General features: G+C 61.5%; 41 protein-coding genes and 1 tRNA gene (1 of these 42 running past the window's edge). 14 read left to right on the forward strand and 28 right to left on the reverse strand.

All coding sequences use genetic code 11. The annotated features are described in order from the left end of the window. The coding region (locus F3G95_RS04810) for a putative peptidoglycan glycosyltransferase FtsW (RefSeq protein WP_149794059.1) at positions 1–1,096 on the reverse strand (1,096 nt) is incomplete at its 3' end. Between the two features lie 92 nt (positions 1,097–1,188). On the opposite strand from F3G95_RS04810, the gene F3G95_RS04815 reads away from it, so the two are divergent. After that, positions 1,189–3,081 carry a penicillin-binding transpeptidase domain-containing protein gene (locus F3G95_RS04815; protein ID WP_149794060.1) on the forward strand — a complete coding sequence of 631 codons (1,893 nt, stop codon included), beginning with the start codon at positions 1,189–1,191 and terminating at the stop codon, positions 3,079–3,081. Between the two features lie 40 nt (positions 3,082–3,121). On the opposite strand, the gene F3G95_RS04820 is transcribed toward F3G95_RS04815, so the two are convergent. After that, on the reverse strand, positions 3,122–3,592 hold the full coding sequence (locus F3G95_RS04820) for a hypothetical protein (protein ID WP_149794061.1): 471 nt from the start codon (positions 3,590–3,592) through the stop codon (positions 3,122–3,124). Positions 3,593–3,836: 244 nt separating this feature from the next. Next, positions 3,837–4,430: a xanthine phosphoribosyltransferase gene (locus tag F3G95_RS04825; RefSeq protein ID WP_015563641.1), complete on the reverse strand. Its 594-nt coding sequence runs from the start codon at positions 4,428–4,430 to the stop codon at positions 3,837–3,839. A 291-nt stretch (positions 4,431–4,721) separates the two neighbouring features. On the opposite strand from F3G95_RS04825, the gene F3G95_RS04830 reads away from it, so the two are divergent. Further along, positions 4,722–5,591, forward strand: coding sequence for a patatin family protein (locus F3G95_RS04830; RefSeq protein WP_149794062.1), 870 nt, complete (start codon positions 4,722–4,724; stop codon positions 5,589–5,591). A gap of 532 nt (positions 5,592–6,123) precedes the next feature. On the opposite strand, the gene F3G95_RS04835 is transcribed toward F3G95_RS04830, so the two are convergent. The 4 genes from F3G95_RS04835 to F3G95_RS04850 all read right to left on the reverse strand — a co-directional run bounded on the left by F3G95_RS04835 (position 6,124) and on the right by F3G95_RS04850 (position 13,767). Beyond that, on the reverse strand, positions 6,124–9,882 hold the full coding sequence (locus F3G95_RS04835; RefSeq protein ID WP_149794063.1) for a hypothetical protein: 3,759 nt from the start codon (positions 9,880–9,882) through the stop codon (positions 6,124–6,126). After that, the gene (locus F3G95_RS04840; protein ID WP_149794064.1) at positions 9,869–12,346 is read right to left on the reverse strand and encodes an MMPL family transporter; all 2,478 of its coding nucleotides are present in this window, start codon (positions 12,344–12,346) and stop codon (positions 9,869–9,871) included. Before F3G95_RS04840 ends, F3G95_RS04835 begins: the two co-directional genes overlap by 14 nt. A 244-nt stretch (positions 12,347–12,590) precedes the next feature. Continuing rightward, entirely contained in the window at positions 12,591–13,160 is a 570-nt protein-coding gene (locus F3G95_RS04845; protein WP_149794065.1) for a rhomboid family intramembrane serine protease, read from the reverse strand. A 118-nt stretch (positions 13,161–13,278) separates the two neighbouring features. Then, complete coding sequence (locus F3G95_RS04850; protein WP_149794066.1) at positions 13,279–13,767, reverse strand: CYTH domain-containing protein; 489 nt, start codon at positions 13,765–13,767, stop codon at positions 13,279–13,281. Between the two features lie 291 nt (positions 13,768–14,058). Here F3G95_RS04850 and F3G95_RS04855 point away from each other — a divergent pair, with 291 nt between their 5' ends. The 5 genes from F3G95_RS04855 to F3G95_RS04875 all read left to right on the forward strand — a co-directional run bounded on the left by F3G95_RS04855 (position 14,059) and on the right by F3G95_RS04875 (position 21,419). Further along, entirely contained in the window at positions 14,059–15,288 is a 1,230-nt protein-coding gene (locus tag F3G95_RS04855) for a class I SAM-dependent rRNA methyltransferase (RefSeq protein ID WP_149794067.1), read from the forward strand. Between the two features lie 249 nt (positions 15,289–15,537). Further along, on the forward strand, positions 15,538–17,625 hold the full coding sequence (locus tag F3G95_RS04860) for a glutamine synthetase III (protein ID WP_149794068.1): 2,088 nt from the start codon (positions 15,538–15,540) through the stop codon (positions 17,623–17,625). 161 nt (positions 17,626–17,786) lie between these two features. Next, the gene (locus F3G95_RS04865; RefSeq protein ID WP_149794069.1) at positions 17,787–19,106 is read left to right on the forward strand and encodes a glutamine synthetase family protein; all 1,320 of its coding nucleotides are present in this window, start codon (positions 17,787–17,789) and stop codon (positions 19,104–19,106) included. 31 nt (positions 19,107–19,137) lie between these two features. Beyond that, on the forward strand, positions 19,138–19,713 hold the full coding sequence (locus F3G95_RS04870) for an ANTAR domain-containing protein (RefSeq protein WP_149794070.1): 576 nt from the start codon (positions 19,138–19,140) through the stop codon (positions 19,711–19,713). Between the two features lie 86 nt (positions 19,714–19,799). Continuing rightward, the gene (locus tag F3G95_RS04875) at positions 19,800–21,419 is read left to right on the forward strand and encodes a CTP synthase (protein WP_149794071.1); all 1,620 of its coding nucleotides are present in this window, start codon (positions 19,800–19,802) and stop codon (positions 21,417–21,419) included. 103 nt (positions 21,420–21,522) lie between these two features. On the opposite strand, the gene F3G95_RS04880 is transcribed toward F3G95_RS04875, so the two are convergent. Beyond that, on the reverse strand, positions 21,523–22,257 hold the full coding sequence (locus F3G95_RS04880) for an RICIN domain-containing protein (RefSeq protein ID WP_188117511.1): 735 nt from the start codon (positions 22,255–22,257) through the stop codon (positions 21,523–21,525). Positions 22,258–22,835: 578 nt separating this feature from the next. Here F3G95_RS04880 and F3G95_RS04885 point away from each other — a divergent pair. The 3 genes from F3G95_RS04885 (at position 22,836) to F3G95_RS04895 (ending at position 26,946) form a co-directional block, all read left to right on the forward strand. Then, entirely contained in the window at positions 22,836–24,230 is a 1,395-nt protein-coding gene (locus F3G95_RS04885; protein WP_149794073.1) for an MATE family efflux transporter, read from the forward strand. A 114-nt stretch (positions 24,231–24,344) separates the two neighbouring features. Continuing rightward, on the forward strand, positions 24,345–25,952 hold the full coding sequence (locus tag F3G95_RS04890) for a DUF5046 domain-containing protein (RefSeq protein WP_149794074.1): 1,608 nt from the start codon (positions 24,345–24,347) through the stop codon (positions 25,950–25,952). Positions 25,953–25,968: 16 nt separating this feature from the next. Beyond that, positions 25,969–26,946 (forward strand): substrate-binding domain-containing protein, encoded by a 978-nt coding sequence (locus F3G95_RS04895; protein WP_149794075.1) that lies wholly within the window; start codon positions 25,969–25,971, stop codon positions 26,944–26,946. Positions 26,947–27,187: 241 nt separating this feature from the next. Here the strand turns inward: F3G95_RS04895 and F3G95_RS04900 are convergent, their stop codons facing one another. From F3G95_RS04900 to F3G95_RS04905, 3 genes are all read right to left on the reverse strand, one after another. After that, on the reverse strand, positions 27,188–27,946 hold the full coding sequence (locus tag F3G95_RS04900; RefSeq protein ID WP_149794076.1) for an AEC family transporter: 759 nt from the start codon (positions 27,944–27,946) through the stop codon (positions 27,188–27,190). Between the two features lie 21 nt (positions 27,947–27,967). Further along, positions 27,968–28,141, reverse strand: coding sequence for a hypothetical protein (locus F3G95_RS13745; RefSeq protein ID WP_187156268.1), 174 nt, complete (start codon positions 28,139–28,141; stop codon positions 27,968–27,970). A 172-nt stretch (positions 28,142–28,313) separates the two neighbouring features. Beyond that, a tRNA-Thr gene (locus F3G95_RS04905) sits at positions 28,314–28,388 on the reverse strand. 293 nt (positions 28,389–28,681) lie between these two features. On the opposite strand from F3G95_RS04905, the gene F3G95_RS04910 reads away from it, so the two are divergent. Further along, complete coding sequence (locus F3G95_RS04910; protein WP_149794077.1) at positions 28,682–33,361, forward strand: hypothetical protein; 4,680 nt, start codon at positions 28,682–28,684, stop codon at positions 33,359–33,361. 97 nt (positions 33,362–33,458) lie between these two features. Here F3G95_RS04910 and rsmA read toward each other — a convergent pair whose 3' ends face one another. The 17 genes from rsmA to ybaK all read right to left on the reverse strand — a co-directional run bounded on the left by rsmA (position 33,459) and on the right by ybaK (position 55,178). Then, the gene (gene rsmA, locus F3G95_RS04915) at positions 33,459–34,310 is read right to left on the reverse strand and encodes a 16S rRNA (adenine(1518)-N(6)/adenine(1519)-N(6))-dimethyltransferase RsmA (protein WP_149794078.1); all 852 of its coding nucleotides are present in this window, start codon (positions 34,308–34,310) and stop codon (positions 33,459–33,461) included. A 205-nt stretch (positions 34,311–34,515) separates the two neighbouring features. Continuing rightward, positions 34,516–35,889, reverse strand: coding sequence for a S41 family peptidase (locus F3G95_RS04920; protein WP_149794079.1), 1,374 nt, complete (start codon positions 35,887–35,889; stop codon positions 34,516–34,518). Between the two features lie 173 nt (positions 35,890–36,062). Beyond that, positions 36,063–37,361 (reverse strand): M23 family metallopeptidase, encoded by a 1,299-nt coding sequence (locus F3G95_RS04925; protein WP_243130272.1) that lies wholly within the window; start codon positions 37,359–37,361, stop codon positions 36,063–36,065. A gap of 12 nt (positions 37,362–37,373) precedes the next feature. Next, positions 37,374–38,279 (reverse strand): permease-like cell division protein FtsX, encoded by a 906-nt coding sequence (locus tag F3G95_RS04930; protein WP_149794080.1) that lies wholly within the window; start codon positions 38,277–38,279, stop codon positions 37,374–37,376. After that, positions 38,276–38,968, reverse strand: coding sequence for a cell division ATP-binding protein FtsE (gene ftsE / locus F3G95_RS04935; protein WP_149794081.1), 693 nt, complete (start codon positions 38,966–38,968; stop codon positions 38,276–38,278). The genes F3G95_RS04930 and ftsE overlap by 4 nt, the downstream gene beginning before the upstream one ends. Positions 38,969–39,093: 125 nt before the next feature. Then, positions 39,094–40,179 carry a helix-turn-helix domain-containing protein gene (locus F3G95_RS04940; protein WP_149794082.1) on the reverse strand — a complete coding sequence of 362 codons (1,086 nt, stop codon included), beginning with the start codon at positions 40,177–40,179 and terminating at the stop codon, positions 39,094–39,096. 263 nt (positions 40,180–40,442) lie between these two features. Next, positions 40,443–41,147 carry a pseudouridine synthase gene (locus F3G95_RS04945; RefSeq protein ID WP_149794083.1) on the reverse strand — a complete coding sequence of 235 codons (705 nt, stop codon included), beginning with the start codon at positions 41,145–41,147 and terminating at the stop codon, positions 40,443–40,445. Positions 41,148–41,218: 71 nt separating this feature from the next. Beyond that, a complete protein-coding gene (gene purB, locus F3G95_RS04950) occupies positions 41,219–42,664 on the reverse strand; it encodes an adenylosuccinate lyase (protein WP_149794084.1) in 1,446 nt (481 codons plus the stop codon). Between the two features lie 41 nt (positions 42,665–42,705). Further along, positions 42,706–46,398, reverse strand: coding sequence for a phosphoribosylformylglycinamidine synthase (locus F3G95_RS04955; RefSeq protein WP_149794085.1), 3,693 nt, complete (start codon positions 46,396–46,398; stop codon positions 42,706–42,708). A 461-nt stretch (positions 46,399–46,859) separates the two neighbouring features. Beyond that, positions 46,860–48,164 carry a phosphoribosylamine--glycine ligase gene (gene purD, locus F3G95_RS04960; RefSeq protein WP_149794086.1) on the reverse strand — a complete coding sequence of 435 codons (1,305 nt, stop codon included), beginning with the start codon at positions 48,162–48,164 and terminating at the stop codon, positions 46,860–46,862. Between the two features lie 170 nt (positions 48,165–48,334). Next, positions 48,335–49,516 carry a phosphoribosylaminoimidazolecarboxamide formyltransferase gene (locus F3G95_RS04965; protein WP_015563617.1) on the reverse strand — a complete coding sequence of 394 codons (1,182 nt, stop codon included), beginning with the start codon at positions 49,514–49,516 and terminating at the stop codon, positions 48,335–48,337. Between the two features lie 25 nt (positions 49,517–49,541). Then, on the reverse strand, positions 49,542–50,342 hold the full coding sequence (locus tag F3G95_RS04970; RefSeq protein WP_149794087.1) for an IMP cyclohydrolase: 801 nt from the start codon (positions 50,340–50,342) through the stop codon (positions 49,542–49,544). A 167-nt stretch (positions 50,343–50,509) separates the two neighbouring features. After that, complete coding sequence (gene purN / locus F3G95_RS04975) at positions 50,510–51,106, reverse strand: phosphoribosylglycinamide formyltransferase (protein WP_149794088.1); 597 nt, start codon at positions 51,104–51,106, stop codon at positions 50,510–50,512. Next, positions 51,100–52,146: a phosphoribosylformylglycinamidine cyclo-ligase gene (purM, locus tag F3G95_RS04980; RefSeq protein WP_149794089.1), complete on the reverse strand. Its 1,047-nt coding sequence runs from the start codon at positions 52,144–52,146 to the stop codon at positions 51,100–51,102. Before purM ends, purN begins: the two co-directional genes overlap by 7 nt. Before the next feature lie 2 nt (positions 52,147–52,148). Then, positions 52,149–53,627 carry an amidophosphoribosyltransferase gene (gene purF / locus F3G95_RS04985; RefSeq protein WP_149794090.1) on the reverse strand — a complete coding sequence of 493 codons (1,479 nt, stop codon included), beginning with the start codon at positions 53,625–53,627 and terminating at the stop codon, positions 52,149–52,151. Further along, the gene (purE, locus tag F3G95_RS04990; protein WP_149794091.1) at positions 53,627–54,127 is read right to left on the reverse strand and encodes a 5-(carboxyamino)imidazole ribonucleotide mutase; all 501 of its coding nucleotides are present in this window, start codon (positions 54,125–54,127) and stop codon (positions 53,627–53,629) included. The genes purF and purE overlap by 1 nt, the downstream gene beginning before the upstream one ends. A gap of 568 nt (positions 54,128–54,695) precedes the next feature. Next, on the reverse strand, positions 54,696–55,178 hold the full coding sequence (gene ybaK / locus F3G95_RS04995; RefSeq protein WP_149794092.1) for a Cys-tRNA(Pro) deacylase: 483 nt from the start codon (positions 55,176–55,178) through the stop codon (positions 54,696–54,698). Positions 55,179–55,631: 453 nt separating this feature from the next. Between ybaK and aroF the strand changes: the two genes are divergently transcribed. The 3 genes from aroF to F3G95_RS05015 all read left to right on the forward strand — a co-directional run. Beyond that, entirely contained in the window at positions 55,632–56,645 is a 1,014-nt protein-coding gene (aroF, locus tag F3G95_RS05005; protein WP_149794094.1) for a 3-deoxy-7-phosphoheptulonate synthase, read from the forward strand. Between the two features lie 528 nt (positions 56,646–57,173). Beyond that, positions 57,174–57,593: a DUF3783 domain-containing protein gene (locus F3G95_RS05010; protein ID WP_149794095.1), complete on the forward strand. Its 420-nt coding sequence runs from the start codon at positions 57,174–57,176 to the stop codon at positions 57,591–57,593. Beyond that, positions 57,590–57,671: the 5' portion of an FAD:protein FMN transferase gene (locus F3G95_RS05015; RefSeq protein ID WP_149794096.1), read on the forward strand. Its footprint extends 1,019 nt past the window's final position; 82 of the gene's 1,101 nt are visible here — the first part of the coding sequence; it begins with the start codon at positions 57,590–57,592; the stop codon falls past the right edge of the window. Before F3G95_RS05010 ends, F3G95_RS05015 begins: the two co-directional genes overlap by 4 nt.

Consider the following 57,671-nt stretch of genomic DNA (forward strand, 5'->3'; position numbering starts at 1 on the left):
CCCCCAGCACCACCCCCATCTCTCCCAGCAGCATCATGAGGCTGGTGCCGCCGGAGGAGAAAAAGGGCAGCGAGATGCCGGTGTTGGGGATGGTGTTGGTGACGACAGCCACGTTCAGCACCGCCTGCAGGGCCACCTGCACCACGAATCCCACCACCAGCAGCGCTCCGAACCGGTCGGGCGCGTGGGCTGCGATGGTGATGCCCCGGCAGAGCAGCAGCACGAACAGCCCCACCACTGCGCAGGCCCCCACGAAGCCCAGTTCCTCGCAGACGATGGAGAAGATGAAGTCGTTCTGAGGCTCGGGGACGAAAAGATGCTTCTGGCGGCTTTCCCCCAGACCGAGGCCGGTGGCCCCGCCGGAGCCGATGGCATAGAGGCTTTGGATAGTCTGGTGGCCGTCGCCCAGCGGGTCGGCGAAGGGGTCGAGCCAGGAGCGGAGCCGGTCGGCGGCGTAGGGGACGAGGTCGGGCATGACGGCCACCGCCGCACCAATGGCCCCGGCGCCTCCCGCGCCCGCCAGCAAAAACCACCGCAGCCCCGTACCGCCCACGAACATCAGCACCGCGCCGATGCCGAGGATGAGGACAGTGCCGGACAGGTGCGGCTCCAGCAGCATCAGGGCCGCCACCACCCCCAGCACCAGCGCAAAGGGCAGCACGCCCACGCTGAAGTCCTTCATCCGGTCGTGATTCAGTGCGATAATATGGGAAAACACCAGCACCACCGCAAACTTTGCGATCTCGCTGGGCTGCAGGGTGCCGAACCCCGGGATGACCAGCCACCGCCTGCAGCCGTTGTACTCAGGCATGAAGAGCACCGCCGCCAGCAATATCAGCGACAGCCCCAGCAGCGGCCACGCCAGCCTATGGAAGATATGGTAATCTACCCGGCTGGCCAGCCACATCCCGCAGAGCCCCAGCGCCGCGTAGAGCAGCTGAGGCCGCAGATAGGCCCAGGCGTCGCCCCGCCGGTAGAGCGCCACGGCGCTGGACGCGCTGGCCAGCATCACCAGCCCGAAGCCCACCAGCGTGAGCACCAGGATCAGAAACGGCAGGTCCATGCCGGGCAGCGGACGCAGGATCCTCTTCTTCATCCTCTCCCCCCTTCCCTTTAGTGTACGCACCGGGGCGGACGGCTAGTCACGGGGCTTCGCGCATATGATTGCAGGAAGGGAGGTGCTGTCTCATGTCCGAATCGCCAAAACCCGCCGACGCCCTGCGCACCCTGCCGGAACGGGCGTTCCGCGCCCGGGCAGGGCTGGTGGCGGGGGTGTTCTGTCTGGTCTGCTGCGGGCTGGCGGTGCGGCTTTTATTTTTGCAGGTGCTGGGCGGCGGCTGGTACACCGACCGCGCCCTGGGCCAGCCGCTGCGGGACACCGTCGTCCCCGCCGATCGGGGCCGCATTTATAGCGCCGACGGCGTCCTTCTGGCGGCCAACAGCAGCTGCTGGACTCTCCGGGCCTCGCCCCGGGAGATGCCGGAGGATAAACTCGCCCTCGCGGCCAGGGGGCTGGCCGAGATTTTGGAGCTGGACGAAGGGAAGCTTCTCGAGAAATTCAGCGACCGTCACTCCAACGACTGCCTCCTGCGCTACCGGGTAGACCGGGTCATGGCCGACGCCGTGCGGGACTTCTGCGAGGCAAACGGCATCACCGGCATCCGCATCGATCAGGACTCGAAGCGCTGGTACCCGCAGGGGGAGTTTCTGGCCTCGGTGCTGGGGTTCACCAATGTGGACAACGCGGGCGTCTCGGGCCTCGAACTGAAGTATGACGACCTGCTCACCGGCGAAAACGGCGTCGTCCTCACGGCGGTGAACGCCTGGGGCTACACCCTCGAGCAGAGCTATGAGACCGAGCGCTTCCCCACCGAGGGGGACGGCCTGCGGCTCACCATCGACGCCAACATCCAGCACTACCTCGAGAACGCACTGGGCTACGCGGTAAAGGAGCACCACGTCGCAGCTCGTGCCGTGGGCATCGTCATGGACGTGAACACCGGGGCCGTGCTGGCCATGTCCACCACCCCCGCCTACGACCCCAACCAGCCCCGCGTGCTGGCCGACAAGGCCGCCCGGGAGGCCGTAGAGGGGCTTTCCGGCGACGAGCGGACGGCGGCATTGCAGCTGGCCCAGCAGACCCAGTGGCGGAACAAGGCCGTCAGCGACCTCTACGAGCCGGGCAGCGTCTTCAAGCTCATCACCTGCGCGGCGGCGCTGGACACCGGAGCTGTGAGCAAAAATTCCAGCTTCTACTGCGGCGAGAGCATCTCGGTGGCCGGCACCCGCTTCCACTGCGCCAACCACAAGCGCCACGGGGCGCAGACCGTCACGCAGGCCCTCGAGAACTCCTGCAACCAGAGCTTCATCCAAATCGGCGCAAGGCTGGGCAAAGAGGCGTTCTGCGACTACTTTGCGGCCTTCGGCCTCCGCGCGCCCACCGGCATCGACCTGCCCGCCGAGCCGAAAAAGAGCCTCTACTACACCGCCGACCGGATGGGGCCGGTGGAGCTGGCGTCCTGCGCCTTCGGGCAGAGCAGCAAGATCTCTTACCTCGAGATGGCGTCGGCGGTCTGCGCCGTGGTCAACGGCGGGCGGCTGATGCAGCCCTACGTCGTCTCGGACATCCTCGGCCCGGAGGGCGAAGTCATCGACCACCTCTCCCCCGTCTGCAAGCGGCAGGTGCTGAAAGAGGAGACCTCCCGCACCATGCGGGAGATGATGGAGGCCGTCGTCCTCTACGGCGGCGGACGGAACGCCCGGATCGCGGGCTACCGGGTAGGCGGCAAGAGCGGCACCAGCCAGAAGCTGGACAGCGCCGACGAGAAGGCCCGCATCGCCAGCTTTGTGGCCGTGGCTCCCATCGACGACCCCCAGTTTTTGTGTCTCGTCTGCCTCGACGAGCCCCACAGCTGGACGACAGCGGGCGGCAGCCTCTCGGCCCCGGTCTGCGCCGAGGTCCTCGAGCAGACGCTGGTCTATAAAGGTGTCCCCCGCGCCGCTGTCCCGGATACGCCTGCTTCCGATGCTGAGACTTCCGCCGACCTTCCCGAGGACGGCGACAGCTTCGACGGGGCGTAAAAATGGGCAAAAGAAAAGACCGCTGGACGGCGGTCTTTTCTCAAATCTTCATCACATCGTGGAAATACGGCAGGGTGGAATACTGATATTTCCGCGCATACTCTCTTGGGTGGAGCGTCCGGCTCCCGTCTGCATGGTGGATGTAGTCTTCCAGATAATCCAGCACCTCACCGGCTATCTTTTTGATGTTGCGGATAGTCTCGTTGTATTCGTCCTGGTCCACCACGACATTCGCGCTATCGAGGTATTCCGTCTTCTCGACCAGCACCATCTTCGAATAGTCCAAACCCGACTTCGTGCGGCGGGAGCGCTCTGTCCCGCTGAACAGGAAAGCGTTTTTGTGATGGATGGAAGATCGATATGGAACGCAGATGAAATAGTCCAGATGCAGGTCGATGAGCAGGCAGCTATAGGGCCGTCCCTTCTTATACATCAGTTCCGGATACCGATGGGACGGGTAGTCCCGGATGAACTCTGTCGAGAGTTGATAGATTGCAACTTCAAATTCCATGTCCTGCCTCTTTCAACCAAAAAGCGGGGCCAGCCTTTCAGCTGACCCCGCCTGAACGCTTCGCCCGGTCAATTTTTATTTTACCGATGTGTCAGAACCGTCACACATCATCATCACTCGGTCAGTTTTTATTTTACCGACGAGTCAGAACCGTCACTCGTCTTCTTCAGCGAAGGAGAACAAGGCTGCGAAGCCTTTTCTCACTTACAGTATATCATATTTTATGCGAAAGGGCAACACTTTTTCAGCTCTGCTGCGGCTGGTCGCGGAACACGATCTCACCGGTGGCGCTGTCCATGGACTCGACGATGGCGAGGCTCTCCAGCTGGATGCCCTTGCTGCGGATGAGGTCGCCGCCCTGCTGGAAGCCCTTCTCGACGGCGATGCCGATGCCCTCGACGGTGGCACCGGCCTTCTCGGTCAGCTCCAGCAGACCCAGCAGGGCGCAGCCGTTGGCCAGGAAGTCGTCGATGATGAGGACGTGGTCCTCGGGGGTGAGGAACTTCTTGGAGACGATGACATTATAAATTTTCTTGTGGGTGAAGGACTGGATCTTCGTCTCGTAGTTGTCGTAGTCCAGGTTGATGCTCATGGACTTTTTGGCGAACACCACCGGCACGTTGAACTCGCTGGCCACCACAGCCGCGATGCCGATGCCGCTGGCCTCGATGGTGAGCACCTTGTTGATGGGCTTGCCATCGAACAGGCGCTTCCACTCCTTTGCCATCTCGCGGAACAGCGGGATGTCCATCTGATGGTTGATGAAGCTGTCCACCTTGAGCACGTTGCCCTCACGCACGATGCCGTCTTTGCGGATGCGGTCTTCCAGCATTTTCATAGTTCGTCTCTTCCTCCCAATTTCCCTGTCACAAAACGGTCGATATTTCATATCAGTATACCGGATACTCTCCCGGTTGGCAAGGCTTTTTCTGCCCAAATTTGACTCGTTCTCTCCGGTTTTTTCAGCCCTTTCGATTATAAGTATGACTTTTGCGGTACAGTCTGTGTCTCAGGGCGGGCGATTTGTGCAGTTGTCTCTTGTTTTCTGCGCAAAATCGAGTATACTGGTAGCAACCGGAAACGGCTTGCTGCGGCCGACGAGGGCCGCACCGGGAAAAGGAGTCAGTATATGAAGACAGGGTTAGTATTAGAGGGCGGTGCCATGCGGGGGATGTTCACCGCAGGCGTTCTGGATGTCCTGATGGAGCACGGCCTCACCACCGACGGCACCATCGGCGTGTCGGCGGGCGCGGTGTTCGGCTGCAACTTCAAGTCGCACCAGATCGGCCGCGTCATCCGCTACAACACCGAATATTGCAACGACAAGCGCTACGCCAGCTTCCGCAATCTGCTGCGCACCGGCAACCTCTACAGCGAGGATTTCTGCTACCACGAGGTGCCGGAAAAGCTGGACCCCTTCGATGAAGAGGCCTTCCGCGCTTCGCCCATGGACTTCTTTGTCGTCTGCACCGACCTGCGCACCGGCGACCCCATCTACCACAAGTGCCGCAGCGGCGACGCCGAAGACGTGCGCTGGATGGAGGCCTCGGCGTCCATGCCGCTGGCGGCGAAGGCCGTCCGGATCGGCCACTACTCCCTGCTGGACGGCGGCGTGGCCGACTCCATCCCCGTCCGCTTCTTCGAGAGCCTGGGTTACAAGCGGAACCTCATCATCCTGACCCAGCCCAAAGGCTTTGTGAAAAAGAAGAACCCCATGCTACCCGCCATCCGTGCGCGGTATCTGCGCTATCCGGCCTTCGTGGCAGCGGTGGCCGACCGTCACGAGCGATACAACGAGGCCCTCTCCTACATCGCCATGCAGGAGGCCTCCGGCAAGGACTATGTCATCCGCCCGCCCATCCCTCTGGAGATCGGCGCTATGGAGCGCGACCCGGCCCAGCTGCGCCGGGTCTACGAGACGGGCCGCGCCGTGGCGGAGAACCAGATCGATAAGATAGAGGCGTTCCTGAACGATGTGAAGCTTTCCCCCGAAGCTTAAGCCTCTCCCTTTGGGAGCAACGGCGACGACCGCCGCCAGCGGTGGAAACAGGGAGAAGCTGTTGGGGCCGCGGCCAGCAGGATACGAGCGGCAGCGAAGCAGACGCTGGGAGCCGCAACCCGGGCAGTGCCACCGAAGGTGGCGGAGAGGGCAAGCCCGCTTATCAAGAGTTCTCTACACAGCGATGGGCATTGGCTTTTGTCAGAGCGATGCCATCGCTGTTTTTTTGTTTCTCTGTGGCATCCTTGCCCTCTCAGGCGCTTCGCGCCAGCTCCCCCAGAGGGGGAGCCTCTGGCGTGTCGGCCAGGCCCATGCTGGACGAGCAAAGTTTCTTTATATTGAAAACAGCAGTGCCCTGCTACAGAGGGCAGCAGCTTCAGAACAATGTTCCTTGTCAAGCTGCTGCTAATCTCTGTAGCAGGGCACTATTTTTTACGTTATATTCGGCTTCCGGTGTCCAGTAGAAGTGACCCGGCCTGCCAAGGGCTCCCCCTCTGGGGGAGCTGGCACGCCTGCGGCGTGACTGAGAGGGTCACTGCATATCCGTCTCAGAGATGGGGGTATCCAGCTCATCGGCGGGGGGGTTTGCCGTCTCGGGCTGTTTTTCCTTCTTCTCCCTGCGGGGGTTTTCGCCCTTGGGACCGCGCTTCGACTTGATGCGCTTTGCCAGCAGCAGGAGCAGCACCAGCAGGGCTGCGCCGCCGGCGCAGAAGGCCCAGACGGGGAGCTTTGCGGGGACGAAAGCCACTTCGACCTCGGTGCCGGTGGTGGTGAAGGTGGTGTAGCTGCCGAAACTGCCCGTCTCCACCTTATGCCAGCTGCCGTCGGCCTGCTTGACGTAGACTTTGCCCTTGGCCTTGCCGGGGGTCAGATAACGGATCTGGTGGGTCTCATTGCCGTCATCGGTGAACTCCAGCAGCCACTGCTCTGTCACACCGTGGACATCGGCTGTGATGTCCTGCTGGGTGACCTGCACAGCGTTGGAACCGCCGAAGAAGCCGTCCACGAAGAAGACGGGGCGTCCGTTCTCACGGGTGACGCTGCTGCTCAGAGACGGGATGTAGGGCGTGTACTCCACATTGACCACGGTGTCGGTGTGGAGCTGGTCGAGGACAGGTGTGCTCCACTCGGCGTAGTATCCATTCTTCTGGGGGATCTCGGGGTAGTCGTCCAGAGTGAAAGACGCACCGTAGTCAAAGCTGATCTTCTTGATGACGTGGCCGTCGGCCTTGAAGGTCAGGGTCAGCTTGCGGAAGGAGTCCGGCACATTCTCCTGAGCCAGCAGGGTCTCATAAGTGACCGGCTCTGCCTGACCGACGCGGCTCAGGCGGTCGATGCCCTGCAGATCGTCGGAGACGAAGAGGTTGCCATAGAAGTCGCCGTCCTGTCCGCCGGAGACAGCGCCTACATACTGCTGGCCTTCCAGCACAGAGACGATGGCGCGGTTGTTGATGGCGATGAGGCTGCCGTCGGTGAGGTCGCTGTCGGTACCCTGACCGACGATGCCTCCGATGTACTTTTCACCGCTGAGGGCGCATTTTGCCCAGTTGCCGCGGAGCTTGGCGCTGGCCGCACCGGCAATGCCGCCCACCTGATTGACGCCGGTGACGTCGCCGTAGGACTCGCAGGCCGTCACAAGGCCCAGTTCCTCCTGACCGACGATGCCGCCGACCATGTCCTTCTTGGCGGTGATGCTGCCCTCGTTGATGTTGCCGATGAGGACGGCGCTGACGGTATAGGAGGTGCGCAGCAGCGAGGTACCCTCGTCCTTGTTGTCCTCCTCGGGGTCCAGCAGGTTCTCGACGCCCATGGTACCGGCGATGCCGCCCACGTTCATGTCGGCGTCGATGGTGCCGCGGTTGATGCTGTTCTCGATCTTGCCGTCGGACTGGGAGGCGATGAGATCTTCCGACTCATCCTCGTAGATGGTCTTGCTGCCCGGGTCGCTGATCTCTTCCACAGCATCCAGCATCAGGTTGGACACGACGCTGACCTGTGCGGTCACGGCGCGCATCTTGTCGGTCAGCTGGTTGCTGGCGGTGCGCATGGTGCTGTTGATGTCGTCCATCTTGTCGGTCAGGGCGCTGACAGCATCAAAGAGGGAGTCCTTGGTGTTGGTCAGCTCTGCCGAGGGACGAGGCACCTTGATGGGGTCCTGCTGGTTGAGCCAGTGGAGGATGTCGCGGGTCTGGCCCATCATATCGGTCAGGCCGCCGAGGCCGTCCTGCATCTGGCCCATGGCCACGGAGGTATGCGCCAGCGTTGCACTGGTGAGGGCGGCGTCGGTCTTGAGCAGGTCGAGGGAGTCGCTCAGGTCATCCATGGCGTCGCTCAGCTTGTCGGAAGCATCTCTCAGCTGATCGAGACCATCCTTGATGCTGCCGCCGCCGTTATTGCCGACCCAGTCCTTGATGTTGTCCATGATGTCGTCGGTGATGCTGCCCATGCCGTCCAGCGCGTCAGAGGCTTTGGTCAGAGCCGCAGCCAGCTCGGGGTGGTCGGAGGCCGAGACGGACTTGGCAGCGCTGCCCACGATGCCGCCCATCTGGGTGGCAATGGTAGAGATGGTGCCGATGGCACTTGCGATTTGGGAAGTAGCACGGGCAATGTCACTGTCGTTGGACAGGAGGGACGCCGTGCGCAGCAGGCCCATGCCTGCGGTGACGGCCTTCATTGCCGGGGCCATGCCGCTGCCCAGCGTGAAGACGCCGGCCACGGAGTTGGCCACCTTCAGCAGCTCAATGCCGGTCTTGAGGTTCTTGTCGGACTTCTTGTCCGAGGACAGGGAGTCGTATGCGGAGAGGATGCCGGAGATGGCCTGCGAGGCAGCGCTGTCATCGCCGGTATCGACAGACTCCAACAGCTGTTTGATACCCTCAGAGATAGCCGACATACCGTCACGGCCATCCTCGGCCGCGTCGCTCACCTTGTCCAGACCGGAGCTGGTCTTGCCAAGGGCTCTGGATGCCATCAGCATCTCAGCGGCCATCTCGCGCATGGCCCACTTGAGGTTTCCGGTGGCGTCGGTCAGCTTGGTCATGGCATCTTCGCCGGTGTCCATAACAGGTTCGAGTTTGGTGAGGGTATCGGCCAGCAGAGTGGAGGCGCGGTCGATCTCGTCGGCCACCTCGTCGCCGTAGTCGCTGGCCTGGTCGTCCAGCTGACGGGCCGCTGCAATGGCGGTGTCCATCTGGCCGGTCATGGCGCTGAAGGAGTTGGAGATGCTGGTGGTGGAGTTCTCGACGACGCCGGTGGTGTCATCGACAAGGCCACGCAGGACCTCCAGCTCCGAACGGAGACGCTTGATGGTGTCCTTGGAGAGGTCCAGCTCCCGGTAAGGCTCCGCCTGACCGGCGATGCCGCCCACGTCCTTGCGGCCCAGAATATGGCCCTGATTGACACAGCCGGATACGAGGCCGTCGGTGCGGCCCACGATGCCGCCCACATTGTAGCCAACATGCTCGTAGCCGATGGTGCCGGTGTTGACGCTGGTCAGGATCATGCCGGAGGAGCGGCCTGCGATGCCGCCGGTGTCGGTGGCGACGTTGGTGACGGAATTGGTGGCGTCGTCAGCAGCGGCGGCCATCTTGTTGTTGATGTAGTCCACCATCTTGGCGGTGAAGCCGTCGGTGTCGAGAGAGGCTTCCGGATATTCGGTGTTGATGCTGCCCACATTGGTGCAGCCGGTGATGGCGCCAAGGTTGTAGCCTGCGATGCCGCCGGTGGAAGATTTGCCGGTGACGATGGCGCGGGCAGTGCTGTGGTCGATGGTGCCTTCGGACTCGTTGCGGCCCACGATGCCGCCCACCTCGCTGTCGCCGGTGACGACGCCGGTGAACTGGCAGCTGATGAGGGTGCCGTGGTTGATGCCTACGATGCCGCCGGTGGTGGTGTCGGCAGAGTCAGAGACAGACACGACGCCGCGGACGCTCAGGGACTCGATGGAGCCCTGTTCCTCCACGATGCCGAAGAGGCCCGCCGGGGAATACTGGCCCGTAATGGTCAGGTCCGAGATGGTGTGGCCATTGCCCTTGAACTGTCCGCTGAAGGACGGGATGGGCTCCCACAGCATCCCCTCGAGGGAGAGGTCTTTCTGTAAAATAACCGTCTTTCCCACCGACCACTGGTCATAGGCACAGTTTCTGGCCAGCGAGAGCAGGTCCGAGACGCTGTTGATGTAAATGGTATCGCCGTCGTCGGACGCGAACACCGGCAGTGCGATGCTCAGCGCCAGCACAGCGGCCAGAAGCGCAGCCGTCAGGCGGCGCAGCAGATGGTTACTGGTCTTCATTCTGCACCTCCTGTTTTTCGTTGTCGTCCAGTTCCTGAGAGACGTTGCCCGAGATGACGGTCAGCTGGACGTTGCCGTCCACGATGGCGTTCATCGTACCGGCCACAGAGCCGTGGATCTCGCCCTGCACGATGCCGTTGACCCGCATACGGCCATTGCCGCTGCTGCGGGCCACCAGCTTCGGCACGGCAAAGGAGGTACGGTCCACGATGCGGGTGCCGATGAGCAGGATCTGGGGCAGAACGAAGAGGACGAGGAGGATGGAGATGATGGTGCCGCGGCCCAGGCACTGGCCGATGCCCACGATGCAGGCGTCGGAAGTCATCTGGCCGATGAGGAGGCCGGACACGGTCATGATGGTGCCGGAAGTCAGGATGGTCGGGAACGCGAAGTTGATGGTCTCTATCATGGCCTGCTTGTGCTCCATCTTATCCTTCAGCTCGTTGAAACGGGTAGCGATGACGATCGCGTAGTCGATGTTCGCGCCCATCTGGATGGAGCTGACGATGAGGTAGCCCATGAAGTAGAGGTTGGTCCCCATGAAATATGGGAACGAGAAGTTGATCCAGATAGCGCCCTGGATGACCACGATGAGCAGGATGGGCATACCGACGGACTGGAAGGTGAACAGCAGCACCAGCAGGACGATAAAGATGGACACGACGTTGACGACGACATTATCGATGGCGAAGGACTTCTGGAAATCGTACTCGTTGGTGGCGTCACCGGCCATGTAGAGCTCGCCGTCCGGGTAATACTTCCGGGCGATGGAGCGGATGGTGTCGGTGAACTCATAAGTAGTCTGGCCGGGTTCCAGAGAGGGGCTCAGGTAGATGAGGACGCGGTTGTAGTCGTCGCCCTGCAGCTGGGCCAGTGCGCTCTCCATCTGTTCGCGGGCGTCGTGGAGGTCGTCCAGGTCTTCCTGAGAGAGGGAGACGATGCCGGTGTCGGCCTCGTCGCAGACGTAGAGGAACATATCCACCAGCGGCACTTTATAGGAGGCGAAGTTGCCGATGATCTGGCCGTACTCCTCGTTCTCGATGGCGTAGGCGGTGTAGATCATCTGGGCGGCCTCGTAGTCCAGGTCGGCCATCTCGGAGAACTGGCGGGCGGTGAGCTTGTCTTCCAGCATATAGCCGTCCTGGGCCTCGATGTTGGACAGACCCTTGGTGGAGTCTATTTCATCATAGCGTTCCAGCTCCTCCAGCATCTTTTTCTCGATGCTGTAATCGTCGTTCTTGGGGTAGACGAGGGCCACGAGGTTCGACTTGGTGAAGTTCTCTTCGATCATCTGGTCTGCGATGAGGGATTCGTTCATCTTCGGCACCTTAATGACGTCGTAGCCGTAGGCGTAGGGACAAAGGTTCGAGAAGTGGTAACCGATGAGGATGACCACCAGGAAGATGACAGGGATGACCTTGCGGGTGCGCCATGCAAAGCGGCCCACGAAGGGGATCTCCGGCACGAAGTTCCTGTGCCTGGTCTTATCCATGTAGGGTCCGAAGAGCATCAGCAGGCCGGGCATGACCACGAACACCGAGAGCATCGCAAAGAGGATGGACTTGATGAGGCAGACGGCCATATCGGAGCCGATGCGGAACTGCATGAACAGCATCGCCACAAGGCCGCCGACGGTGGTCAGGGAGCTGGAGCTGATCTCGGGGATGCTCTTGCTCAGGGACTCGATGACGGCCTCCTTCAGAGGCATGGTCTGGTGTTCTTCCTTGAAGTGGTTGCAGAAGATGATGGCGTAGTCCAGCGACAGCGCCAGCTGCAGGATGTTCGTGACCGAGTTGGACACGAAAGAGATGGTGCCGAGCATGAAGTTTGTACCCATGTTCAGGATCATGCCCACCACGAAGGTGAGGATGAGGACAGGCACCTCGGCGTAGGTCTGGGACGTCAGGAGCAGGACGATGACGATGATGACGGCAACATACACCATGATGACCCGCACCTCGGCATCAATGGTCTCCTGCTGGGTGTTGCCCAGCGAGGTGGAGACGTAGATGTCGTAGTCGGCGAGGTATTCCTTCACCCGGTCAAGGGCCTCGAGGCACTGGTCATCGTCCTCGGGGTAGTCGAAGGTGATGGAGTAAAGGGCCGACACCGCGTCCTTATTATAATGGTCGGTGGTGTCGTCGTAGTCCAGCATCTGGACGCCCTTGAGCTCGGTGAGCCGGTCGGAAAGCTCGTCGGCCTCAGCGGGCGTGATGTTGGCCACCATGACATCGGCAGAGCCGTAGGTCGTGAACTGCTCGTCCATGATGTCGAGGCCCATGCGGGTCTCCGAGGTCTTGGGCAGGTAGGTGGTCATGTCGGTCTCGACCTTGACCCACCGCACCGAGAACACCGTGAAGATGGCAGCCAGAATGACAAACAGGAACACAAGGTTGCGGCGTTCCACGATCTGGCGCGCAAGCTTGTGCATGAAGTCTATCTGCGGTTTTTCGTGTTCGTTCAAAGCGTCCGTCCTCCTTTGTCGTGATTTTTTTGCAGTTTCATCCCCGGGGATGGGCTGCACAGTCGTCTCATAAACAACCTCCGTCCGATAAACTACATTTGGTGATTTTGTGAAAATTCGAAGAGAAATATTTGTACAAATGATATAATAGAGCGCTGCCCATCAAAAAGCAAGCGGCAAAACCACCCGAATGATAAAATTTGCTTGTTCTTAGCCGCCCTCTCAGTCATCGCGCCTGAGAGGGCTAGTGTTTCCGTTTCCTGCGCGGCCCTGCATTGACGTAGCCGAACACTGTGCCGCAGACGCCGCCGACGATGTGCATGAAGTTGGCCACGTTGTCCCGCACAAAGATGATGTCATAGATCTGCTGGCCCAGATAGAGCGCCGCCACCAGCAGCATGGTGACGGGGATGCCGCCCGAGAAGCCGGACAGGGATGCCAGCATGATGAGCATGAAGACGATGCCCGACGCGCCCAGCAGCGCCGTGCGGGGGAACAACGCACACTGCAGAATGCCCGAGATGAGGGCCGTGAGCAGGATGCCTTTGAGCAGGGGCAGGCTGCCGTACTTTTCTTCCATCGGCGGGCCGACGACGAGGAGAAGCAGCATATTGTTCAGGAAATGGTCCCAGCTGCCGTGGCCCAGCACATGGCCGAAGAGCCGGATGTAAAACAGCGGGTCTTTCAGCGAGGAACGGTAAACGCTGAACAGATGGGTGGTCGTCCAGCCGCCGGTGTACTGGCCCAGGAACAGCACCCCCAGTGAGAGGAGGAAAAATGTCAGGATGACCGGCGAATTGTACTGCACAGACAGCGTGAATTTGGGTCGTTTCGTAGTTGTTTCCTTCTTTCCCGGCCCGTCCGGGGCCGCAGTATGAGTGATACGACCATCATATCATAATCTTCAAGGTTTTTCCACAACTTTCGTCGGTTCAGCCCCGGGTCTGCTCCCAATAGGCCCCCATGCTCTGGCCGGGCTGGTCGGTGACTTCGTCGTTCAGGTAGTCCGCGAGGCCCACGGCGGCAGGCTGCCAGCTGCGGGCTGCCTCTACCGTGGGGTACTCCACCTCGGCGTACCAGAACTCCGTCGGCTGGCCCTCGTCCACATGATTCACTTCCAGCACCGCACCGTCCGGCAGCAGGTAGCTGCGGTGGAGCTTCGGGATAAGGGGCCTGCCGATGATCTTCGTCTCGAGGTCATTGAAAAGCTCAGGGTCGATGTCCCGCTCGATCTCTTCCCTCGCCAGCCCGCCGCCCGACTTGAAGCAGAGGACGTAGCGGGTCTTGCCTCCCGTCAGGGCCTCTTCCCGGATGCGGACGGTGGGCCGCACGCTGATGTAGCCCTGCCGCATGGCAAACTCCTCTTTCAGCGGCAGCCCTTCCGGCCAGCCGTTCACCATCCACTTGCGCTCGATTTCCATGATGTTTTCCTTCCTTTCGGTGGTTTTTGTATTTATTCTAACATATTTTTATGGTATTATAAATGGTAAGTTAGCATGTCACAAAAGCCTCTCCCCTTGGGAGAGGTGTCACCGAAGGTGACGGAGAGGGCAAGGACGCTGACGGAGATGTTTGAACACAGCGATAACATCGCTCTGATAAAGGCTTTTGACTATCGCCGCATTCCGTCTCTTTTGTCACACGCTTGCCCTCTCAGGCGCTCCGCGCCAGCTCTCCCAAAGGGAGAGCCTTTAACAGAAGGAGTTCACAGTATGAAATCAGAACGCAGCTATCCTATTTATAAAGTAAACAAAAAAGCCGAGGCCAGCCTCGTGGGCGGGCATCCGTGGGTATACGAGAACGACATCCTCGAGTTCCCGGAGACAGAGCCCGAGAACGGAACCCTCGCCGACGTGGTGAGCCCGAAGGGCGCTTACCTCGGCACCGGCTTCGTCTCTCTCAAGAGCAAGATCCGCGTCCGCCTCATCTCCCGCAACGCCAACGACACCTTCGACGCCAGCTTCTGGCGCCGCCGCGTCGAGTACGCCTGGGCCTACCGCAAGACCGTCCTTGAGCCCGCCGACCTGTCGGCCTGCCGGGTCATCTTCGGCGAGGCCGACCAGTTCCCCGGCCTGACCGTGGACCGCTTCAACAACATCCTCGTCACCCAGACCCTCAGCGTCGGCATGGAGAAACTGAAGCCCGTCCTCTTCCCCCTCCTCGCCGAAGTGCTGCGGGCCGACGGCCAGACCATCGACGGCATCTACGAGCGGAACGACGAGGCCCTGCGTGCCAAAGAGGGTCTCGAGCAGAGCAAGGGCTGGTTCGAGCTGCCGGGTGAGAGCCACCCCGCCTCCACCCAGACCGAGATCTGCGAGAACGGCGTCTACTACCACGTCGATTTTGAGAACGGCCAGAAGACCGGCTTCTTCCTCGACCAGAAGTACAACCGCCGGGCAGTCGCCCGCCTCGCCGCCGGCCACACCGTGCTGGACTGCTTCACCCACACCGGCAGCTTTGCCCTCAACGCAGCCAGCGGCGGCGCAGCCCGGGTCACGGCAGCGGACATCAGCGCCGACGCCATCGCCATGGCCCAGCGGAACGCGGAGCGCAACGGCCTGACCAACATGGACTTCCTCTGCGAGGATCCCTTCGAGCTGCTGCCCCGCCTCGAAAAAGAAGGCCACCCCTACGATTTCATCATCCTCGACCCGCCGGCTTTCACCAAAGCCCGCCGCACGGTGGAAAACGCCATGCGGGGCTACAAGGAGATCAACTACCGGGCCATGAAGCTTCTGCCCCGGGGCGGCTACCTCGCCACGGCAAGCTGCTCTCATTTTGCCACCGAGGAGCTGTTCATCAAGATGCTGCGCTCCGCCGCAAAGGACGCTCACCGCCAGCTGCGCCAAATCGAAGTGCGCCAGCAGGCCCCCGACCACCCCATCCTCTGGGGCGTACCGGAGACGAACTATCTGAAGTTTTTCCTGTTTCAGGTCATCTAATAGTCATACCACCCGCGCAATACTCCAAAAAATCGGGAGTCAGTTTGTGCAGAATCGTCAAATCTGTCTATTGCGTTTTTCGCCCCGTTCGGCTATAATCATCGCATAGACAGCAACGGCGCTGTGAGTCACCTCCTGACTCGCAGCGTCGTTTCGTTTAACTCGATATTTCGCGGGAGAGCCCGCCTCTTTCCGCGTAAAAATCCGCGACCAGCTGAAGTATTTCAATTCAAGTAAGGAGTAGGATTTATGGCAGCAAATGTTATGGAGATCTACGGCAGCAAGGTGTTCAACGAGCACGTCATGAAGGAGCGCCTCCCCAGCGCTACCTACAAGAGCCTCGAGAAGACCCTGCACAAGGGCGCACCTCTGGACATCGAGGTGGCAAACGTCGTGGCCAGCGTCATGAAGCGCTGGGCCATGGAGCTGGGTGCCACCCACTACACCCACTGGTTCCAGCCGCTGACCGGCATTACCAGCGAGAAGCATGACGGCTTCGTCTCCCCCGTGGGCGACGGCACCGCCATCATGGAGTTCAACGGCAAGGAGCTGGTGCGCGGCGAGCCCGACGCCTCTTCCTTCCCCTCCGGCGGCCTGCGCGCCACCTGTGAGGCCCGCGGCTACACCGCATGGGACCCCACCAGCTTCGCTTTCGTGAAAGATGACGTCCTCTGCATCCCCACTGCATTCGTCAGCTACACCGGCGAGGCGCTGGACAAGAAGACTCCCCTGCTGCGCTCCATGAACGCGCTGTCCAATCAGGCCATCCGCGTCCTGAAGCTCTTCGGCAAGGATGTGGATTACGTCTCCACCACCGTCGGCCCCGAGCAGGAGTACTTCCTTATTAAGAAGGAAGACTACGAGGCCCGTCAGGACCTCATCCTCACCGGCCGCACCCTCTTCGGCGCACCGTCCGCCAAGGGTCAGGAGCTGGAAGAGCACTACTTCGGCGTCATCCGCCCCGAGGTCTCCGCTTTCATGAAGGAGCTGGACGAAGAGCTGTGGAAGCTGGGCATCCCCGCCAAGACCAAGCACAATGAGGTAGCTCCCTGCCAGCATGAGCTGGCCCCCATCTTTGACACCACCAACGTCGCCATCGACCACAACCTGCTGACGATGGAGATGATGAAGAAGCTGGCCCCCAAGTACGGTCTGGTCTGCCTGCAGCACGAGAAGCCTTTCGAGGGCGTCAACGGCAGCGGCAAGCACAACAACTGGTCCATGTCCACCACCCACGAGAATCTGCTGGACCCGGGCGACACCCCCATGGAGAACCTGCAGTTCCTGGTCTTCCTCGCCGCCGTCATCAAGGCTGTCGATGAGTACGCCGACCTGCTCCGTACCTCCGTCGCCACCCCCGGCAACGACCACCGTCTGGGCGCCAACGAGGCACCTCCGGCCATCATCTCCATCTTCGTGGGCGAAGAGCTGGAAGCCGTCATCGACGCCATCGCTTCCGATTCTCCCTACGCCGGCCCCGTCAAGATGAAGATGGACCTGGGCGTCGATGTCCTGCCCAAGTTCAGCAAGGACACCACCGACCGCAACCGTACTTCTCCCTTTGCCTTCACCGGCAACAAGTTTGAGTTCCGTATGCCCGGCTCCGCCGAGAACCTGAGCGACTGCAACACCATCCTGAACACCGCCGTCGCCAAGGAGCTGAAGGGCTACGCTGACGAGCTGGAGAAGGCCGACGACTTCACCAGCGCCGCCATCGCCCTCGTCAAGCGCACCATCCGCGACCACCGCCGCGTCATCTTCAACGGCAACGGCTACACTGCCGAGTGGGAAGAGGAAGCTGCAAAGCGCGGTCTGCCCAACAAGAAGAACACCCCCGCCGCTCTGCCCGCCCTCATCGAGCCGAAGAACATCGCCCTGATGGAGGACTTCGGCGTCCTGACCAAGGTCGAGATGGAGAGCCGCTACGAAGTTGAGATGGAGCACTACTCCAAGATCATCAACATCGAGGCCCTGACCATGCTGGAGATGGCCCGCAAGCAGCTGCTGCCCGCCGTCAACGCCTACATGAGTGAGGTCGCCAACACCGCCGCCTCCAAGCTGGCCGTCAGCGAGAGCCTGAGCGTCCGCAGTGAGACGAAGGCCCTCACCCGCCTGTCCGCTGACGCCGACGCCATGAGCGACGCTGTGGACGAGCTGCAGGCTGCCGTCAATGCCGCAAAGGCCCTCTCCGACGAGAGCGCAAAGGCCGTCGCCTTCCACGACGACGTTCTGCCCAAGATGGACGCTCTTCGCGCCGCCGCCGACGACGCCGAGACCATCTGCGGCGAGGACTACTGGCCTCTGCCCAGCTACAGCAAGATGCTCTACTACGTCTGATCTTCACATACCAGCGTAGAATAAAGCACCACCGGCTGAGGCGCTTATCTGAGCCATTCTCCTTTTCCTATTTCTTACACCAGCCTGAAGACCTGCCTCTGTACAGAGGCAGGCCTTTGGGCGTTTTTTAAGAAGACATACTTTTCAGAGGGCACACACCTATGAGTTATACGACACAGCAGGACATCCTCGATTTCGTCGAGGACAACAACGTAAAATTTGTCCGCTTCGCGTTCTGTGACATCTTCGGCTTCCAGAAGAACATCGCCGTGCTGGCAAGCGACCTTCCCAAGGCGCTGGAGGATGGCGTCTGCTTCGACGGCAGCGCCATCGCGGGCTTCATGCACGTGGAGGAGAGCGACCTGGTCCTCCGGCCCGACCTGTCCACCATGACCATCCTGCCCTGGCGCACGGCTGAGGGCCGGGTGATGCAGTTCTTCTGCGACGTGGAAAAGCCGGACAACACCCCCTTCGGCGGCAACTGCCGCGGCTTCCTGCGGGACATCAACCGCCGGTTCAAGCAGCTGGGCCTGCGCTGCAACGTCGGCACCGAGTGCGAGTTCTATCTCTTCGAGAACGACGACCGGGGCCGTCCCACCCGCATCCCCATCGACGCAGGCGGCTATTTCGACGTAGCGCCGCTGGACGCCGGCGAGAACATCCGCCGGGACATCTGCCTGACCATGGAGCAGATGGGCCTCGCCCCCCAGCACAGCCACCACGAGAACGGCCACGGCCAGAATGAGATCGATTTCCACTACGCCGGCCCCCTCAACACCGCCGACAACATCTTCCTGTTCAAGCAGATCGTCCGGGCCGTGGCGGCCAGCAACGGCTTCCACTCCAGCTTTCTGCCGAAGCCCCTGCCCGACCAGGCCGGCAGCGGCCTCCACATCAACCTCTCGCTGACCATGGACGGCAAGAACCTCTTTGAGGGCGACATCGCCCCCGACAGCATCCCCGGCAGCTTCATGGCGGGCATCCTCCGCCACAGCCGGGAGCTGACGGCCTTCACGAATCCCCTGCCCAACAGCTACCTCCGCTTCGGCTGCGACGAGGCTCCCCGCTACGTGAGCTGGAGCCGCCAGAACCGCAGCCAGCTGGTCCGCATCCCGCAGGTGAAGGGCGACAACTGCCGCATGGAGCTGCGCAGCCCCGACCCCGCCTGCAACCCCTACCTCGCCATCGGCCTCGTGCTGGCAGCAGGCCTCGACGGCATCGAGAACCGGATGGAGCTGTCTGCCCCTGTCAACCGCAACCTCTTTATCCCGAGCGAAGCCGCCGGTCTCGGTCTCGAGACCCTGCCCGCCTCGCTGGAAGAGGCCGTCGAGGTGGCCCAGAACAGCGAGTTCCTTCACAAATTCCTGCCCGACGAGCTGAGCCGCCGCTACTATGCCGAGGCTCTGCGCCGCTGCGAGGCGCTCAAGAACGCCTCCGACCCCGCCGAATATGAGCGCGTCCACTACTTCAATGCCATCTGATGCAGAATGACATAGGAAAGGAGTGAGCCGAATGGGACGTGCCCTGATCGTAAGCGCGGGCGCAAGCTCCAACGAATATATCTCCGCACGCCTGACGGAGCTGGGCTATGCGCGGCCCCTCATCGTACCAAGTGCGGCGGAGGCGCGGCGGAGGATGCTGGAATCCGACTTTGAGCTCATCGTGGTCAACTCGCCGCTGCCGGATGAGTTCGGCCACGAGCTGTGCGCCGACGCCGTGGAGAAAACGGATGCCGGTGTGATATTTCTGGCCAAGGCCGCAGCCGCCGAGCAGCTTCTGACCCCGCTGAGCGAAGAAGGTGTTCTGCTGGTCACAAAGCCCTTCTCCAACACCTTCTTTTTGCAGGCCATCCAGATGGCCGCCGCCAGCAACCACCGCCTCCTGCTTTTGCGGCAGGAGAATCAGCGGATGCAGGAAAAGCTGGTGCAGGTGCGGCTGGTGAGCCGCGCCAAGTGCTGCCTCATCGAGCTGGGCCATATGACCGAGGCCGAGGCGCACCGCTACATCGAGAAAAAAGCGATGGACACCCGGCGCGACCGCGCCGAGGTCGCGCAGGAGATACTGGACTCCTACGACCCCGCGCAATAATCCGTATTGCGCCCCCACTGAGGGAAAGTATCTGCTTATCGTGCTATTCACGGCAAAGAATATCTGTAAATTAGAGGAGAACCATTATGGCAAAGTTTATTTTCGTGACCGGCGGCGTCGTCTCCGGTCTGGGCAAAGGCATCACCGCCGCCTCTCTGGGCCGACTGCTGAAGTGCCGCGGCCTCAAGGTGGCCAGCCAGAAGCTGGACCCCTACGTGAACGTGGACCCGGGTACCATGAGCCCCCTGCAGCACGGCGAGGTCTTCGTCACCGACGACGGCACCGAGACCGACCTGGACCTGGGCCATTACGAGCGCTTCATCGACGAGAACCTGAATAAGTATTCGAACCTCACCACCGGCAAGGTCTACTGGAACGTGCTGAACAAGGAGCGCCAGGGCGCTTACCTCGGCCAGACCGTCCAGATCATCCCCCACATCACCAACGAGATCAAGAGCTATATCTACAATCTGGCCTCTTCCACCGAGGCCGATGTGGTCATTACCGAGATCGGCGGCACCACCGGCGACATCGAGAGCCAGCCCTTCCTCGAGGCCATCCGTCAGGTGGGCCTCGAGCAGGGCAAGGAGAACTGCTGCTTCATCCATGTGGTGCTGGTGCCTTACATCTCCGGCTCCGATGAGTACAAATCCAAGCCCGCACAGCACTCCGTCAAGGAGCTGCAGGGCATGGGCGTCAGCCCCGACATCATCATCCTCCGCGCCGACGGCAGCGTGGGCAGCGACATCCGCCGGAAGATCAGCACCTTCTGCAACGTCAAGCCGGAGTGCGTCATCGAGAACCTGACCATGCCCAGCCTCTACCAGTGTCCGCTGATGCTCCACACCGGCGGCCTCGACGACGTGGTGGTCAAGCAGCTGCATCTGGATGTTCCCCCCGCCGACCTCACCGAGTGGAAAGAGATGCTGGCCCGGATCGCCACCCGCAGCAAGACCTGCACCATCGCCCTCGTGGGCAAGTACGTCAAGCTGCATGACGCCTATCTGTCCGTCATGGAAAGCCTCTACCACGCCGGCTTTGAGAACGACAGTCAGGTGGAGATCAAGTGGGTGGAGAGCGAGGACCTGACCGACCAGGCCGCCTGCAGGGAAGCCTTTGCGGACGTGGACGGCATCATCGTCCCCGGCGGCTTCGGCGACCGCGGCATCGAAGGCATGATACAGGCCGCACAGTACGCCCGCGAGAACGATGTCCCCTACTTCGGCATCTGCCTCGGTATGCAGATCATGGTCATGGAGTTCGCCCGCCACGTTCTGGGCTACGCCGACGCCAACTCCAGCGAGTTCACCCCCGAGGGTCATCACAACGTCATCGACCTGATGGCCGACCAGCAGGGCAACATCCCCAAGGGCGGCACCATGCGTCTGGGCAAGTACCCCTGCACCGTCCTGCCCGGCACCAAGATGGCCGAGTGCTACGGCCAGAGCGAGATCTGGGAGCGCCACCGCCACCGCTACGAGTTCAACAACGACTACCGTCAGGAGATGCAGGACGCCGGTCTGGTCATCTCCGGCACCAGCCCCGACGGCCGCCTTGTGGAGACCGTGGAGCTGCCGGGCCGTGACTTCCACCTCGGCGCACAGTTCCACCCCGAGTTCAAGAGCCGTCCCAACCGCGCACATCCCCTGTTCAAGGGCTTCATCGCAGCGGCGCTGAAGTTCAAGAAGGGCAAGATGGGGCACTGAGAGGTTGTACGAAGGCAAACCTGACCCTAAACCCAAAAGCACCCGCTTTCCACATCACTGTGGAGAGCGGGTGCTTTTTTGCTATGATGCTATGTAGCCTTGCTTACTTGCTGGCCTTCGTGCTCTTCTTACGAGTGGCGGTCTTGCGGGCAGGCTTTGCGGCAGGAGCGGCCTCGGCGGGCTTTTCCTCGGCCTTGGCGGGTGCGGCTTCGGCCTTTGCCCCAGCGGACTTCGCAGCAGTCTTCTTTGCCGCAGGCTTTCTGGTGGTCTTCTTCACAGCAGGTGCAGCCTTTTCCTCAACCGGCTTTTCCTCGGCGGGAGCAGCGGCCTCGGCCTTGACCTCAGCGGGCTTTTCCTCCGCCTTGGGGGCGTGCTTTGCGCGGTCCTTCACCTCAGAGATGGTCCACAGCTGGTCCTCGCCGGCAGTCTCCTGCCAGATCTGGAGCACAGCGCCGTCCGCAGTACCCATGCCCACGGTGTCGATGCACTTGCCGGCAGCCCACATGGAGCGCAGGCGGACGGTGCCGGCCGGGGTGGGCTCCATCTTCCACATCTGGGAAGTTCCGCCCACGTCCTCCCACAGGTGGAGCCAGGTGCCGTTGGCGGTGCCGGTCATCATCAGGTCGATGAGCTTGCCGGAGGCGCGGTTGCGGATACGGTAAACGCCGTCGCCCTCGCGGACGAAAGCCCACTCCTGCTCGGGCTTGTGCTCGTACTTGCCCAGACGGATGTTGCCGCCGTCCTTGACGCTCTCCACAGCCTGAATGACGCTGCCGGTCTTGGCGGCGATGGTGTAGAAGCGGTCTGCTTCAATGATAGTCTGTGCCACAGATTTCATAAGATTTCCCTCCGTATCCCGGGGCAGGATCTCCCCGGAACTCTTCTCTGCGCTGTTTTTTATCTTCGCGCTTTTGTTTCTTTCCATAAATTATACCACTTGACGTGATTTTCTACAAGCAATTCGACCTTTCTTTGGCAAATTTGCCAAAAGGCATTCCATTTTCTCCCGCTTTTGCACTCAATACCCTAACTTTTTGAGGCAACGGCGACGACTGCAGCGGAGCCGACCGCTGCCAGCGGCAGATGAAGGGAGGCGAGGCTGGGGCAGCCTTCTGCTTTTCAAGGCCCCGCCCAAGGGGCCGAAGAAAAGCAGCAAAGGCAACCCGAGCGCCAGCGGCGGAAACAGGGAGGAGCTGTTGGGGCCGCGGCCAGCAGGATGCAAGCGACAGCGCGGCAGACGCTGGGAGCCGCAACCCGGTCACCGTATCTGAGGAGAAAGCTTCCACCGTGCCTGCCCGCACTGCTGTCTCGACATTTCCCCCGATCTGCGCTATACTTATTGTATATCTGCATTTTACCCGTTCTTTGCGCAAAGAGCGGTATTTTCTTTGATTTCCGAAAGTGAGGTATCTCTTCATGCCGTCTTCCCCCCGCACCGCATCCGACGCCGCCGAGCTGGAGCGCAGCAGGCTCCAGTTCGAGAAAATGACCCAGACCCCCGTGCCAAAGCTCATTCTCGGCCTCGCGGCCCCCACCATCCTGAGTATGCTCATCACCAGCATCTACAATCTGGCCGACACCTTCTTTGTGGGCCAGCTGTCCACCAGCGCGTCGGGCGCGGTGGGCGTCGTGTCGAGCCTGATGGCCATTATTCAGGCCCTCGGCTTCATGCTGGGCCACGGCGCGGGCGGCATCATCAGCCGCAGCCTCGGCAGTCAGGACACCCATGCGGCCACAAAGTTCGCCTCCACCAGCTTCTTCACGGCGCTGACCTTCGGCGCAGTGCTGGCCGTTCTCGGTCTCGCTGCCCTGCCCGACTTCATGATGCTGCTGGGCAGCACCGACACCATCCTGCCCCACGCCTGCGCCTACGCGCGGCCCATCCTCATCGCGGCCCCGCTCATGATGTCGAGCCTCGTGATGAACAACATCCTCCGCTACGAGGGCAAGGCCAGCTTCGCCATGATCGGCCTCGTCACCGGCGGTGTGCTCAACATCGTGCTGGACCCCGTCTTCATCTTCGGCCTCGGCATGGGGACCGGCGGCGCAGGCACGGCCACCGCCCTGAGCCAGAGCATCAGCTTCTGCATCCTGCTTTCCATGTTTCTGCGGGGCAAGACCGTCAGCCGATTCCGCATCACCCAGGTCACCCGCAGCGCCCGGGACTTCGGGCAGATCTTCTTCAACGGTGCGCCCAGCTTCGGCCGTCAGGGCCTGAACAGCATCGGCAGCATGCTGCTGAACGTCGCCGCCCGCAGCTACGGCGACGCTGCCGTGGCCGGCATGAGCATCGTGTCCCGCATCTTCCAGTTCGTGCTGTCGGTGGCTATCGGCGTCGGACAGGGCCTGCAGCCTGTAGCGGCCTTCAACTACGGCGCCCGCCGCTTTGCCCGGGTGCGGAAAGCGGCCATCTTCACCATCTCGACGGCTTTCGTCTTTATGGCGGTGCTCAACTCCCTCTGCTGGTTCAACGCCGAGCCCCTCATCCGCCTCTTCCGCGATGACCCCGAGGTCACCGCCGTGGCTCTGCCCGCCCTGCGGTATCAGTGCGTCGCCATGTTCTTACAGCCCGTCATCATCGTGACGAATATGATGTTCCAGTCCATCGGCAAGTCGGGCCGGGCCACCTTCCTCGCCTGCTGCCGTCAGGGCGTCTGTTTCATCCCGCTCATCCTCACCCTGCCCCACATCTGGGGCCTGAGCGGCATCGAGCTGTGCCAGCCCATCGCCGATGGCCTCACCTTCTGCATCTCGGTGCCTTTCCTGCTGCCCTTCCTGAAGGAATTGAAGGAACAGGGAGACGAAGAATAAGCTTGTCATAATTTTGTAACCAGGCCCGTCCACATTTCTGCAATGAAATGTCCGGGTCTTTCGTATATACTATAGATGGGAAAGTCAAATTCTGGGAGACTGTGAGGTGTTTCTATGAAGACCACTCTGCTTCGACTCAGCCGCCGCGCCGCCTGCCTCGTGCTGGCGGGCGGGCTGCTGACGAGCTGTTCGCTGCTGCCTGCGGCGTCGCCCCGACACGAGGGGACGGCGTCCTCGCAGGCTCCGCAGTATTACAGCGACGCATGGCTCCGCGACGACTCGCTCCACTACCTCTACTCTTACACCGGGAACGGCGGCGGCACCATCCTCCGGGGCAGCAGGGTGCTCTACAAAGCCAGCAGCTCCGACAGCATCCAGCTGCTGAAGGACACCCTCACCGGCGAGACGAACCACTACCTCGTGGCTCACTCCACCCCCGGCACGGAGGAGCGCACTTCCACCCTTTACGACGCCGACGGCAATGCCGTCATGACCTTTCCCTACGCCGTGAGCGCCACTCTCTCGGGCGGGCTGCTCATCCTGCGGGATGACGCCGACGTCTGGGCTTTCGAGAACGGCACCACCGGCGGCATCCGGGTGTACGACCTCGCCACCGGAGCTGAGCTGCCCGTGCCTGAGACGGCCCTTGACTGTATCGTTGTGGACGAGGGCGGCCAGCGCCTCATCTTCAACTGCTACGACCTGCCCGATGGCCTTACTTACGCCTACGACGACCCTGACCAGCCGCTTCACCAATACGTCCTCGTCACCGACCGGGAGGGCAATGTGCTGATGCGGGAGGACGGCTGCACGGCCAGCTCCCTCGCATCGTATCGCGGCGGCTTTGCCGATTGGCTCGATTTGAGCTGGTTCCGCGGCTCAGACTGGGGCATCGCCCGCGAAGCCCTCTACAATGTCACCACCGGCGAACTGCTCACCGGCGAAGAGGACAGCGCCGTCTCGGCCTGCGGCGTGGGCGTCGCCTGCCTTCAGAGCCGTCAGGACAGCCGCTCCGTCCTCTACGATTTGAACAGCGGCGAGGCCGTGGAGCTGGGCCGCTTCGACTGGTGTGTGATGGACTACACGCCCGGCTGTGTCACCCTCCTCGGCAGCGATGACCCGGATAACCCCTACACCCTCATCGACCTCGCCAGCGGCGAAAAGACCGCCGTCCAGCGGAGCGACACGGACTACCACTCCGGTAATGTCGCTGTGCTGACGGCAAACAATGTCCTTAAAATCTATGACGGCACCACCGGCGCGCTGCTGACCGACGTAGAGGTGACGCCCGTCGAAGAGGGACACTATGTCAGTCTGACCGCTCTGCCCGACGGCTACGCCCTGCTGCAATACAACAGCGAGAACTACGACACCGTTGCCATCCAGACCTACAGCGGCGATGGGCTGCTCTGGTCGTCCGCCGGTGAGGCCCAGCAGTACACCTACGCCTCCTACCTCACCAACACCGCCAACGGCCCTCTGCTCACGGCCCACCGGGACAACAGCGACTCGTCGAACCTCTCCGACGTGCTGGACATGGAGGGCAATCTGCTTCTCCGCCGCCTCGGCAGCTGCTACAGCATCGACGATCTACCCGACGACTGCTTTATCGCGCGGCAGGGCTTCGACTACGGCCTGATGGACTCCACCGGCCAGTGGCTCTACCGCGAAAGCATCTTCTCCTCCCCCAGCGACGACGCTGGCGGGGGCTACCTGTACTGACACGGAGGTTTTTGATATGAAAGAGATGATCTCCCGCCGCAGCTTCCTGCGCGTGATGGGCCTCGGCTTCGGGGCGGCGATGCTCACCGCCTGCAAAACCGGCACGGCGGACTCCCCCGCCGACTCTCCGGCGGCGTCTGTCCCCGATGCGGACACTCCCGTCCCCTTCCTGACCGAGGACGAGTTCCCCCGCCTCGACGGCTCCACGGCCTGCATCCCCCTGATGGCCCAGATGAAGGCTGATGTCACCGGCATGGACCTTCTCGAGGCCCAGACCAGCATCACCGTCAGCACCACGGCCTATGCCTGGGAGAACTTCGGCCTCTGGTCCCGCAGCGACAGCGAGGACTACGGCGCACAGCTCCTCATCGTCTACGAGGCCCCCGAGTACGTCAAGGAAGAGCTGGCCGAGGCCGACGCAAAGCTCGAACAGAAAGCCATCGGCCGGGACGCGCTGGTGTTCATCGTCAACGAAGAGAATCCCGTCCGGAGCCTGACCCAGCAGCAGCTGCGGGATATTTATGCGGGCCGCATCACCAGCTGGAAGGACGTGGGCGGCGCGGACTCCCCCATCGTGGCGTTCCAGCGGGGCGTGGACTCGGGCAGTCAGACCCTCTTCAAAAAGCTGCTCATCGACAAGGGCGACGGCCAGCTGATGGCTGCGCCCACCGAGCTTGCCCCCGCCGACATGGGCGGCCTCGTGGACAGCATCGCCGAGTACAACAACTCCGCCAACGCCATCGGCTTTTCGGTCTACTACTACATCGACCAGATGTACTCGAAGCCCGGCCTCCGCCTGCTGGCTGTGGACGGCGTGACCCCCGGCAATGACACCATCGCCGATGAGAGCTACCCGCTCTGCAACGAGTTCTACGCAGTCGTCCACGCGGACGCCGCCCCCGACAGCCCCCAGCGGAAGGTCTACGACTGGCTGGACACCGACGAGGGACGCAGGTGCATCGAGAAGGCGGGGTATGTAGCGGCAACACCGTAAGCCTCTCCCTCTGGGAGAGGTGTCACCGCAGGTGACGGAGAGGGCAAGCTCGTGGCGAAAGGGCCGCCACACAGCGATAAACTGACTGTTTGTCAGAGCGATACTGTCGCTGTGCCTGTGCTTTTCTTGTAGCAGCCTTGCCCTCTCAGGCGCTTCGCGCCAGCTCTCCCAAGGGGAGAGCCATTTCCTCGAAACAAAACCGCCTCCGGGTCTCCCCGGGGGCGGTTTCGTTTGCCATATTTTACACCGCCAAACACCACAGCGGCGTCGTGATGAGCGACAGCACCGTGGAGATGGCCGTACACTTGCTGGCGAAGGTGGAGTCTGCGCCATACTTCTCGGCGAGGATGGTGGTGGTGCCGCCCATCGGCATACCGGCCAGAACGACGGCCACGCCTGTCGCCAGCTGGCCCACATGGGCCGCGCGGCATCCCACCAGCACCACCAGCGGCATCAGGAAGAGCCGGATGATGCAGTAGAGGATGGCGTCCTTGTCCAGCAGCGGGTGAAGATCGCGGCTGCCGATGATGGCCCCGATGAGGAACATCGACATGGTCATGTTGCAGCTGCTGGTACACTGGACGGCCTTGCCGAGGAAGGTGGGCAGCTGCCACTGGGTCAGCATGATGACCATGCCCACGAACACCGACGCGATGCAGGGGTGGGTGATGGTCTTGCGGAGCACTGCGAGGCGGTGCTTCTTCTTTTCCTCGGGCGTGGCGGGAGCGGCATCCTGCATGAAGTAGGACACCCCCACCGACCACATCACGATGCGCTGGGGGATGAGGTAGAACGACGTCAGCAGCCCCACCCCGCCGAACAGCCCCTCCGCCAGCGGGCTTCCGAGGAAGCCCGCGTTGGAGCAGACCGTGCCGTACTGCATGACGGCCTTCCGCGCGAAGGGATAGCAGTTGTAGCACACCGCGCAGACGACGCCGTAGAGCATCTGCAATAAGATCGACAGGATGAGGATGTCCCGGGTGCTGCGGAAAATTTCCACGTTGAACTCGATGCGGAACGACTAGATGATGTTCGCAGGCAGGATGATGAAGAGCAGCAGGTCGGTCAGACAGGCGCGGCCCTGGTCGGTGATGAGCTTTTTCTTTGCCAGAAAAACGCCGATGGCCAGCAAAAGCATCATCTGCGCCTGCAGGTCCAGCATGGTGGAAAATTCGGGCATGGTATCCCCTTTCATTTGGACGCTCTTTGCTTAGCTGAACCAATTATAATCGCGTGATGAGCCGATTTCAATACCCGCGCCCCGCCGGGCGGCATGATTTTTCTGAATGGCGGCGATGCAGTCGGAGACATAAAAGCAAAAGCCCCACGACACACGCCGCTTTTCAGCGGTATATCGTAGGACTTTTTGGAGCTGGTGACAGGAGTTGAACCTGCAACCCACTGATTACAAATCAGTTGCGCTGCCATTGCGCCACACCAGCGAGTATCGTTTGCACAGGGTACTTTAGTAGAATACCAGAAACCTCCCCGCTTGTCAATATCTTTGTCTGCCCCCCGGCCCCGCTGTCGGCCCATGCAGCGCTGTCGTCAGGGCGTTTCAGGACATCTGAGGGGCGATTCACGCACAAAAAACGGCGATTCACGCAGATTCGGTCACATTATGGCCGGAATATGGTAGAATAAATCAGACTCAACATTTATGCTTCTTCCACAATCTCCTGCCGTTTTGTTGGGAGCTTCTGTGCAAAACTCACACTTTTCAGAGGAGGTTTCCATGATCTCTTATCGCAAGCTTGCAATGCGCGTTCTGGGGCATCCGCTGCGGGTGCCGACAAACGCCCCCCGGCCTGCGTCCCACCGGGTGACGGCGCTGGCACTGACAGCCGCAATGGTGGCCGGCATGGCCGCACCGGCGTATGCGGGTACATATTATATTGACAACAACGGCGGCGACATCACAGTCACCAAAGACGCTGAAGGCAACGTCTATGTCAAGCGCTCGAATAAAACTTATGATGCAGACAGCCTCGGCGATAAGGACGAGGACGGCAATGTCACCATCAAGGGCGGAACAGGAACCGACATCACCAAAAACCCCGACCCCGGCACCGGCTCTTCCGGAACCGGCTCCACCACCGGCGGCTCTTCCGGCGGCAGCTCTTCTGAGGGCGGCACCACCGCAACCCCTGCCGCCAAATCCAATTTGACCGCGCTCCCATCAGAAGACAGCGAAAGCCAAGACGAAGACAAGGTCTCCCCCGACGGCACCAATGCCGACCCCAATGGCAGCGACTCTTCTGAGGGCGGCGAGGAAAACCAGACCCAGCCCGGCGAGAACACCGGTGCGGGAAGCTCTGACCCTGAGAGCACCGGCTCTGGGGACGGCACCTCCGGCTCTGACGACATCACCGGCGGCGAGAAAAACGACACCAAGCCCGACAGCACCACCACCGGCGGCGAGGAAAACGACCCCCAGCCCGGCGACAGCTCTGCGCCGGGAAGCCAGATTATGTACACCAGCGCCAATGACGACGAAGGGACCCCGACCGAATCGACCACGGTCTTGAAGACCGCGGCGGATAACTTCAAGGCCGCGGCCCAAAACGTCATCCGCATCATCAACAAGCTCGCGGGCAACGATAACACTCTCAACGTGACGCTGGACAATGTCAACATCACGGCCAAAAACGACGCCGCCCTCAGCGTCGAGGGCGAGGGCGACACGAAAATCACGCTCAGAGGCAGCAATACCCTTATCAACGACCTCCTCCATGCCGGCCTCGAGCACAACGAAGAGAGCACGGGTACTACCGGCAAACTGACCATCACATCCGAAAAAGATGCCGATGGCAACGACACCGGCAGCCTGACTGCCACAGGCGGCAATGGCGCTGCTGGCATCGGCTCGAGCGACGGCAAAGGTGCCGGCACCATTGAGATAACAGGCGGCAACATCACCGCCATCGGCGGCAACAATGCTGCCGGCATCGGCAGCGGTTACAACAGCAACGGCACTACTACCATCAAGATCAAGGGCGGCACCATCGTAAAAGCCCAGGGCGGCTCCGGTCGTGGCAGCTCCGGTGGTGCCGGCATCGGCAGCGGTGACATCGGCAGCGGTGACACTGGCAGCAGCACTACCAATATCACCATCTCCGGCGGCACCATTGTGGAGGCCGTGGGTGGCACCACCGGCGACGGCATCGGCGGCAGCAGCGGTAACAGGAGCAATTCTACTACCGTCACGATCAATGGTGGACGCATCGAAAAAGCGCAGGGCGGCCAAGGCTATTCCACCTACGACGGCGGCGACGGCATCCACAGCGACGGCGACCTCACCATTCCTGGCACCGCCTCCATTGGCAGCGCCATCGGCGGCAGCGGCGGCAGCGACATCGTAAGCAGTGGCGCTGGCAACGGCATCTACAGCGGCGGCAAGCTCACCATCTCCGGCGGCACCATCGGAACCGTGCAGGGCGGCAATGCAACTGCCGACCACAAGGACGGCGGCAGCGGCATCTACAGCAAAGGCGACCTCTCCATCGAGGGCGGCACCATCGGAACCGCGCAGGGCGGCAGCGGCAGAAGCGGCGGCTATGGCATCCGCAGCAACCAAGAGCTCACCATCGAGGGCGGCGAGATAAAACAGGCTACCGGCGGCGACGCTACCGGCGGCGACGCCACCGGCGGCACCGGCATCGGCAGCAACGGTACGCTCACCATCGCGGGCGGCGAGATACAGCAGACTACCGGCGGCAATGCCACCGGCACCTTTGGCACCGGCGGCAGCGGCATCCGCAGCGACGGTGAATTCGCCATCTACGGCGGCACCATCACAAACGCTACCGGCGGCGACGCCACCGGCACCAGTGGCAACGGCGGCAGCGGCATCCGCAGCAAAATTGCGAAAATTTTGGGCGGTATCATCACGAAGACCAAGGGCGGCAACGCCACCGACACCAACTCCGGCGACGGCGGCCACGGCATCTACAGTGACGGCGCGCTCACCATCTCCCAGAGCGAAAACTCCAAGAGCACCACCATCAGAACCGCGCAGGGCGGCACTTCTACCAATGGCACCGGCGGCAGCGGCATCTACAGTTGCGACACGCTCACCATCTCCCAGAGAGACAACTCCACGAGCACCACCATCGGAACCACGCAGGGCGGCACTTCTACCAATGGCACCGGCGGCAACGGCATCTACAGCAGCGGCAATCTCTTCATCTCCAAGAGCGCCGCCATCACGGACGCTACCGGCGGCGCTTCTACCGACGACACCGGCGGCTATGGCATCCACAGCGGCAGCATGCTCACCATCTCCGACAACGCCACCATCACGAATGCCACCGGCGGCAGCGGCTGGAGCGGCGGCAACGGCATCTTTGGCGCTGCCATGAAAATCATTTCCAGTACCATCGGAACCGCGAAGGGCGGCGAAGGCAAAACTTCCGGCGGCAATGGCATCTACGGCGTTGGCAAGCTCACCATCCAGAAAGCCACCATCACGAATGCCACCGGCAACAAGGCCACCGGCAACGGCAACGGCGGCAGCGGCATCTTCAGCGACGGTATGCTCTCCATCGACAGCGCCACCATCACGAACGCCACCGGCGGCGACGCCGACAACGGCACCGGCGGCAGCGGCATCCGCGGCGACGGCAGCAACGATAAGCTCTCCATCTACAACGCCACCATCACGAACGCTACCGGCGGCAACGGCAAGAGCGGCGGCAGCGGCCTCTTTGGCAAGACAATGGAAATCATTTCCAGTGCCATCAAAGCCATCGGCGGCAGGGCCACCGGCGAGGAATCCTACCATACTGGCGGCGCAGGCATTGCCGGCAGCGAAAGCCTCACCATCAAGGGCGGCACGACAGTGCAGGCTACCGGCGGCAACGCCACCGGCAACGGCACCGGCGGCAGCGGCATCCGCAGCGGCAGCGACAGCAGCAGCGGCAGCCTCTCCATCTCCGGCGGCACCATCAGCGCCGCCGGAGGCAGCGGCAAGAGCGGCGGCGCGGGCATTGCCAGCAGCGGCACCGTTTCCATCTCCGGCGGCGAGATAGAGCAGGCTGTCGGCGGCAACGCCACCGGCGAGAACGGCACCGGCGGCAGCGGCATCTGCAGCAACGGTACACTCACCATCAGGGGCGGCGAGATACAGCAGACTTCCGGCGGCGACGCCACCGGCAAAGGCGGCACCGGCGGCAGCGGCATCCGCAGTGACGGCACTGTGAAAATTTGGGGCGGCACCATCACGAAGGCCACCGGCGGCAGCGGCAAGAGCGGCGGCGGCGGCGACGGCATCGGCAGTTACGGCGTCCTCACCATCTCCGGCAGCGCCAAAATCGAAACCGCGCAGGGCGGTGCTTCTACCGATGGCAACGGTGGCAGCGGCATTTCCAGCGGCAGCATCCTCACCATCGAGGGCAGCGCCAACATCGGAACCGCGCAGGGCGGCGCTTCTACCAATGGCACCGGCGGCGACGGCATCCACAGCGACAGCGTTGTGAAGATTTCGGGCGATACCACCACGAAGGCCACCGGCGAGAACAGCACCGGCGGCAGCGGCATCGGCGGCAACTCTGTGAATGTTGCGGGCGGCACCATCAACACCACCGGCGGCAGCGGCAAGAGCGGCGGCGCGGGCATTGACGGCGACATCGTCTCCATCGGCAATATCGACACCCCGCTGAACATCACCGCAACCTCCCCCGACGCCGACAATGCCATCCAAAGCCGCGACGGCAAGAAGCTGGACGAGATCATCCATCTCGAGGAAAACGGCATGCTGGGCCTCGTGAAGCTCGTAGAGAACGGCGTAACGCGGCTCTTCCACAACGGTGTCTACACGAAGAGCATCTATCCCGCCATCAGCGAGACCCACCCCCTCGGCGAGTGGCGCACCACCAAAGAGCCTACCTGCACCGAGAAGGGCGAGCGCCAGCGCAGCTGCACGGTCAGCGGCTGTGTCGTCACTGAGACGGAGGAGCTGCCCGCCCTCGGCCATCAGTGGAGCGGCTGGACGCCTGTCGAAGGCGGCAGCCGTGAGTACCGTATCTGCACGGTCTGCCATGCGGTGGAGTACCGCGATGTCTCCCACAACAGCGGCGACAGCACCATCTCCACCGGCCTGCGTGTCCTCGACTCGACCCAGGCCGACATCCTCCAGAACGCCCAGCTGGTCCGGCTGAGCCAGATCAACGATGTTCTCTACATCGATGTCGCCCTTGAGACGGCGTCCCTGCAGGGCGTCCTTTCCGATTTGACCGGTCTCCGCTCTGAGAACATCGAGACCGTTGTCTTCTCCACCGAACGCTGCACTTCCACCCTCTCCCTCTCCGATGTTGCAGCCCTCGGTGCGGGCGATACGCCTTTCACCCTCAGCCACAGCGGCTCCACCGCCAGCTTCATCGTGGGCGGCGCAGACCACAGCGCACTGCTGAGGTAAGCACATTACCATCCTTCATTCCTTCCACATAACGACCAAGGCCCCCGCAGTTCTGTTCCGGACTGCGGGGGCCTTGGCGTTTTATTCTGATAAAATCTTACTTCAGCTCCCGCTGTACGGCAGCGAAGTCCTCGAGGGTCAGGGCCTCGGGGCGGATGCGGGCGTCGAAGCCCGCCGCCTCGATGGCCGCGATGACCTTATCCTTCGGCAGGCCGAGGCCGCTGGCGATGGCGTTGGCAGCGGTCTTACGGCGCTGGCCGAAAGCGGCACGGATGAGGGCGAAGTAGCCGTCCTCGTCCTCCACCTGTACGGCGGGAGTGGGGCGGATGTCCATCCGCACCACAGCGCTGGTGACCTTCGGGGCCGGGTAGAAGCTGCCCGGCGCGGCGGTGAACATCAGCTTTGAGGTGGCGTAGTAGCTCACGGCACAGCTGATGGCGCTGGACGCCCGGGTGCCGGGGGCAGCGGCCAGACGGTCGGCGGCCTCCTTCTGCACCATGACGGTGAGGTTCTGGATGGGCAGGCGGTCGCCCAGCAGCTTCATGACGATGGGGCTGGTGATGTAGTAGGGCAGGTTGGCGCAGACAGCCACCGGCATCCCGGGGAACTCCTCCTCGATGAGGGCGCGGAGATCTACTTTCAGAACGTCCTGCAATACCAGCTTGAAGTTCTCCACGCCCGCCATGGTCTCGGCCAGCAGGGGCGGCAGGCGCTCGTCCACCTCGATGGACACCACCTTGGCGGCGCGCTGGGCCAGCTCTTTGGTCAACACGCCGATGCCGGGGCCGATCTCCAGCACGCCCCAGCTCTTATCGACGCCGCTGGCGTCCACGATCTTGGGCGGCAGGCCGGGATTGATGATGAAGTTCTGTCCAAAGCCCTTGGAGAGCGCGAAATCATATTTTTCGCACAGGGTGCGGATAACGGAGAGGTCGGTCAGCTCCGGCATAGTGGTTTTCCTTTCTGTTTCTTGCTAAAACAGCAAAACCTCTCCGTCACGCCTGCGGCGTGCCACCTCCCCTATCGAGGGGAGGCCTTGGCATTCCGCAAAGCTTATTCTCTTCGCCAGAGGCTCCCCTCGGTAGGGGAGCTGTCTGCGAAGCAGACTGAGAGGTTGAGCTATTTACACGACTAAAATTATTTTCAAGAAGTGTTTACTGCGTGCTGGAAGCCTCCTGCTCCCCTTCTGCGCCTGCCTCAGAGGAAGCCTCTGCCTCCCCTGCGGCCTCGCCGGAAGCGGTGCTCTCGGCTGCGGCCTCCGAAGAGGCTGCGGCAGAGTTGGCGGCGATGTCAGCATCGTTCACGCCGCCCACGGTGGTGACGCCGGTGAGCTGCTGCGCGGTGCTGACGGCGCGCTGTATCTGCGGGTCCGTGTCGAGGGTGTAGTCATAGTAGCTGGCCTGCTCGTCGGCAGTCAGCGGGCGCTCCACGTCCACGGTCAGGCCGGTGCCGTCGAAGCAGGAGCCGTCGCCGCAGATGAGCTTTGCCACCGTGACCACGACAGCGCTGCCGTCCGAGAGGCGCTGGGGGCTGCTCTGGATGGTGCCTTTGCCCATCGTGGTGCTGCCTACGAGGCGGGTGCCGCACAGGGTGCGCAGGCTGGACGCAAAGAGTTCTGCCGCACTGGCGGTGTTCTCGTTCACGAGGCAGACGGTGGGCTGGCTGATGACCGAGTCGCCGGTGCTGCTGCCCAGCAGGGTGCGGTTGCCTGCCTTATCCTCCGCGTAGGCCAGCACACCTTCCGGCGCGACGAGCTCGATGCAGCTGATGGCATCGTCAAGGATGCCGCCGCCGTTGTCGCGCAGGTCGAAGATGAAGCTCTGGGCGCCGCTGGCGGTCAGGCTGCGGAGCGCAAAGTCCAGCTCACTGGGGGTGGAGTTATCGAACTGCCAGATCTTGATATAGCCCACATTGCCCTGCACCAGCGCGGAATCGACGCTGTTGGCCGTAAAGCCGGAGTGGGTCAGATCGGCGGTGTGCTGGGCGTTCTCGCTGTCCAGCCAGCCTACATTGACGCTCGTGCCGCTCTCGCCCCGGAGTTTGTTCTGGACAGCCTCCACGCTGCCCAGACTTTTGATGTCTGCGCCGTCGATGGTGGTGATGTAATCGCCCCGCTGGAGGCCGGCCTCCTTGGCAGGAGACTCGTCATACACTTTGATGACCTTGGCGTAGCCGGACTGGTCGATGGCCAGCTCCACGCCGATGCCCATCAGCTTGCCGCTCTGGGCGTTGAGCAGATCGGTATAGGCCGAGGCGGTGTAGTAGCGGGCGTACTTGTCGCCGGTACCCAGCAGATAACCGGCAGTCAGACGGTCGTACAGCACGGTCTCATCGATGTCGTAGTAGTCGTTGGCGCGCACATAGCGGTCTACCTCGGCCACCTTGTTGTACATGCTCTCCTTTTCCTTCACGCTGGTGACGGTGTGGTCAAACAGCCGCATCGCCATCAGCATCGTGATGGAAAAAGTGACCGTCATTGCCAGAATAACGATGGTCACGGTCATCCCTACGGAAATTTTGCGGTTCATTCAGTGTCCTCCCCCAGTTCAGACCAAAAACATCAGGATGACACTGCCCAGTACCGACAGCAGGAACACTCCTGCCAGAATCAGACAGCCCACCCGAAGGATACGCTTGCGTTTTTGCTCGTTCATTTCGCCTTGTGGCCTCCTTTGACCCCTCGACTTCAATTACAGTTGTATTATCTTATCGGAATATAACCGCGGGGATTGACCGCATTGGCCTTGGAGCCGCCCTTCCACACCTCGAGATGGAGGTGGTTGCCGGTAGAGTTGCCGGTGGAGCCCACATAGCCGATGAGGTCGCCCTGGTTGACATACTTGCCCGCCGACGTTGCCACCGAGCGCATATGGCCGTAGAGGGTGGAGTAGGCGTTGCCGTCTGTCATTTTGCCGTGATAGATGATGACATAGTTGCCGTAGCCGCCGCTGGACCAGCCGGCCACCTGCACATAGCCGCTGGCGGCTGCGTAGATAGGAGTGCCGGCGGGGGCGGCAAAGTCGATGCCGGCGTGGAGCTTGTTGACGCCGGAGACCGGGTTCTTGCGCCAGCCGTACTCGCTGGAAATGCGGGTATAGCTCTTGAGCGGGCAGATAAAGCCGCTGAAGCTCAGCTGGGGCTTGCTGGCCGCTGCCGCTGCGATGAGCTTCTGGATCTCTTTCTTGACGGCCTCGTAGTTCATCTCGTCCGACTCGATGGCCGCCTGGGCGTTCTTCTGGGCCTGCTGGGCCTCAGCGGCGCTCAGACGGGCCTCCTTGACGCTGTTGTTGAGCTCGCTCTGCTTGGACTGCATCTGCTTGTTCTGGGCGTCCAGCTCAGCCTTTTTGTTCTGCAGCTGGGTGCGCTCCTCCACGAGCTGGGTGCGGTCGGCCACAAGGGCTTCCTTCGCAGCCTTCATGTTGTCGAGTATCTCGGTGTCCTTCACCGAGATGTCCTGCATGACCTCATTGAAGGTCAGAAGCTCGTACAGATCGTTCACGGCCCGGAGCATGGCGACGCTGCCGCCGTCCCGCAGCTCCTGCATGGCGGCCATGTGGCTCTTGAAATCGTCCCACTGGTCGGCGATCTCCTGCTCTTTCCGGGCGATCTCGTTCTGCTTGGCGGTGATCTCCTGCTCTTTGACGCCGATGCTGTTCTGCACCTCGGAGATCTGGCTCTTGAGGACGCTGATCTGGCTCTGGAGCACCGAGACTTTTTCTTTCAGCTCAGACTCGAGGGCCTTGGCAGCAGCTTCCTTCTTTTTGGCGTCGTTCAGCTCCGTCTTATGCTGCTTGATGGACGCAGAGATCTTGTCCAGCTTGTTCTGCAGCGAGCTCATGCTGGTGGCCGCACTGGCCGGGTAGACCGTCACGCTCAGCACGAGGCAGGCGGCGGCCAGAAAGGCGCAGGCGGCGCGCATCATGGCCGAATGGCCCGACGGCTTTGCGTGGCGGGGCGGATGGTGCAGGACAAAGCCTGCGGAATGCTTGTCGTGGTACACAGTAGGCCCTCCTTACACGTTCAGGTGCTTTCGGATGGAGAACATACTGCCCAGACCGCCCACCAGAGCGCCGCCCGCGAGGCTGTAGGTCAGGATGGTGGGCCAGACATTTTCCAGCGGCACTAGAGCCGTACCCATGAGCATCTGCCACAGGCCGCCCAGCGTGGGCGACAGCTGAACGATGTAGGCATAGCCGCCGATGGTGGCAGCTGCCGTCAGGATGCCGGAGAGCAGGCCCATCGTCAGGCCCTCGATGACGAAAGGCAGGGTGACGAGGGCGTTGGTAGCGCCGACATACTTCATGATCTCGATTTCACGGCGGCGGGCAAAGACGCTCAGCCGGATGGTGGTACCCACCGTGATGATGCTGACAGCCATCAGCACCAGCACCAGACCGCGCCCGACCTTGGTGACAGCCTGCTGGACCTCCACAAAGGTCCTGGTCATCTCGATGGGAGCCGTGACGCTGTAGACGCCGCTGATGTTCTCGAACTGCTTGCTGATGGTCTCCATCTGGCTCAGATCAGACAGGGAGACGCGGTAATTGGCCTTAAAGGGGTTGTCGTTCTCGAACTCGTTCAGCAGGGCGGCATAGTCGGACATATAGCCCTTGTACTGGTTGAGGACGTCTTCTTTGGACATATACTGCACCCGGCTCACACCTGCGGTGCCGCTGAGGGCATTGCCCACAGACTGGATGGTGGCGTCATCGGCCTCGGGGTCCACGTAGACCACCATCTCGTTCTGGCTGCCCAGATAACTCACCATGCTGTCCACATTGACTTCAATGAGGCTGGCGAAGATGTTCAGGGTCATGCAGACGCTGAGGGAGGCGATGCAGGCGATGGTCATGGCCCAGTGCTTGCCGAGGTTGCGCACGCCGCGCCGGGTGAGGAACCCAAACGTAGAGATCTTCATGCGTGTACCTCCTCGCCGAAGCTGGCCGGAACATCGGAGATGATGCGGCCCTGCTTCAGGGTGATGGTGCGGCGGTTGAAGCGGCGCACCAGTTCATGCTCGTGGGTGACGACAAGCACCGTGATGCCCATCTCGCTGACACGTTCCAGCAGCTCCATCATCTCAAGGCTCATCTCGGGGTCGATGTTGCCGGTGGGCTCGTCCGCAATGACGAGGCGGGGGCTGTGGGCCAGAGCGCGGGCCACGGCCACGCGCTGCTGCTCACCGCCGGAGAGGAACTCGGGGTAGACCTTTGCCTTATCTTCCAGATGCACCAGCTCCAGCATGTAGTTGACGCGCTCTTTGATGTCTTTTTTGCCGATGTTGGTGACATGCATGGCAAACGCCACATTCTCGTAGACCGTCATAGTGGGGATGAGGCGGAAATCCTGGAAGATGATGCCCATCTGGCGGCGGAGGAAAGGCACTTTGCCCCGGCGCAGCCGGGCGACGTCCTTGCCGTCCACCATGACGCGGCCCTCGGTGGGCAGCTCTTCGCGGAGGATGAGCTTGAGCAAAGTGGACTTGCCGGCGCCGGAGTGGCCCACCAGAAAGACGAACTCGCCGTCGTCCACATGGAAGTCGATGTCCTCCAGAGCGGGAGTGTCACTCCGTTTGTATATCTTGGTGACATGTTCAAAATCTATCATGAGTATCTTGCTCCTGAAAAATTTATTTGGCACAGAAGTTCCAGACCATCACAAAAGAAACCGGCCAGCATCGGGGTCGAGCGGCCGGTTTCGGCGTCCGCAGCCGGAGCGGCTGAGACGAAATATCAATATTTGGCCGGGTTGTTGGACAGGTACTTCTTGACCATGAGCGCTACCTTGAACACGATAGCGTCGTCGAACTCACGCAGATCCAGACCGGTCAGCTTTTTGATCTTTTCCAGACGATACACCAGCGTGTTGCGGTGGACGAACAGACCGCGGCTGGTCTCGGAGACGTTCAGGTTGTTCTCGAAGAAGCGCTGGATGGTGAACAGGGTCTCCTGGTCCAGGCTCTCGATGCTGCCCTGCTTGAACACTTCGCGCAGGAACATCTCGCAGACCGTGGTGGGCAGCTGGTAGATAAGACGTGCGATGCCCAGATTGTCGTAGCGGATGATCTGCTTCTCGGTGTCGAACACCTTGCTGACCTCCATGGCGATCTGTGCTTCCTTAAAGGAAGTAGCCAGGTCCTTCACGTTGGCGATGGGGGTGCCGATGCCCACGACAGCCTTGATATAATGCTCACCGGACAGGGTATCCACGATGCTGGCGGCCAGCTTCTCCATATCGGTGCGGTCGATGCCCTTGCGGATCTCCTTGACCAGAACGGTATCCGTCTCGCTGATGTTGAAGACGAAGTCCTTCTGCTTGTCGGGGAACAGGCTGCTCACCACGTCGTAAGCGGAGATGTCGCCGCCGCTGGTGACGCGGACGATGAACACCACGCGGGAGACGTCGGTGGCAAAGTGGAGCTCACGGGCCTTGGCGTAGATGTCGCCGGGCAGGATGTTGTCCAGCACCACGTTCTTGATAAAGTTGGCCTTGTCGAACTTCTCATCGTGATACTGCTTGATGCTCTGCAGGCTGATGGACAGCACAGCGGCAAACTGGCCCGCAGTCTCGTCCGCACCTTCCACAAAAACGGCATAATCGTTATGCTTTGCGCTGGAGAACTGCTGGTAGGTGTAGCCATCCCGCACGAAGCGGTCACCGGCCGTCAGACGCTCTGCCATAAAGCCCTCGCGCACCTCGCCGATCAGATTCAGCTCCGAGCAGGAGATGACAGCGCCGGTCTCATCCACCACGCCGACCACGCGGTCGATCGCGTCCTTCATCTGGTAGATCACGCTCTGAAATACTCTATTGGCCATAAATGGATACCCCTTTTCCTCTCTTGTGCAAACCGCAGGTGGGCGGGATTGTGATTTTTAACAATTTCGCCGCATTACATTTTATATTTTACACAAAAGAATTTACTTTTGCAACATATTTCACCAAAAAAAATTCTTCTTTCTTGTTGAAATTATCTTTCGGGGTCATTTTCGGGCCAAAAAGGGCCTTTCTGCGTGGTTCTGAGGGCTATTTTACCGGTAAAATGTGATACTTTTTTGAAAACCGGGTGAAAAGCAGTCCTTTACCCCGTGGTAATTTTCGCCACCTCGTCAGCTGTCAGCTCCCGCCACTGGCCCGGGGCAAGGCTCTCGTCCAGCGCAAGCCCGCCGATGGCGTCCCGGTGCAGGGCGTTGACGCCCGCACCGTAGACGCCGAACATCCGCTTGATTTGATGATACACGCCCTGCCTGAGCAGGACGCGGACCGTCAGACCGTCGGGGGTGAGGGCGGACACTTCCGCCGGCGAAAGGGCCGTGCCGTCGGCAAGGGTGACGCCTGCGGCAAAGCCGGCCTTCATCTCTTCTGTCAGCGGGGTGTCGATGACGACGGTGTAGGTCTTGGAGACGTGGCGTTTAGGCGCGAGGATGTCGTGGGCAAAGCCGCCGTCGTCCGTCAGCAGGACGAAACCGGTGCTGGTCTTGTCCAGCCGCCCGGCCGGGAACAGCTCCCGCCGGGGATAGGCATCCCCCACCAGATCCACGACCGTCGTGTCCCGCTTGTCGGTGGAGGCACTGACGATGCCCTCGGGCTTGTTGAGCATAAGGTAGACGAACTGCCGGTAGGCCAGCGCTTTGCCGTCCACCGCCACGGCGTCCGCCTCTTTCAGCTGGGTATCCCCTTTCCTGCAGACCGCGCCGTTGACCGTGACGCGGCCTTTCGCCAGCAGTGCCTTTGCCTCGCTCCGGGTGCATTGGGCCGTCTCGGCTAAATATTTATCGAGTCGCATGAAAACTCCTTCTGTGTGCAGAAAAGAGGCCGTTGCCTGCGGCAACAGCCTCTTTTCCTGTAAAATCACGTTTAGACGCTCAGGTTTGCGTGCTGTTCCACAGCATCCGGGTTGGCGTCAAAGAGGGGCTTGAGGATGTGAGCAATGACCTCCCCCCCCTGCGGGGGAGCGCGGCCCACAAAGTTCTCCGGCACAAGGCCCGCCACGATCTCTTCCTTGGTCAGACCAAAGGCCGGGTCGGCGGCGATGCGGTCCACCATGTCGTTGGGCAGACCCTCTTCCTTGACCTGCTTGCCGGCGGCGATGGCGTGCTGGCGCAGACGCTCGTGGAGCTCCTGACGGTTGCCGCCCTTCTCCACGGCCTGCATCATGATGTTCTCGCTGGCCATGAAGGGCAGCTCGGCCATCAGGCGGCTGCGCACGACCTTCGGGTAGACCACGAGGCCGTCGGTGACGTTGAGCATGATGTTCAGGATGGCGTCGGTGGCGAGGAAGCCCTCAGCCATGGCAACGCGCTTGTTGGCGCTGTCGTCCAGCGTGCGCTCGAACCACTGCGTGCCGGTGGTGAAGCTGGGATTGAGCACATCCACCATCAGGTAGCGGCTCAAAGCGCAGATGCGCTCGCAGCGCATGGGATTGCGCTTGTAAGGCATGGCGGAGGAACCGATCTGGTTCTTCTCAAACGGCTCTTCCATCTCCTTGAAGTTGGCCAGCAGGCGCAGATCGGTGGCGAACTTCATGCAGCTCTGGCCGATGCCGGCCAGTGCGTTGAGGATGAAGGCGTCCACCTTGCGGCTGTAGGTCTGGCCGGACACCGGGATGACGGCCTCGCTGTCGAAGCCCATCTCCTCAGCGATGGAAGCATCCACGGCGCGGATCTTGTCGGCGTCGCCCTTGAACAGCTCCATAAAGGAAGCCTGGGTGCCGGTGGTACCCTTGACGCCGCGCAGCTGCAGGGTAGCCAGACGGTGGTCGATCTCGCTGAGGTCCATCACCAGCTCGTTGGCCCACAGGGTAGCGCGCTTACCCACGGTAGTGGGCTGGGCGGGCTGGCAGTGGGTGTAGGCCATGCAGGGCATATTCTTATACTCCTCGGCGAACTTTGCCAGCTTTGCCAGCACGCCGATGAGCTTCTTGCGCACCAGCTCGAGGCCCTGACGCATCACGATGATGTCGGTATTGTCGCCGACATAGCAGCTGGTGGCACCCAGATGGATGATGCCTGCCGCCTTGGGGCACTGCTGGCCGTAGGCGTAGACATGGCTCATGACGTCGTGGCGCACCAGCTTCTCCCGCTCGATGGCGACTTCATAGTTGATGTCGTCCACATGAGCTTCCAGCTCGGCCACCATCTCGGGGGTGATATTGGTCAGGCCCTGCTTCATCTCGGCCCGGGCCAGGGCCACCCACAGGCGGCGCCAGGTGCGGAACTTGTTGTCCTCCGAGAAGATGTACTGCATCTCATCGGAGGCATAACGGGTGGAAAAGGGGCTGATATAACGGTCATGCTGAGACATGAAGATGTCCTCCTTGGGTAGATGTTTCTTTTATGATACCATCAAATCTTGAAATAGTCCACGCCGCCCTCGAAAATAGGCTGATACTTGTCGCCGGTGACGTTTTTGTACAGGTACTCGCCGCTGCGCTCCGAATGGCCCATCTTGCCGAAGACACGGCCATCCGGGCTGGTGATGCCCTCGATGGCGAGGACGGAGCCGTTGGGGTTGTACTTCATGTCCATGCTGGGGCTGCCGTCCTGATCGACGTACTGGGTCGCGATCTGGCCGTTGGCGATGAGGGTGTCCAGCACGCTCTGAGGTGCCACGAAGCGGCCCTCACCGTGGCTGATGGCCACGGTGTGCTGGTCGCCCACGCTGCACTTGGACAGCCAGGGGCTGCCGGTGGAGGCGATGCGGGTGCGCACCAGCATACTCTGGTGGCGGCCGATGGTGTTGAAGGTCAGGGTCGGGTCGCAGGCCGTGATGGGGCGGATGTCTCCGTAAGCGGCCAGACCCAGCTTGATGAGGGCCTGGAAGCCGTTGCAGATGCCCAGCATCAGACCATCCCGGTGCTGCAGCAGGTCGCGGACCGCCTCAGTGACCGCAGGATTGCGGAAGAAGGAGGCGATGAACTTTGCGCTGCCGTCCGGCTCGTCGCCGCCGGAGAAGCCGCCGGGCAGCATGACGATCTGGCTCTCGTTGATGGCCTTGACCAGTGCCTCGCAGCTGGCGGTGACATCAGCGGGGGTCAGGTTGCGGATGACCAGCACCTCGGGGTCCGCACCGGCGCGGGCAAAGGCGTGGGCGGTGTCGTACTCGCAGTTGGTGCCCGGGAAGACCGGGATGATGACCTTCGGCTTTGCCACGCCGATCTTGGGCGCAGCGGGGGCGGTCAGGCTGCCGTTGATCTTCTCGACGGCGGGACCGGCCTTGCGGTAGGGATAGACGGGCTCGAGCTTGCTCTCCCAGATCTCCTGCAGCTGAGCCATATCCAGCTTGTCGCCGCAGCACTCGAAGGTGTAGTCTGCGGTGGTCTCGCCCAGCAGCTCACCAGCCGGGGCGTCAGAGACCATCTCCAGCACGATGGAGCCGTACATGGGCTTAAACATATCGTGGGTGGTCATGTTGTTCATCATCTTGAAGCCGATGCGGTTGCCCAGACCCATCTTGAAGAGAGCCTCGGCCAGACCGCCATAGCCCACAGAGGAAGCAGCGGCCACCATGCCATCTTCCATCATCTGCTCAACTTTCTTGTAGTTGGCCTTCAGGGAGAAGAAGTTGGGGCAGCCGGTGACGGGGTCCAGGATGGGCCGGATGAGGACGACGGTGCTCTCAGGCTTCTTGAACTCGGTGGAGACGACGCGGCCGGCCTTGCCGATGGCGGTGGCGAAGGACACCAGCGTGGGAGGCACATCCAGCTGCTCGAAGGAGCCGGACATGCTGTCCTTACCGCCGATGGAGGCGATGCCGAGGCCGATCTGTGCGTCCAGTGCGCCCAGCAGAGCGGCCAGCGGCTTGCCCCAGCGCTCCGGGGAAGTGCCAAGGCGCTCGAAGTACTCCTGGAAGGTCAGGTAGGCGTCCTCATAGCGGAAGCCGGAGGCCACCAGCTTGGTCACACTCTCGACGACGGCCATCCGTGCGCCCACATACTGGTTGGCGCTCATGAGGTAGGGGTTGTAGCCCCATGCCATGCCGGAGCAGGTGTTGGTCTCGCCGTCCACGGGCAGCTTTGCGACCATGGCGTTCTGGGGGGTCAGCTGGCATGCGCCGCCGAAGGGCATCAGCACGGTGGCCGCGCCGATGGTGGAATCGAACCGCTCAGAAAGGCCCTTCTTGCTGCAGACGTTCAAATCGCCCACCATGTTCTTCATCTTCTGCTCGAAGGTCACGCCGGCCCACTGGGGCTGCCAGACAGTCCCCTTCTCGATGTGGACGTTCTGATGCTTCTCAGCGCCGTTGGAGTTCAGGAACTCGCGGCTGATGTTGACGATGGACTTGCCGTTCCACACCATGTTCAGGCGCTTTTCCTCGGTGACCTTTGCCACGGGGGTGGCCTCAAGGTTCTCCTCGGTGGCGATGGCGATGAACTTGTCCACGTCCTCCGGGGCCAGAGCCACGGCCATACGCTCCTGGCTCTCGCTGATGGCCAGCTCGGTGCCGTCGAGGCCGTCATACTTCTTGGTGACCTTGTTCAGGTCGATATACAGGCCGTCGGCCAGCTCGCCGATGGCGACAGAGACGCCGCCGGCACCGAAGTCGTTGCAGCGCTTGATCATCTTGCAGGCGTCCTCGCGGCGGAACAGGCGCTGCAGCTTGCGCTCGATGGGGGCGTTGCCCTTCTGGACCTCAGCACCGCAGTGCTCGAGGCTGTCCAGCTTGTGGGCCTTGGAGGAACCGGTGGCACCGCCGATGCCGTCGCGGCCGGTGCGGCCGCCCAGCAGGACGATGACGTCGCCGGGAGCGGGGCATTCGCGGCGGACGTGGGAAGCGGGAGTTGCGCCCACAACAGCGCCGATCTCCATCCGCTTTGCCACATAGCCGGGATGATAGATCTCATCCACCTGACCGGTGGCAAGGCCGATCTGGTTGCCATAGGAGGAATAACCGGCGGCAGCGGTGGTCACCAGCTTGCGCTGGGGCAGCTTGCCGGGCAGGGTCTCACTGACGGGCTTGAGGGGATCACCTGCGCCGGTGACGCGCATGGCCTGATAGACGTAGCTGCGGCCGGACAGCGGGTCGCGGATCGCGCCGCCGATGCAGGTGGCCGCGCCGCCGAAGGGCTCGATCTCCGTCGGGTGGTTGTGGGTCTCGTTTTTGAAGAGGAACAGCCAGTCCTCGTCCTTGCCGTTGACGTCGCACTTGATCTTCACGGTGCAGGCGTTGATCTCCTCAGACTCGTCGAGGTTCTTCAGGATGCCCTGCTTTTTCAGTTCCTTGGCACCGATGGTGGCCAGATCCATCATGCAGCGGGGCTTGTTCTCGCGGCCAAGGTCGGCGCGCATGGCCATGTAGCGGTCGAAGGCCTCCTGCACCACGGCATCGTCGATCTGGACTTCATCCAGAATGGTTCCGAAGGTGGTGTGGCGGCAGTGGTCCGACCAGTAGGTGTCGATCATCTTGATCTCGGTGATGGTCGGGTCGCGCTTCTCCGAGCGGAAATACTCCTGGCAGAACTTGATGTCGCCCAGGTCCATGGCGAGGCCCTTCTCGTCGATGAACTTTTTCAGGCCTGCCTCATCCAGCTCGTTGAAGCCGTCCAGCACCTCCACTTCGGTAGGGATGGGATACTCCATCTTCAGGGTAGCCTTGGTGTCCAGCGAAGCCTCGCGGGCCTCCACCGGGTTGATGACGTATTTCTTGATCTCAGCCACCTGCTCATCGGTCAGGGTGCCTTCCAGCAGGTAGACGCGGGCAGAGCGCACCAGCGGGCGGTCGCCCTGGCTGATGAGCTGGATGCACTCGGCGGCAGAGTCGGCGCGCTGGTCGAACTGGCCGGGCAGATACTCCACGGCGAAAGACACGCCGTCGGAGACGGGCAGCTCGGCATAGGTGTTATCCACCGGCGGCTCACTGAACACGGTGGGGACGCACTGCTCGAACAGAGCCTCGTCGATGCCCTCCACGTCGTAGCGGTTGAGCAGACGCAGACCGTTCAGCTCCTTGATGCCCAGCAGAGAGACGAGCTCATTGCGCAGGCTCTGGGCCTCGCCGTCGAAGCCGGGTTTCTTTTCAACATAGATACGATATACCATTGGGAAATCCCCCTTGTTGTCAGCCCTCTCAGTCACCTTCGGTGACAGCTCCCCCAAAGGGGGAGCCACTGGCGTGTCGGTCAGGCCGCACAGCCTGAGAGGAGTTTTATTTTACCAGAAACAGAAGTGCTCCGCTGTCCAGATCCACGACATCTTAACAAGTATTATTGTTCAGAAGCCGCTTTTCTTGACAACAGCGCACTGTATTTTGCGGCATATATGCTTTCAGCAGTCAGCTCAGAGCTTCCCGGCCTGCCAAAGCCTCTCCCCTTGGGAGAGGTGGCATTGCGAAGCAATGACGGAGAGGGCAAGCCCGGTGCGACAAAGCCGCCGCACAGCGATAAGCAGGCCCTTCGTCAGAGCGATGCTGTCGCCATGCCTGCGCATCTTTGTCAGCATCCTTGCCCTCTCAGTCACCTTCGGTGACAGCTCTCCCAAAGGGAGAGCCTTCAGAGCTTCATTTACTGCTTCTCTGCCAGCGCTTTCAGCGCCCGCATCCCGATGTCGGTGCGCTTGTGCAGCTTGTCGAAGTGGATGTGCTCCGCCGCCTCGTAGGCGATGGAGATGGCGCGGGGCAGGCCAGGCGCGGTGGCCGTCACACCCAGCACACGGCCACCGTTGGTGACGAGCTGGCCGTCCTCGGTGATGGCCGTGCCGGAGTGGTAGACCGTGACGTCCGGCTCATCGGGCAGCTGGCCGTCCACGAGGCCGGTGATGGGCTTGCCCTTCTCGTAGGCCACCGGGTAGCCGCCGGAAGCGAGGATGACGCAGGCGGCAGCGCCGTCGGAGAACCTGACCTCGGTGTCGGCCAGCGTCCCCTCGGTGCAGGCGGTCATGACCTTGAGCAGGTCGCTTTCCAGCAGGGGCAGCACCACCTGAGTCTCAGGGTCGCCGAAGCGGCAGTTGTACTCGATGACCTTCGGGCCGTCCGGGGTGAGCATCAGGCCGAAGTAGAGGCAGCCCTTGAAGGGGCAGCCCTCAGCGTTCATGGCCTTGATGGTGGGCAGGAAAATTTTCTCCATGCACTCGGCAGCGATGGCCGGAGTGTAATAGGGGTTCGGCGCGACGGTACCCATGCCGCCGGTGTTCAGGCCGGTGTCGTGGTCGTTGGCGCGCTTGTGGTCCATGGAGGAGACCATGGGCTTGACCACCTTGCCGTCGGTGAAGCTCAGCACGCTGACCTCAGGGCCGGTGAGGAACTCTTCCACCACGACATGGTTGCCGGAAGCGCCGAACTTCTTGTCCAGCATGATCTCCTTGACGCCCTCGGCGGCCTGCTCTTCGTTCTCGCAGATGAGCACGCCCTTGCCCAGCGCAAGGCCGTCGGCCTTGATGACCACCGGGTATTTGCCCTCAGCCTTGATGTACTCCATGACCTTGGCGGGGTCGTCGAAGGTCTCATACTTTGCGGTGGGGATGCCGTACTTCTTCATGAGGTCTTTCGAAAAGACCTTGGATGCCTCGATGCGAGCAGCGGCCTTGTCCGGGCCGAAGGCCGGGATGCCGACTGCCGCCAGCGCATCCACCATGCCCAGTGCCAGCGGGTCGTCCTGAGCCACCACGACGTAGTCGAACTTTTCCGTCTCCGCAAAGCCGACCATCGTTTCCACGTCGGTGGCCTTGATGTTGACGCAGTGGGCGTCATAGCCGATGCCGCCGTTGCCGGGCGCACACCAGACTTCGCCGCAGTCGGGGCTCTTCTTCAATGCTTTGATGATGGCGTGCTCGCGTCCGCCGCCGCCAACGACTAAGATTTTCTTTTTCATAGATCCACCTTCTTTATAAAAGTTCTTCTGCCAAGGGAACTCCCCCAGTCTGCTCCGCAGACAGCCCCCTCAAGGAGGGGGCCTTTTGGCATAGCCGAAAACTTTATCTCCTGCTCAAAGGCTCCCTCTCAGAGGGAGCTGGCACGGCGCAAGCCGTGTCTGAAGGAGTTTTAGTGATGGAACAGCCGGATGCCGCAGAATGCCATTGCGATGCCGTACTTGTTGCAGGTGTCGATGACCTGCTGGTCGCGGATGGAGCCGCCGGGCTGGACGATGGCCGTCACGCCGGAACGGCGTGCGCGCTCGATGTTGTCGCCGAAGGGGAAGAACGCATCCGAGCCGAGGCAGACGCCGGTGACATGGCTCAGGTACTCTTTCTTTTCCTCAGCGGTCAGCGGCTCGGGCTGACGGGTGAAGGTCTCGGCCCAGACGTCGTCACCGATGACGTCCTCGGGGGTGTCGCCGATGTAAACATCAATGGCGTTGTCGCGGTTGGGCTTTGCCACATCGTCGCGGAAGGGCAGCTCCAGCACCTTCGGCATATGGCGCAGCTGCCAGTTGTCGGCCTTCTGGCCTGCCAGACGGGTGCAGTGGATGCGGCTCTGCTGGCCGGCGCCCACACCGATGGTCTGGCCGCCTGCGGTGTAGCAGACGCTGTTGGACTGGGTGTATTTCAGGGTGATGAGGGCAATGATGAGGTCGCGCTTCTGCTCCTCGGTCACAGTCTTGTTCTCGGTGACCCAGTTGGTCAGCATGGTGTCGGCGTTGATGGCCAGCTCGTTGCGGCCCTGCTCGAAGGTGATGCCGTAGACCTGCTTGTGCTCCACGGGGTTCGGCTTGTAGGCCGGGTCGATGGCGACCACGTTGTAATTGCCCTTCTTCTTTCCGGCGAGGATGGTCAGCGCCTCCGGCTCATAGCCCGGGGCGATGATGCCGTCAGACACTTCGTGCTGGATGAGCTTTGCAGTCGGCACATCGCAGACGTCGGAGAGGGCGATCCAGTCGCCGAAGGAGGACATCCGGTCCGCACCGCGGGCGCGGGCATAAGCGCAGGCCAGCGGCGAAAGCTCCATGTCCGGGGCGATGTGATACATCTTCCGCTCCACCTCGCTCAGAGGCAGACCGAGAGCTGCGCCGGCCGGGGAGACGTGCTTGAAAGAAGCGGCAGCGGGCAGGCCGCAGGCCTCCTTCAGCTCCTTCACCAGCTGGATGGAGTTCAGGGCATCCAGAAAATTGATGTAGCCGGGCTTGCCGTTCAGGACGGTGACGGGCAGGTCAGAGCCATCCTCCATATAGATGCGGCTGGGCTTCTGGTTGGGGTTGCAGCCGTACTTCAGTGCGAGTTCATTCATTGGTGCATCCTCCTTGTGTCTTAGGTTATTCTTCCTCGGCGTCGAGCTTTTTGAGCAGTTCCAGCTCTTCGGGCAGCAGCTCCGGCTCCTCGGGGTCGTCGAGGTCGCTGCACACAGCGTCGTATTTGTTGAAGATCATGTCGCCGCTCTCGCCGGTCTCCAGGTCGATGACCCGGGCGAAGAGGCTGACCTTGTTGTCGGGGTTCAGGTTCTGCCACAGGCCGTGGGCGAAGTCGCCGATGGTGCGGGGGCAGGCGAAGCGGAGCGGCTCTCCCTCAAAGCTGGGGATGGGGTTGCCGTTGTGCTTGTAGGTGCTGATGAAGTGGCCTTCACCGGCCACGGGCTGGGGGTAGTCGAAGAAATAGCGCTGGACGCTCTCACCGTTGCCGTCGGCAGACTTGAGGATGCTCATCTGGTAGCTGCCGTCTGCGTACACCACAGCGGAGATGCGGGGGGTGTAGTTGGGCTCGTCCGGCTCAAAGGTGCGGGTGCGCAGGGCGTCGGCGAAGCTCTTGCCCCGGCTCATCTCGTCAAAGATGGTGTCGGTCTGGTCGCCGTTGGTGACGATGTGGGTCTTGCCGAGGGTCAGCACGGGGTTATAGATGATGAGGCTGGGATCCTCGAGCTTGGCCGGGTCGGCAGCCATGGTGCAGATGCCGCCGCGCTCCGGCACCGGGTCGAAGACGCGGTTGCGGCTGTTCTCGCTGCGGCCCATGATGAAATAGCCGATGAACATCTGACGGCCATCCGGGGCCTTTGCCACGGCGATGCCGCGGCCGGGGTACTCGTTCGCGGCCAGATATTCGTTCAGGTTGATTTTCTCCATTGTTATTCTCCTTTATCAAGAGCGCTTTTGGCTCCCCCTTTGGGGGAGCTGGCGCGAAGCGCCTGAGAGGGCAAGCCCGTTTACGTCGGGCAGCGTCCTTGCCCTCTCCGTCACCTTCGGTGACACCTCTCCCAAAGGGAGAGGCTGAAACAACGCCCTGCTGTCCTTTACTTTATCTCTCCGCTGCAAACCATTGCCACAGCCTTCGGCAGCAGCTTCCATTCAGCCTGCTCCATCACACGCTTCTGCAGCACCTCGGGGGTGTCGCCGGGCAGGATGTCCACGGCCTTCTGCAGCAGGATCGGCCCGCCGTCGCACTCCTCATTGACGAAGTGGACGGTAGCGCCCGTCACCTTGCAGCCCCGGGCCAGCGCGGCCTCGTGGGGGCGCAGGCCGTACATTCCCGGCCCGCAGAAGGATGGGATGAGGGCGGGGTGGATATTTAGGATACGGCGGGGATAGGCCTCGATGACGCTGGGGCCTAACACGGACAAAAAGCCCGCCAGGACCACAAGGTCAATGTGATGTTCTTTCAGCGTTTTCAGCAGTGCGGCGTCAAAATCCTCACTGGAAGCGTAATCCTTCCGGCGGACCACCACACCCTCGACGCCCGCATTGGCGGCGCGTTCCAGCGCGTAGACGCCGGGTTTGGAGGCCACGACAAGCCTGATCTTGCCGTTGGGGTTCTCGCCCCGGGCCTCGCTGTCCAGCAGCGCCTGCAAATTGGTGCCGCCGCCGGACACTAACACTGCAATGTTCAGCACAGCTCGACACCCTCACCTTCTGCGATGACGCCCAGACGGTAAGCTTCCGGCTCGCCGTTGGCATGGAGGATCTCCAGTGCCTTGTCGGCCTGCTCAGCGGGGACGGTCAGCACCATGCCGACGCCCATATTGAAGGTGTTGAACATATCGTGCTCAGAGATGCTGCCGGTCTTCTGCATCAGGTGGAAGAGGGCCGGGGTGCGGACGTCCTCCTTCTTGATGCGGGCGCAGCAGCCCTTCTTCAGGCTGCGGGGGATATTCTCGTAGAAGCCGCCGCCGGTGATGTGAGAGATGCCCTTGACATCCACTTCTTCCAGCACTTTCAGCACAGGCTTGACGTAGATCTTGGTGGGGGCCAGCAGGGCCTCGCCGAGGGTCTTGCCGCCCAGCTCTGCGGGGGCCGTCTTCAGGACGGCGGGGTCGCCGTCAATGTCAAAAATTTTGCGCACCAGCGAGAAACCGTTGGAATGGACGCCGGTGGAGGGCAGGGCGATGATGACATCGCCGGGCTTCATGGTCTCGTTATTGAGAATCTTTTCCTTGTCCACAACGCCCACGGTGAAACCGGCCAGATCGTACTCGTCCTCCGGCATCATGCCCGGGTGCTCAGCGGTCTCGCCGCCCACCAGAGAACAGTCAGCCTGGACGCAGCCCTCGGACACGCCCTTGACGATCTCGGCGATCTTCTCGGGGATGTTGCGGCCGCAGGCGATGTAGTCGAGGAAGACCAGCGGCTTTGCACCGGCGCAGATGACGTCGTTGACGCACATGGCCACGCAGTCGATGCCGATGGTGTCGTGCTTGTCCATGATCATGGCGATCTTCAGCTTGGTGCCGACGCCGTCGGTGCCGGAGATAAGGACGGGGTGCTTGTAGCCGGTGCAGTCCAGCTCAAACAGGCCGCCGAAGCCGCCCAGACCACCGATGCAGTGCTCGTTCATGGTGCGGGCCACATACTGCTTCATGAGTTCGACCGAACGATAGCCGGCGGTGATGTCCACGCCTGCGGCTGCATAGCTTTCCGAATAGCTCTTTTCCATTGTTACTCTCCTAACTTTTTCTCGTCCTTGGGACGGTCATTCAGGTGGCGTTCATGAATATCGGTGGAAAGCACCTCTTCCGGCTTTACGGCGTATTTGCCGGTGAAGCAGGCGGTGCAGAAGCCGCAGTTGGCGTTCTGGGCCAGCTGGACGACATGCTCCGTGGAGAGGTAGCCCAGCGTGTCGGCGCCAATGATCTCGTTGATCTGGTCCACCGTGCGGCCGGTAGCGACCAGAAGCTTCTGGTCGGGGATGTCGGTGCCAAAGTAGCAGGGATATTTGAAGGGGGGTGCCGAAACGCGGAAGTGGACTTCCTTTGCTCCGGCGTCCCGCAGCAGCTTGATGATGCGGGCAGAGGTGGTGCCGCGCACGATGGAGTCATCCACCAGCACGACCCGCTTGCCCTTGACGGTGCTGGTCACGACGTTCAGCTTGATGCGGACGCTGTTCTCGCGCTGCTTCTGGCTGCCCTGGATAAAGGTGCGGCCGATGTACTTATTTTTAATAAAGCCGATGCCGTAGGGGATGCCGCTCTCCTGAGAGTAGCCAAGGGCGGCGTCGAGGCCGGAGTCCGGCACACCGATGACCACATCGGCCTCCACGGGGTGTTCCTGGGCCAGGAAGCGGCCTGCCTGCTTGCGGGCCTCATGCACCGAGCTGCCCTCGATGATGCTGTCCGGGCGGGCGAAATAGATGAACTCGAAGACGCACATCTGGCGGTCGGGACGGCCGCAGTGGTCTTTGATGGAGCGCAGCTCACCGGTCTTGGTGTCGGTGATGACGATCTCGCCGGGCTCTACGTCCCGCAGCAGGGTCGCGCCCACGGCGTCCAATGCGCAGCTCTCGCTGGCAAAGACGTAGCCGCCGCCCGGCAGGGTACCGATGCAGAGAGGGCGATAACCGCGGGGGTCACGGACCGCGATAAGCTTGGTGGCCGACATGACCACAAGGCTGTAAGCACCTTCGAGGACGTCCATCGTCTTGCTGATGGCGATCTCGATGCTGCCCATCCGCAGGCGGTTGCGGGTGACGAGGTAGCAGATGACCTCGGTATCGGAGGAGCCGTGGAAGATGGCACCCTCGTTTTCCAGCTGGCGGCGCAGCTCCAGAGCGTTGGTCAGATTGCCGTTGTGGCAGAGGGCCATGGTGCCGCGGCCATGCCGGACGATCATGGGCTGGGCGTTGGCCCGGATGCGGCTGCCGGAGGTAGCGTAGCGGACATGGCCGGTGGCCATGTGGGCCGTGGGCTTTGCCAGCGAGCCCAGCACCGCCGGGGTGAACACCTCATTGACAAGGCCGAGGTCCCGGTGGCCGTTGATGACGCCGTCGTCGTTCACGGCGATGCCGCAGCTCTCCTGTCCGCGATGCTGCAGCGCGTACAGGGCCGAGTAGGCGGCAGCGGCCACATCCTCGGTGCCGGCACGGTCATAGATGCCGAAAACGCCGCACTCTTCGTGAAGCGGGTATGCAAAATCAGACATTACAGTTCCTCGATCTCTTTCTGCAGTTTTTCTTCCTTGGCGGCGATCTGCCGGGCCATGGCGACGCGCTCAGCATCCAGCTTCGCAGCCAGTGCCTCATCGCCGAGGGCCAGGATCTCAGCGGCCAGCCAGGCGGCGTTCTTCGCGCCGTTCAGGGCCACCGTGGCCACCGGGATGCCGCTGGGCATCTGGACGGTAGCCAGCAGAGCGTCCAAGCCGTCCATCGCGCCGCCCTTCATCGGGATGCCGATGACCGGCAGGGTGGTGTTTGCGGCAAAAGCACCGGCCAGATGGGCCGCCATGCCTGCTGCACAGAGGATGACGCCGAAGCCGTTGGCCCTGGCATTCTTGGCAAACTCCGCTGCCTCGGCAGGGGTGCGGTGGGCCGACAGGATGTGTGCCTCAAAGGGGATGTCCAGCGCCTTGAGCTGGGCGCAGGCACCTTTCACCACCGGCCAGTCGCTGTCCGAACCCATAATGACTGCCACTTTACGAATCATCTGTATCCAACCTCTCTTTCTCTATCTCCCGCGACGAAAAACAAAAAAGGCTGTGATGCACTTACACCACGGCCTTTTATTTCATTCTGGACAGACTGGACCCGCAGCAGGTTACACGGAGCCCCTGATGCATTCCCGTACCGGGACGGCACATGGTACCCAGCAGCTCATTTCGCATTCTGCTCATCCTCCGCAAACCTCGTTGTCCACGCTGTTCTTCTCCGGCTGAAAAAGAGTTCATGCGCTCTTCCGTCCGCCGTCTGACTACAGTATACGGCAAAAAAACGCCTTTGCAAAGAGCGTTCGGACAAATTTTCCCTTGTGTTCCCTGCTGTCAAAAAACTTTCAAAAATTTTGTGCAGTTTCGACACTGTTTTTCTTTTTAAGTACGACTTCTCAGAAAATCTTTTTATAATAAATATCCTCTTAAAGGCTCTCCCCTTGGGAGAGCTGGCGCGAAGCGCCTGAGAGGGCAGAGATGCCAAAGACAAAGCCTCTGCACAGCGCTAATATCTCTCTGACCAAAAGTCTGCTTATCGCTGCGCGGTGAGTTTATCGTACCAGGCTTTCAGAAGATGATCTTTGCCGTAGAAGCCCGTGCGGCCTTGATGAGGTCAGCCGGCACACAGCAGACCTGCGTACCGATGCGCCCGCCGGAAACATAGACCTTCGGCTGGCTCAGCACGCTCTCATCAAAAACAGTGGTGTACTGCTTTTTCATGCCCACCGGGCTGCAGCCGCCCCGGACATAGCCGGTGACTTTGTTGATGTCAGCGACGTGTATCATCGCCACACTTTTTTCGCCCACGCTGCGGGCGGCGGCTTTCAGATCCAGCTCTGCCGCCACCGGGATGACGAAGACGAAGTAGTTCTTGCTGTTTCCCTGCGTCACCAGCGTCTTGTAGACGCAGGCAGGGTCTTCGCCGATGCTGGCGGCGACGGTCACGCCGTCCACGGCCACGCCCTCTTCGTGGGGATATTCATGCGCGGTGTAGGCCACCTTGGCCCGCTCCAGAATGCGCATGACGTTGGTTTTTGCTTCTTTGCCCATATGTAAGACCTCTATTATTATATTAACCTCTCCGTCACGCCTGACGGCGTGCCACTGCCCGGGTTGCGGCACCCAGCAGCCGCAGCGCTTTGCTTGCGTCTTGCTGGCCGCGGCCCCAACAGCGACTCCCTGTTTCCGCCACTGGCGGCGGTCGTCGTTGTTGCTCCTACCGAGGGGAGGCCTTGGCATAGCGGAAAACTTCTCCTCTTCGCCAGAGGCTCCCCCTTTGGGGGAGCTGTCTGCGAAGCAGACTGAGAGGGCTACTTTATTTTACCACTTTCTCTCCCAAAATTCAAAAAATTTCGGAAAGGCTATTGACTTCATGAAACTGAAGTGCTATGCTATGTCCATGCTCAATCACTTCACGATACTGAAGTTTGTAATACGGAAACATCAACGGCAAGGCGGCCTCATCTCCCCTGCCGTACCAGAACAGGAAAAGGAGAACCCGCCATGATCATCGTACTCAAACAGGACGCCCCCAAAGAGAAGATCCATGAATTCTGCACCGAGCTGGAAGGCATGGGCCTGCAGATCAACGACTCCAAGGGCAGCGACACCCACATCCTCGGCCTCATCGGCGACACCAAGGCCATCGCGGAGAGCTGGGTGCTGGCAAACCCGGTGGTCGAGACTTGCCGCCGTGTGTCGGAGCCCTACAAGAAGGCCAACCGCAAGTTCCACCCGGACGACAGCGTCATCGACGTGGAAGGCGTAAAGATCGGCGGCGGCAGCTTCGCTGTCATCGCCGGCCCCTGCAGCATCGAGAGCGAGGAGCAGATCACCTACTGCGCCCAGCGCGTCAAGGCAGCCGGTGCTTCCCTGCTGCGCGGCGGTGCGTTCAAGCCCCGCACTTCCCCCTACTCCTTCCAGGGGATGCGCAGCGAGGGTCTCGACCTGCTCAAGCTGGCCCGCCGTGCCACCGGCTCCCCCATCGTCACCGAGATCATGAACACCGAGCATCTGCCCCTCTTCGAGAACGTAGACCTCATTCAGGTGGGTGCCCGCAATATGCAGAACTTCGAACTGCTCAAGGCTGTAGGCCGTCAGAAAAAGCCTGTCCTGCTCAAGCGCGGCCTCGCCAACACCCTTGAGGAGTTCGTCATGAGCGCCGAGTACATCATGGCCGAGGGCAACGAGAACGTCATCCTCTGCGAGCGCGGCATCCGCACCTTTGAGACCAGTATGCGCAACACCCTCGACCTCGCCGGCGTGGTCATGCTTCATAAGATGACCCACCTGCCCGTCATCGTAGACCCCAGCCACGCCTGCGGCCACGCATGGATGGTGCCTCAGCTGGCCAAGGCCGCTGTCGCCGCCGGTGCCGACGGCCTGATGATCGAAGTCCACAACGACCCCGCCAAGGCCAAGTGCGACGGCGCACAAAGCCTGACCCCCGACCAGTTCGATGAGCTGATGGGCTTCATCCGTAAGGAAGTGGAGTTCTTCGGCAAGAAGATGAACTAAGTTACGCTTTTAGCGTTGACAATTCACGCTGAAACGATTATACTACAAATAAAGAAGGCACTGTCCCACAAATGGTCAGCGCTCTTCCGGCGTTAAGTCAAAAAGAATGACCGCTTGCTTGGAGAGGCATGGGCGGTCATTTCTTTTTGTTGTTAAAAATGGTCCAGCTGATTTCAAAGGTAATGTAGATTGCCCCGCCGAGAAGCGTGAGCAACAATACGACCTGTTCAAACGTCATGGAACATCCCCCCCTTTCGCTCTCGCGTCAGGGGAAGCAAAAAGATTTTCGTCTCCACTGGCGCTTCGCCGGAGGAGCGTGACCACCTGCATTTGCAGACAGTGCCTGCCGCCTTTTCTGACGGCAGTTTCAGAATATCACAACTTTTGACAAAATACAATAGCGTCTTTCTTGTTCGACTGCTGCCCGCTTTGCAAAAAGGGTCGGCAGTCGTTTTCTTTTCCTGTTATCTGTGCTATACTATAGTGTATTTACAAAAAACTTCACTCTGAAAGAAAGAGGTTCACACTATGAAAGCACATATCGCACGCAACCAGAACGCCGGCGTCCCGCTGGCGCTGGGCTGGAACCTGTCCGCCGCCGACCGGGGCATCCTCGAGGGGATGGCTCCCGCCTTCGGCATGAAGCTGCTTCTCGTCTCCCCTGCCGACGCGGGCAAGACCGTCGCCCAGCTGCTGGGCGAGGTGGAGATGAAAGCCTCCCGCACCCTCGTGCTGGAACCGGGCGCTTACCCTCCCGCACTGGTGCTGGCGAACTTCAGGGAGAAAGACCTCGACACCCTGCTGGACCTCATGAAGCAGGCACAGGTGAACATCCCCCTCAAGGCCGTGGTCACCCCGTCCAACAAGAACTGGGTCTTCGGCGACCTGCTGGCCCACCTGTCGGAAGAGCATGCCACCTTCACCGCTGCGGCAAAGGAGCAGGCATGAGCATCAAGCGTTTCGTTTCCGCTCTGCTGACCGGGGCGCTCTGCCTCGGCGTCCTCACCGCCTGCGGCTCGACCCAGA

Origin of the sequence: Faecalibacterium sp. Marseille-P9312, assembly GCF_902497445.1 — a bacterium.
Classification (GTDB): Bacteria; Bacillota; Clostridia; order Oscillospirales; family Ruminococcaceae; genus Faecalibacterium; species Faecalibacterium longum.

Bases quoted from the DNA above. Each gene is read 5' to 3' on its own strand.
- F3G95_RS04890 (WP_149794074.1), top strand. From the start codon at position 24,345: ATGAAGACCACTCTGCTTCGACTCAGCCGCCGCGCCGCCTGCCTCGTG.
- ftsE (WP_149794081.1), bottom strand. From the start codon at position 38,968: ATGATAGATTTTGAACATGTCACCAAGATATACAAACGGAGTGACACT.
- rsmA (WP_149794078.1), bottom strand. From the start codon at position 34,310: ATGCCGGAGCTGACCGACCTCTCCGTTATCCGCACCCTGTGCGAAAAA.
- F3G95_RS04910 (WP_149794077.1), top strand. From the start codon at position 28,682: ATGATCTCTTATCGCAAGCTTGCAATGCGCGTTCTGGGGCATCCGCTG.
- F3G95_RS04835 (WP_149794063.1), bottom strand. From the start codon at position 9,882: ATGAAGACCAGTAACCATCTGCTGCGCCGCCTGACGGCTGCGCTTCTG.
- aroF (WP_149794094.1), top strand. From the start codon at position 55,632: ATGATCATCGTACTCAAACAGGACGCCCCCAAAGAGAAGATCCATGAA.
- F3G95_RS04970 (WP_149794087.1), bottom strand. From the start codon at position 50,342: ATGGAGAAAATCAACCTGAACGAATATCTGGCCGCGAACGAGTACCCC.
- F3G95_RS04820 (WP_149794061.1), bottom strand. From the start codon at position 3,592: ATGGAATTTGAAGTTGCAATCTATCAACTCTCGACAGAGTTCATCCGG.
- purM (WP_149794089.1), bottom strand. From the start codon at position 52,146: ATGGAAAAGAGCTATTCGGAAAGCTATGCAGCCGCAGGCGTGGACATC.
- purD (WP_149794086.1), bottom strand. From the start codon at position 48,164: ATGAAAAAGAAAATCTTAGTCGTTGGCGGCGGCGGACGCGAGCACGCC.
- purB (WP_149794084.1), bottom strand. From the start codon at position 42,664: ATGTCTCAGCATGACCGTTATATCAGCCCCTTTTCCACCCGTTATGCC.
- ybaK (WP_149794092.1), bottom strand. From the start codon at position 55,178: ATGGGCAAAGAAGCAAAAACCAACGTCATGCGCATTCTGGAGCGGGCC.
- F3G95_RS04850 (WP_149794066.1), bottom strand. From the start codon at position 13,767: ATGGAAATCGAGCGCAAGTGGATGGTGAACGGCTGGCCGGAAGGGCTG.
- purE (WP_149794091.1), bottom strand. From the start codon at position 54,127: ATGATTCGTAAAGTGGCAGTCATTATGGGTTCGGACAGCGACTGGCCG.
- F3G95_RS04830 (WP_149794062.1), top strand. From the start codon at position 4,722: ATGAAGACAGGGTTAGTATTAGAGGGCGGTGCCATGCGGGGGATGTTC.
- F3G95_RS04930 (WP_149794080.1), bottom strand. From the start codon at position 38,279: ATGAAGATCTCTACGTTTGGGTTCCTCACCCGGCGCGGCGTGCGCAAC.
- purF (WP_149794090.1), bottom strand. From the start codon at position 53,627: ATGTCTGATTTTGCATACCCGCTTCACGAAGAGTGCGGCGTTTTCGGC.
- F3G95_RS04920 (WP_149794079.1), bottom strand. From the start codon at position 35,889: ATGAACCGCAAAATTTCCGTAGGGATGACCGTGACCATCGTTATTCTG.
- F3G95_RS04825 (WP_015563641.1), bottom strand. From the start codon at position 4,430: ATGAAAATGCTGGAAGACCGCATCCGCAAAGACGGCATCGTGCGTGAG.
- F3G95_RS04815 (WP_149794060.1), top strand. From the start codon at position 1,189: ATGTCCGAATCGCCAAAACCCGCCGACGCCCTGCGCACCCTGCCGGAA.
- F3G95_RS04875 (WP_149794071.1), top strand. From the start codon at position 19,800: ATGGCAAAGTTTATTTTCGTGACCGGCGGCGTCGTCTCCGGTCTGGGC.
- F3G95_RS05010 (WP_149794095.1), top strand. From the start codon at position 57,174: ATGAAAGCACATATCGCACGCAACCAGAACGCCGGCGTCCCGCTGGCG.
- F3G95_RS04885 (WP_149794073.1), top strand. From the start codon at position 22,836: ATGCCGTCTTCCCCCCGCACCGCATCCGACGCCGCCGAGCTGGAGCGC.
- F3G95_RS04865 (WP_149794069.1), top strand. From the start codon at position 17,787: ATGAGTTATACGACACAGCAGGACATCCTCGATTTCGTCGAGGACAAC.
- F3G95_RS04940 (WP_149794082.1), bottom strand. From the start codon at position 40,179: ATGGCCAATAGAGTATTTCAGAGCGTGATCTACCAGATGAAGGACGCG.
- F3G95_RS04955 (WP_149794085.1), bottom strand. From the start codon at position 46,398: ATGGTATATCGTATCTATGTTGAAAAGAAACCCGGCTTCGACGGCGAG.
- F3G95_RS04880 (WP_188117511.1), bottom strand. From the start codon at position 22,257: ATGAAATCTGTGGCACAGACTATCATTGAAGCAGACCGCTTCTACACC.
- F3G95_RS04965 (WP_015563617.1), bottom strand. From the start codon at position 49,516: ATGAATGAACTCGCACTGAAGTACGGCTGCAACCCCAACCAGAAGCCC.
- F3G95_RS04855 (WP_149794067.1), top strand. From the start codon at position 14,059: ATGAAATCAGAACGCAGCTATCCTATTTATAAAGTAAACAAAAAAGCC.
- F3G95_RS04870 (WP_149794070.1), top strand. From the start codon at position 19,138: ATGGGACGTGCCCTGATCGTAAGCGCGGGCGCAAGCTCCAACGAATAT.
- F3G95_RS04860 (WP_149794068.1), top strand. From the start codon at position 15,538: ATGGCAGCAAATGTTATGGAGATCTACGGCAGCAAGGTGTTCAACGAG.
- F3G95_RS04945 (WP_149794083.1), bottom strand. From the start codon at position 41,147: ATGCGACTCGATAAATATTTAGCCGAGACGGCCCAATGCACCCGGAGC.
- F3G95_RS04895 (WP_149794075.1), top strand. From the start codon at position 25,969: ATGAAAGAGATGATCTCCCGCCGCAGCTTCCTGCGCGTGATGGGCCTC.
- F3G95_RS13745 (WP_187156268.1), bottom strand. From the start codon at position 28,141: ATGAAAGGGGATACCATGCCCGAATTTTCCACCATGCTGGACCTGCAG.